The following is a 46,040-nucleotide window of genomic DNA, read 5'->3' on the forward strand; positions in this document are numbered from 1 at the left end:
TCGTCGCTGCTGGAGATCTGCGGCCACCGCGGGGCCGGCCGGACCGCTGTGCTGGAACACGCCGTGAGCCTCGCGGTGCGCGCCGACGTCACGGTCCTGACCGCCGCGGGCGGGTGCGCCGCACTGGACGGAACCGGTGGTGTGGCGGCCGAGCTGATGTCCCAGCTGCACCGCGGCGACAGCGGTCCGGCGGCCGTCGGAGCGTTGGTGGAGCTGGCCCGCCGCACGCCGGTGCTGGTCGCCGTGGACGACGCGGACCTGCTCGATCGGGAGTCGCTCGGCTGGCTCGCGAGCCTCGCCGGACGGGCCGTCCAGGTGCCGATGGTGGTCGTGGCGGTCACGGACGCCTGTCTGCCGGTGCTGCCGGGAGCCACCACCGTGCCGTTGCGGCCGCTCGGGCACGACGGGGTCTCGGCGTTGGTGGCGAGCCGGTTCGGCAGGCCGGGCGACGAGGAGTTCGCGGTCGCGCTGCACGACCACACCGGCGGCCGTCCCGCGACGTTGTGGCCGTTGCTCGACCGGTGCGCGGAAGACGGCCTGGAGCCCGTCGGCGCCAGTGCCGGCGCGGTGGCGGGCCTGGCGGCCGACGTGCTCGCCGACTTCACCACGCGCACCATGCGGTCGCTGCCCGCGGAGGTGGTCGACCTGCTGCGGGTGGTCGCGGTCTGCGGTCCGTTGTTCCCCGTCGACCTGATGGGGGTGCTGGCCGGGCTGCGGACGTTCTCGCTCGGCCGCGCGCTGGAGCTGCTGGCCGGCGCCGGTCTGGTGACCGAACCGGGCAAGCCGGAGCCGGCCGCGGGCATCCGGCTGTCGCGCGTGCTGGACGGCATGCCGGTGGCGGCGCGGGAAGACCTGCACGCGCGGGCGGCCCGGCTGGGACACCAGTGCGCCGTCCTCCCGTCCGAGGTGGCGCGTCTGCTCGTCGGGGCCCCGCCGCTCGGTGAGTCGTGGGTGGTGCCGTTGCTGCGGACCGCGGCGCGCGACGAGGTGGACGGCGGCCGCCCGGCCGCGGCGACCGGGTACCTGCGCCGGGCGCTTCTCGAGCCGGTCACCCCGCTCGTGCGGGCGGAGCTCGTGCTGGAACTGGCCGTCGCGGAGTACGCGGTCACACCTGTCGCCGCGGACCGCAGGCTCGCCAAGATGTTGCTGGAACCCCAGCCCGCGGAGTGCGCGGAGGTGCGGCTCGCGGCGGCCGATCAGCTGTGGGGACGCGGTGACGCCGCCCTGCTGCGCCGGACGCTCACCGCCGTTCGGTGCGTCGGGGGCGACCGCGACGCCGTCACGTCGTTGTACTGGATCGCCGACGACGCCCCGGTCGAGATGCCGGAGCTGGGCATTCTCGACACGGCCGAACTGCCCGTCTCGTGCGGGAACCCGGACCGCGCCGGCGTCGCCGCGTGGATGCAGGTTTGTCAGGGCGTCGACGCCGAGCACGCGAGGCAGGCTGCGACCACCGCGGTCCAGGCACCCGCCAAGCTGCTCGCCTCCCGGCTCTTCGGCTGCCTCACGCTGGCCGCGCTCGACGACGTCGCCGGTGCCGTCGCCGGCCTGGACCAGGTGATCGCCGATGCCCACCGCCGGCGGTTGACCACGGTCGTGCCGCAGGCGCTGATGATGCGGGCGAAGGTGCGCGCGATGGCGGGAGAGCTGGACAACGCCGCCGCCGACATGGAACAGGCGCAGTCGGTGTACCCGCTGGAGAACCTGCACCCGGACGCGCGCCCGATCATGGTCGGCGCGGACATTCTGGTGAACATCGAACGCGGCCGGCTCGACCGCGCGATCGAGCTGGCCGCGAGCCAGCCGGACGAACGGATCGGCTTCGGCTACGCGCGGACGTTCTTCAACTTCGCCCGCGCCGTGCTCGCCCTCGTGACCGGCGACCCCGCCGAGGCCGTGGCGCGTGCCGACGAGTGCGGCCGCTGGATGCTGTCCCGCCAGTGGGTGAACCCGGCCGCACTGCCCTGGCGTTCGATCGCCGCAGCAGCCCTCGCCGCGACCGGCGACCACGAGCGCGCGGCCCGCACGTGCACGCGCGACCTCGAACTCGCGCAACGCTGGGGCGCGCCCAGCACCACCGCCCGCGCCCACCTGAGCTGCGCGGCCGTCATCGGCGGGGAGTCCCACCTGCGGGAGGCCGTCCGCCTGCTCACCGACTCGCCGTTCCGGCTGCTGCGCGCCACCGCACTGCTCGAACTCGCCCAGGTCGTCGACCCCGCGTCCGCGGCGCCGATGATCAGCGAGGCGGCGGAGATCGCGGTCCTGTGCCGATCGACCCCGCTGATCCACCGGGCCAGAGGGCTCGGCTGGGTGCCCACGGCATGACGAGAGGATGCGCGACCGGAGTGCTGCTCGAACGCGATGACGAGACGAGCCTGGTGGGTCGGGCTCTCGAGCAGGCCCTTGCCGGTATCGGCAGCGTGGTGGTGCTGGCCGGCCCCCTGGGCAACGGCAAGACCGCACTGCTCCGCGCGCTGTCCCGGCATCCCGGCGCCGAGTCCTTCGCCGTGCTGCACGCGTCCGCGACCCTGATGGAGCGCGAGCACGCCTACGGGGTGGTGCGGCAGCTGCTCGAACCGGTGCTGGCCGACGCGCCGGAGGAGGTGTGGGCGGGGGCGGCGGCGTTCGCCGGTCCGGTGTTCGACCGGGGTGGGGTCGGTTCAGGTCCGGACGGCGGTGGCCATGGGGAAGGTGGCGGCCGTGGCGGCGTCGACCGCGTCGGCGATGGCCGGATCGGCGATGACGAGCTGGGTGCCGGGCAGCGCCTCGCCGAGCAGCGCCTTGCCAGGCAGCACCTCGCCGAGCCGGGCGCGCAGCACCTCGACGACGCCGGGCAGTCCGTCCAGCTCGGCCTGCTCAGCCTCGGCCGCAACCTCAGCGCGATCAAGCCGCTCTTCGTGCTCGTCGACGACCTGCAGTGGGTCGACGAGCCGTCGCTCGCCATGCTCGAACTGCTGGCCGGCCGCGTCGGGCACCTGCGGGTGGTGATGGTGGTGACGGTGCGCGAGGGGGACCCGCTGGCCGAACGGCCGGCGGCGGCGTCGATCCTCGCGGCGGCCACGCGGCGGTTGCGGCCGCGGCCGTTGAGTGCGGAGGGGGCGGCCAAGCTCGTTCGCGCCAAGCTGGGGCGTGAGTGCGACGAGGCGTTCGGGCTGGCCTGTCACGAGGCGACCGGCGGGAACCCGTTGCTGCTCACCGGCCTGGCGCTGGCGTGGGCGGTAGGAGGTGAGCCGCCGACCGAGGAGAACGCGGAGCTCGTGCGCGCGGTGCGTCCCGCGCAGGCTCGCGAGCGGGTGGTCGCCTGCATGCGGGCGCAACCGGAGCCGGTGCGGCGGCTGCTGAAGGCGGCGGCGGTGCTGGGGGAGTCCGCCGAGCTGGACGCGGTGAGCGTGCTCGCGGAGCTCGACGAGGTGTCGACCGCGGAGATCGTGCGGGCGCTGGGGCGGCTCGGGCTGTTCTGCGGTGCCGGGTTCGCGCATCCGTGGGTGCGGGAGGCGGTCGACGACCTGATGACCGCCGGGGAACGCGAAGAGCTCCATCTGCGTGCCGTGCGGTTGTTGTACGACCTGGGCAAGCCCGTGGAGACGGTGGCCGGGCAGCTGCTGGCCACCTCGACGCCTCAGGGGTTGTGGGCGGTGGAGGCGCTGCGGGACGCCGCGCACGTCGCGCTGCGGCGCGGTGCGCCCGAGACCGCCGTCGCGTACCTGCGGCGGGCTCTGCTGGAGACGTCGGTGTCCGGTCAGGACCGGGCGACCGTCCTCGTCGACCTGGCGAGTGCGGAGCGGTTGCTGGACGTGAACGCGGCGGTGCGCACGCTCTCGTACGCGGTCGCGCTGCTGCCCGGCCCCCGCGAGCGGGCGGCCGCGCTGATCAGGCTCGCGTCGGCGGTCATGGGGGACGCGCCGGACGCCGTGGTTTCCGTGCTGCGCGGCGTTTTCGACGAGTTCGGGCCGTCGGAGCGGCTCAGCGGGGTCGACCGCGACCTGTCCCTGCGGCTGGAGGCCAGGCTGCGGTTCATCTGCCGGACGGAGCCGTGGGGGCTCGCCAGTACCGCCAAGCGGCTGGACGAGCTGCAGGAAGCCGAGTGGACCGACAGCGGAGCAGCCCGCGAGCTGGCGTCGGTGCTGGTGAACGCGGCCGCGTTGACCGTGGCCGCGCCCGCGCGGCGGGTGGCGGTGCTGGCCGAGCAGCTGCTGGCCCGGGAACCCGCGTCGTCGGCGCATTCGGTCAGTGCGGCGCCGTTGCTGGTGACGGCACTGGCCGCGGCGGACTCGCCGGGGGCGCTGGAGGGCTGGCTCGACCGGGCGCTGGGGGCCGCGCGGCTACGCGGTGACGTCGTCGAGCAGGCGATGATCCGCACCGAGCAGTCGTTGGTCCACCTCATCACCGGCCGGGTCACCGAGGCGGTGCGCGCCGCGTCCGACGCGGTCGAGCTGGGTGCGTGGAACTGGGGTTCGGTCGGCACGTCGGCCGCCGTCGTGTCCGGTGCCGTCACACTGCAGCTCGGTGATCCGGTCCTCATCGACCAGGTGCTCGCCTCGGTCGAGGAGGAGCCGTCGAACCCGTGCCTGGCCACGGTGACCGGACTGCTGCGCGGGCACGCGGCCGTCGTCCGCGGTGAGCACGCCGCCGCGGCCGTGATGCTGACCGACTGCGGGGCGCACCTGGACAGATCCGGCTGGCGCAACCCCGTGCTGTTCCCGTGGCGGTCGGGGCTCGCGCTGGTCAAGCTCAAGCTCGGTGCCACGTCCGACGCGATGGCGCTCGCCGAGGAGGAGCGGCTGATCGCCGAGGAGTGGGGAGCGGCGTCGGGCATCGGCAGGACCCTGCGGGTGCTCGGGCGGATCGTCGGGGGCGACCGAGGCCTGGAGCTCACCGGCCGGGCCATCGAGGTGCTGCGGACCTCGGCGCACCGGCTGGAGCTCGTGCGCGCGTTGCGGCAACGAGCCGAACTGACGGAATGCCCCGACGCGTGGCGTTCCTGTCTCGAGCTCGCCGAGGAAATCGGCGCGAAGCGGATCGCGCACCGCGCTCGCATCGCACTCGGGTTCAGCACGTCGGCGAGCACGGGCGGAAAACTGACCCGGTCCGAGCAGAAAGTCGCGATGCTGGCGGTGAGCGGCCGATCGAACCAGGAAATCGCCGAGCTGCTCGACGTCACTTCGAGAGCTGTCGAGAAACACCTCACGAACACCTACCGCAAGCTCGGGGTGCGGCGGCGGTCGGAGCTCGCCGAGGCGCTCCGGAGCGTAGGGTCGGCGTCACCGGCCTGATGACGAACCGTCACCGGTTCGGAGCAGCCCGATCGATGCGGAACGGCTAATGCAATCCCCTGAACAGCCTATCTTCGACCGAACTGACGTCATACGTCTGACCGAACCGTCACGCTCCGTAGACCCCGTACCGAACCATAGGTGGAACGGCACCACAGTATTTGGTACGCGACGTTGACCCGGCCTCCTCGACCTCCCTAATATTTTTCGTAGTTCCGTGGAAGTTTCAACGAACTCGACCTGATTCCGTCGAGAGCTCGGAGAAAGCGCGTACTCGCTGGGTCGAGTGGTCGCGGTCACGGAATCGAGCAGTCCAGGCATCGTGTTTCGTCGACACGACCGTGTCCTTCGGGAAGGTGGATCGACAATGACGGAAACCGTGGTCGAGTGGGAACCCTCGGTGGATGTCAGGGCCCCGTTTTCGGGCCTGCGACCGGTGAGCGACTCCTCGCCAGAACCGGCGGACTTCCTGGCCAGAGTGCGGGCTGTCGGTGAGAAGTGGACCGGCGACCGCCACGGTGAGCTCGTGGACGTCCTGCTGCAGGCGGCCGGTGACAACCCCGAGCTCGCGAACCTCGTGCGCAGCAGCGGGTCGATCCTCGAGGAGTTCCTGGAGGGCTTCCGGCGCAACGCGGGCACCGGGCCGAGCACCAGCGCGCCGCGGGACCTCGCCGCCGACCTGATCGCCGGCCGCCCGGTGCCGCAGGCCGTGCTGGACAGCCTGGCCGCGCGCTACCTCGTCGTGGTCGCCCGCAGTGGCGCGAACGGGCGCGGCAAGGCCGTGACGGCCGAGGTCGCGGGTCCCGGTGTGCTCAGCACGCGCCACGACGGCGACCTCGTGCTGCTGATCCCGGACATCGACGCCGGCCGCACCACCCGCATCACCGGGCAGCTCACCCAGTGGCTGAACGGCAGCGGCTGGCTCGCGGTCGCGAAGCGGGGCCGGTCCCAGCTCGCGGACGGCTTCAGCGAGGCGAGCGACGTGCTGCGGCTCGTCGCGGCGGGCAGGCGTCCCAGCGGCATGTACAGCATCAACGACGTCCTCGTCGAGTACGCGGTGATCCGCCACGAGGAGGTCACCGAGAACCTGGTCGCGGTGATCAAGCCGCTGCGCGCCCACGCCGTGCTGTGGGAGACGCTCACGGCCCTGATCGACGCCGACTACAACCGCAACAAGGCGGCGAAGAACCTCTTCATCCACCGCAGCACGCTCGACTACCGGCTGCAGCGAATCGCCAGTGTGACCGGGTGCGACCCGACGAGCGGGCGCGGCGTGCAGCTGCTGACCGCCGCGTTGATCGCCGACTCGGTGCGCTGACCGGGCGTCCGGGAGGAGTGCCGGCACCTCCTCCCGGGCTGCTCTCACCGTTCGGGGCGGAAAAACATTTCGCCCGCGTGCGCGGTCGAACATCGACGGGTTTTTCGACGATGCTGTCGAAAACGATGGGTTCTCTTGACGCTCGCGTTGCGCGCGTGCCACATTCTTGAGCGTATTCGAAGCGCTTCGATTTTCTCGTTCGGCGACGTTGACGTGGTCATCGTCCTCGGGCGGGAGGTCAGTGCACTGGCGTCGAGTCGCACGGAAAGTTCGTCGAACAAGTCGTGCATTTGTGGTCGATGTGTTCGACGTCAGGCGTCAATTCCGTTCAACGGCGTGCGGAAGGGAAATTCGATGAACAAGATCATGCGTGCGTTGGTGGTCGCGCTGGCGGCCGTGCTGACCGTCTCCCTGGGGACGAGCACCGCGCTCGCCGCGGCCTGGCAGTCCTCCGACCGGTGGGGCACCTGGTCGAACGGCGGCTACACGGTGCGCAACAACGTCTGGGGCAGCGGCGCCGGGCCGCAGTCGATCTGGGCGAACTCGTACAGCAACTGGGGTGTCTGGGCGAACCACCCGAACACCGGCGGGGTGAAGGCCTACCCGCACTCCGAGAAGATGGTGAACCGCCGGCTCAGCTCGCTCGGCAGCCTGTCGAGTAACTTCAACGTCTCGTACCCCAATGCCGGTGCGTACACCACCGCCTATGACATCTGGGCCGACAACAACCGGTACGAGATCATGCTGTGGATGAACAAGGTCGGCGCGGTCGGCCCGATCGGCTCCTACCAGACGTCGGTGTCGGTGGGCGGCCACAGCTGGAACGTCTACCGGGGTTCCAACGGCAGCAACGAGGTGTTCTCGTTCGTCCGCACGTCCAACACGGGATCCGGCTCGGTCGACGTCAAGGGCGTCATGAACTGGATCCGCAACCGCGGCTGGTTCGGTGACGTGACCGTCGGCGCCGTGCAGTTCGGCTACGAGATCACCTCGTCGAGCGGTGGCCTCAACTTCACCACCAACAGCTACTCGGTCTCCTTCAGCTGATCCTGGGGGAAGGAGCAGGCGCCGTCCGCCGGATGTTCCGGTGGACGGCGCCCTTGTCTGCTCCGTGCCGGTTGCGGGAGGGGCTGAGCAGACGATTCAGAAGGCGTGCGTGAGACAGGCCAGCCGGTCGCCGGCCGTGCCCGCCTTGCCGTGCTCCGTGCTGGTGTGCGAGGCGTGCACGACGACGGAGTTGGCCTCGCCCTTGCGGAACTCCCAGCCCACCGTCGCCGAGGACGTCGCCCAGCCCTTGTCGTCGGTGGTGAAGTCGAGCCAGATCTCGTTGTCCGCGTTGGCGTAGTTCGGGTCGACGCTCGGGGTGACCGGGTCCTTCTTGTTCTGGTAGTGCGGGCCGGAGTCGGCCGGCTTGGCGCCGCACGGCTTGGTGTGCACGTGCGAGCCGTACTTGGTGTTCGGCAGCAGGCCCGTGACCGTCAGCGTCACGGTGGTCCGGCCGCCGTCGGTCTTCGCGTCCGTGGCGACCTGCGCGCCGGCCGGAACCCGCTTGGTGTCGTAGGTGATGCCCTTCGGCTGCTCGCCGGTGGCGGCGGGCTCGGCGAGAGCGACTCCCGTCACCGGGGCGGACCCGGTCGAGGCCGGGGCCGGGCTTGCGGCACCGCCGGAGGAACAGGCGGCGAGGCCCGCCGCCAGCAGGACGGTGCCCGCGAAAGTCGCAGTCGTGCGCATGGTTCTCCTTGGTCGTCCGTCTGAAGTGGACGATAGCGGTGTGTGTGGGATGCCTTGGCCGATCGGCCGGCAGAACTTGGCGGAAGTAGTTCCGAACAGTCCCAAGAGGACAGTTTTGAGACGGCGCTGTTCGGCGTTTCGCGGAAGAAGTTCCGAGACTCGCGGAACTGTCCGGCTGGGCGGTAACGCCGTGGAACCATCACGCGAATGGCGCATCCGCGAGTTGCCAGGAGGCCGTCGGCGACCGACCGGCTGGATCTCATCAGCCTCGCCGCCGCGGCCGCGGCCCTGCGGCTGGAGCCCGGCGCGGTGAGATCGGTCGGCGACACCGCGCGGAACCTCGGTGCCGTCCCGCGGCACGAGTGGCTCGTCCCGCGCTGGCTCGGTGCGCTGGCCCGGCACGGCGTCGTCGAGCTGGACGGTGACACCTACCGCGTGCGCGGCGAGGTGCCCGGCGTCGGCGCCGCGGACCTGGACGAGCTGCACGTTCAGGCACGGATTCCCGACGAGGTCGCACGACTGCACCGCCGGGCGCTGATCTACCTGCCCGAGCTGCTCAGGGACGACGTCACCGCGGCGGGACTGCTCGCGCCGGAGAGCACCGTGCGTGGCGCGCTGGCCGGTGAAGGACTGTCCGTGCTCACCCAGCAGCTCGACGAGAGCTGCGCCGACCTCGTGGCGCTGGCGGCCCGCACCCGGCGGCATCAGCTCCGGGTGGTGGAGCTGGGCTGCGGCACCGGGCGGATGACCGCGGCGGTGCTGCGGGAGTCACCCGGCCTGACCGAGCTCTACCGGTTCACCGACCTCGCCGGCCAGCCCCTCGGCGCGGAAGCCCTCGACGTCAACACCGACTTCGCCGCGCAGGGCTTCGCGGACGCCACCGCCGACGTCGTCGTCGCGGGGCACACGCTGCACCACGCGGCCAACATCGGCCGGGCGCTGGCGCGGATCCGGAACCTCCTGGTGCCCGGCGGTGAGCTGCTGTTCACGACGCTCGTCGAGGACGACCCGGTGGCGCTCACGTCGACCCACTTCCTGCACTCGTCCGAGCGGGGTGGCGCCGTGGCGCGCGGCGGAGTGATCTTCCCGGCGGTTCCCGCGTGGCGGAACGCCTTGCACGCCGCGGGTTTCGCACTGAAGGTGGAGCTGTCGGTGGGCGCACGTTCGTCGGCGCGCCACCACCTGTTCCACGCGGTCCGTGAGACTGTGTGAGCAGACGTGCTGCGGACGAAGGGTGAGAACGTGACGGTGCTGGACGGGATCCTGGCAGGTGTCCGCGAGGACCTGGCGGAACGGGAGAGCGCGGTCGGCCTGGCCGAGCTCAGGGCACGCGTGGCGGACGCACCGCCCGCCCTGGACCCGCTGCCGGGGTTCCGCTCGCCGGACGTGTCGATCATCGCCGAGGTGAAGCGCAGGAGCCCCAGCAAGGGTGACCTCGCCGCGATCGCGGACCCGGCCGCGCTGGCCGCGGACTACGCGGCGGGCGGCGCGGCGGCCATCAGCGTCCTGACCGAGCGGCGCCGGTTCGGTGGCTCGCTGGACGACCTGGCGGCGGTGCGCGCAGAGGTGGCCGTCCCGGTGCTGCGCAAGGACTTCATCGTCACGCCGTACCAGCTGTGGGAGGCCAGGGCGTGGGGTGCCGACCTGGCGCTGCTGATGGTCGTCTCGCTGCCGGGCGGTCAGCTGGAGGACCTGCACGGCCTGGCCCGCGAGCTCGGGCTCACCCCGCTGGTCGAGGTGCACACCGAGGAGGAGCTCGGCCGGGCCGCGGAGCTGGGTGCCGAGGTCATCGGCGTGAACGCCCGCGACCTGACCACGCTGGACGTCGACCGCGCGGTCTTCCAGAAGCTGTCCCCGCACATCCCGGAAGGTGCCGTGCGGGTCGCGGAGTCCGGGGTGACCGGTCCCGAGGACGTCGCCGAGTACCGCGGGTGGGGCGCGGACGTCGTGCTCGTCGGTGAGGCGCTGGTCCGCTCCGGTGATCCGCGCTCCTCGGTGCAGGAGTTCATCCGGCGCTCCCGCCCGTAGTTCCGCGCGCTCGCTGCCGCGCTCGTTGTCGATGAAGGGACCCTTCCTGAACCCGGGGTGGATGAAGGAGCCCTTCATCGAGCACGGCCGGGCGGGTCCGGGAGAGGGCGTCCTGGCCGGGTGGCGGGCGGGCCCGGACAGCCGGCGGGTGGGCACGGCGTCCGAAGATCGCGACGCTGGTGCCATGACGGTGGCGGAACGCAGTGAGCAGAAACAGAAACCGGGCGTGGCGCGGCTCGCCGGGATCGACCTGGCACGTGGCCTGGCGGTGTTCGGGATGTTCGCCGCGCACGTCGGCCCGGATCCTTCCGAGCCAGGGGTCGTCGGCGGGCTGATGGAACTGGCGTCCGGCCGGTCGTCCGCGTTGTTCGCGACGCTGGCCGGGCTGTCGCTGGCGATCATCTCCGGCCGTCAGGAGCCCGCGACCGGTCAGGCCGGCCGGCAGGCCGTGGCCAAGATCGTGATCCGCGCGGTGGTGTTGCTGCTGCTCGGCACGGCGATGACGATGACCGGCACCAGCGTCGTGGTCATCCTCGCCTACTACGGCCTGTTCTTCCTGCTGGCGCTGCCGTTCACCCGGATGCGGACGACCGGGCTGGCGATCGCGGCCGCGGTGTGGGCGGTGGCCGGGCCGCAGCTGTCGTTCGTGGTGCGGGCGGCGCTCGACCGCAGCGGGTGGACCGAGCTGATCGACGCGAGCGACCCGATCAGGGCTGTCGGCGGTGACGGCGTGCTGCAGCTGCTGTTCACCGGCAGCTACCCGGCCGCCACGTGGATGCCGTACGTCCTCGCCGGACTCGCGTTGGGACGACTGGACCTCACCGCCCTGGTGAACCGGACGCGGCTGATGATCATCGGGCCGGTGCTGGGCGTGCTCGGCTACGGCGGGTCGGCGCTGGCGTTGCTGGTCTTCGGCGGCCCCGACCTCACGTCCGGGCCGTGGGAGAAGGTGAGCGAGCTGACCGGCGGCACCGGCGGCGTGCAGACGGGGGCGGTCAGCACCGACTCCGCCGGGTGGCTGCTGGTGGCGTCACCGCACAGCGGCACGACGTTCGAGGTCGTCGGCAACATCGGGGTGGCGATCACGGTCGTGGTGGCGGCGCTCGCGGTGGCCGAGCGGTTCGGGCGGTGGTGCCGGCCGGTCACGGCGGTCGGGACGATGTCGCTGACCGTCTACACGTTGCACGTCGTGGCCATCGGCGTGCTGGGACTCAGCGCCGTGCCGGGAGAGCCGCTGCCGGTGCTGCTCGGCTTCATCGCCGGTGCCGTCGCGTTCGCGCTGGTGTGGTCGCGGTTCTTCCGGAAGGGGCCGCTGGAGTTCGTCCTCGCCAAGGCCACCGCGCCCGCCCGGCGGGTGAGCTGATCGGAGCCCGGTCACCGTGACAGGTGACCGGGCGCTTTCACGGCGTCAGACCGCGTCCCCGCAACCATTCCAGCTGCGCGACCGAGTTGGCGCCGTGCCCGCCTCCGTGGTCCGCGAACGGCCACACGGTCATGGTCCGGTCCTCGCCCGCGTAGTGGTTGAACGCGGCGTACACAGTGGACGGTGGGCAGATCGGGTCCATCAGGCCGACGCTGAACAACGCCGGCGCGGTCGCCCGCTGGGCGAAGTGGACGCCGTCGAAGTAGGACAGCGTGGTGAAGGCGGGCTCGACGCCGTGCCGGGTGTGCCAGCGCAGGTACTCCGCGATCTCCTGGTACGGGCCCTCGCCGCACATCTCCGCCGACCGCCGGAAGTGGCACAGGAACGGCACGTCCGGCATCGCCGCCGCGACGCGGGTCAGCCCCGCCACCGCGATCGTGAGGCCACCGCCCTGGCTGCCGCCCGCCACGACGACCCGTTCGGGGTCGAGGCCGGGCAGCTCGGCGACCGCGTCGACCGCGCGGACGCAGTCGGTCATGAGACGCCGGTAGTAGTAGCGGTCGGGGGAGTCGATGCCGCGGGTCATGAAGCCCTTGGCCCACTGGGTGCCGCCGCCGGGGTCCGGGTCCGGGGTGTCGTGGCCCTGACCGCGGCTGTCGACGACGAGCTGCGCGTACCCGGCGGCGGACCAGAAGAGGTGGTCGGTGGGCAGGCCGCGACCGCCGCTGTAGCCGATGAACGTGACGATGACGGGCAGGGGTTCGTCAGCGTCACGCGGTCGCAGCAGCCAGGCCGCCACCGGTTCGCCGTTCCAGCCGGGGAACCGCACGTCGTCCACCTCGACCGTGCGCAGCAGGTGGCGGTCGGTGACCCGGTCGGCCTTCACCGCGCCACCGGCCGCGCGTGCCTCGGCGAGGGTCCGCTCCCAGAAGGCGTCGAAGTCCGGTGGTGCCTGCAGATCGGGTCGATAGGTGACCAGCTCGTCGAGGCTGGCGTCCGTCAACGGCATCGAGACTCCTTCGGGAGGGGGTGGCGCGCTCCGGCCGGGTTGATGGGCGTCTGCGAGTACCGCCAACCGGCAGGCTGGTGGTACTCGCAGACGCCTTGAGGACGAGGTGGTGGCCCGTCACCCGCCACGGACGGGCCACCGGTCTCAGCCGGTCGCGGTGAAGCGGAACGCCGCGAGCCGGAACGTGCCGTGCAGGACCACCCGCAGGTCGTGGACCCCCGCCACCGGCGCGGTGAGCGCGGCCGAGGCGGTCGTCCACGCGTAGCGGTCGCCGGTGACCGGCACCGGCAGCTCCGCCAGCAGGCCCTCGTCCGTCCAGAACTCCAGGCGGGCGGACGGGTCGGCCTGCTCCAGGGCGACCTCGGCCTCGACGCGGACCGCGCCGGACACGTCGGCCGAGCGGAACCACAGCGTCGCCGGTTCGGCGCCGGTGGCGGTGATCGCGTCGCCGGTGGTGCGGGTGGCGTCCACGATGGTCGCGCCCTCGTAGTCGTCGAAGTCGACGGCGAGCACGCGGTGGTCGACGAGGGCACGCGGTGCCGGTGCCGGGCCGACCACCGTGAGCGGCGCGGTGAGCACGACGTTCTCGGCGGAACGGGCGACGAGCACCTCGTAGTCGCCGGGGTCGACGGTGAAGGCGCCGGTCGCGACGTCCCAGTGGTTCAGCTGGTCGGTGGACAGCCGGAAGGTCAGCACCTGGCTCTCGCCGGCGGCGAGCCGGACCTTGCGGAAGTCGGCCAGTCGCAGGCGGGGTGCCTCGTAGCGGGCGTTCAGCGCCCGGACGTAGAGCTGGACCACCTCGCTGCCCGTCCGAGAACCGGTGTTGGTCAGCGTCACCGAGACGTCCACCGAGCTGTTCGGCGTGACCGTGGCCGAGGACAGGATCAGGTCGCGGTGGGCGAAGCCGGTGTACGACAGGCCGTGACCGAACGGGTACAGCGCCGAGGCGCGGTGGTACTGGTAGGTCCACCCCGCCTTGATGACGTCGTAGTCGAGCGGGGGCGGCAGCTCGTCGTCGCCGCGGTACCAGGTCTGCGGCAGCCGCCCGGACGGCTCGGCCTCGCCGAACAGCACGGCGGCCACCGCGCGGCCGGTTTCCTGCCCGCCGTGGGACGTCCACACCACGGCGGGCAGGTGCTCGTTCGCCCAGTCCAGGGCGTAGGGGTAGCTGCTCATCACGACCAGCACCGTGTCGCCGCGCACCCCGGCGACCGCGCGCAGCAGGGCTTCCTGGGCGGCGGGCAGCGCGATGCCCTTGCGGTCCTCGGTCTCGCGGCCGTGGATGAGCGGGTGGTTGCCCAGGACGACCACCGCGACGTCCGCGGACTCGGCCGCGGCCAGCGCCTCCGCCGTGCCGTCGCGCAGCAGCTCGCAGCCCCAGCGCTCGGCGTCGTCCGGGCTCTCGGCCGTGACGCTCACCCGGCCGTCGACGGGATCGACGACGGCGTAGCGGCCGGTGAGGACGTTCTGGAACAGCACGGAGTCGTCCACCGGCACCAGGCGGAACGTCTCGGCGACGTCCCAGCTCTTGATCTGCACCTGGTCGGCCACGAGCGAGCCGTCATCGCGCTTGAGGCTCAGGTAGTGCCCGGTCTCGGCGGACCGGAAGGTCAGCACGCCCTCGCCCCGGTCGACGACGTCGAACGGGGTCTTGCCGAGCAGCTCACCCGTGGTGCGCGAGCGCAACGCCACGCGGTCGGCGCCGTCCGCGACGACCACCTCGCCGCTGCGTTCACCGAGCACCGCCTGCAGCCCGGCGGCGACCGTGACCTGGTACGGCAGCGTGCCGCTGTACCAGTCCTCGCACAACGTGTCGGCGAGCGGGCCGATGACCGCGATCTTCGCCGTGCGGGTCGCGTCGAGCGGCAGCAGACCGGTGTTGCGCAGCAGCACCACCGACTCGGTCGCGGCCTCCAGTGCGAGGGCGCGGTGGTCGGGGCAGTCGATGACCTCGGGGCCGATGCCGGCGTACGGGTCGAGGTCGGGGTCGAACTCGCCGAGCCGGAACCGGATCGCGAGCTGCCTGCGCACCGCGCGGTCCACATCGGACTCGTCGATGAGCCCGCGGTCGAGCGCCTCGCGGAACCTCGCGAACGGGGTGGCGCTGTCCTCGCCGTGGTCGGTGTAGCTGTCGATGCCGGCCTTGAGCGCGGCGGCGTGGGACTCGGCGTGGTCGTCGAAGTAGTGCTCCGGATCGACCAGGTTGGACGGTGCCTCGGCGTCGCTCACCACGAACAGCTCGTGCCCCGTCGGCTCGGCCCAGCGGCGCAGCTCCGTCTCGATGAGCGGCGTGACGTGGCACGGACGGCCGTTGACCAGGTTGTACGCGGCCATGGCGCCGGTCGCGGCACCGGAGGCGACCACCGGGCGGAACGCCGCGAGGTCGTACTCCTGCAGCACGCGCGGGCGCAGCGCCGAGGAGGTGACGCAGCGGTCGTCCTCGTTGTTGTAGGCCAGGAAGTGCTTGAGCACCGGGGCCGTGCGCAGGAACTGGTGGTGGTCGCCGGTCAGGCCGCGGCAGAACGCCACGCCGAGCCGCGCGGTGTGCAGCGGGTCCTCGGAGTAGCCCTCCTCGTTGCGGCCCCAGCGCGGGTCGCGCAGCAGGTTCAGCACCGGCGCCCACGCCTGCAGGCTGTTGGGGCCCCGGCCCGTGCCGATGACGGTCGGGCGGTGGTAGTGGAACGCCCGCAGCTCCACCGAGGTGGCCTCGGCGACCCGGCGCACGAGCTCCTCGTCCCAGGTCGCGCCCAGCCCCACGGCCTGGGGGAAGACCGTGGCGAGGCCCAGCCAGGCCACGCCGTGCAGTGCCTCGCTGCCCGTGCGGAACGCGCTGATGCCGAGCCGGGGCACCGCCGGGGAGTACTGGTGCAGCATCGCGATCCGCTCGTCGAGCGTGAGGCGCCCGAGCAGGTCGTCGATGCGCTTGCGCGTCGACAGCGCGGAGTCGCGGAAAGGCAGCCTCCCGGCTGCGGACACGGACTCGGTAACCACGTGGAAACCCCTCGGATCGGAGCTATCAGCGAAACGTTTCGACCGTGACACGCCTGGGTTTCTGCTGTCAACGGCCTTGTCTGATGCGACCTGCGTCACTACTCTGCCGGGCAACTGTTTAAGCGCTTCGACACTTCGACGATGAAGGATCGGTTCCGCCATGGCTCACGAGTTGAACCGCAGAAGCTTCCTGAACGCCGCCGTCTCGGCCGCAGGGCTCGTCGCGATGGGACCGCTGCTGTCCGCCTGCGGCGGGAGCGGCGCACAGCGGGCGGGCGTCAACTCCGACGCCGGGCTCAAGGCCGTGCTGCCGGCCTACGTGCCGAACACGGCGATCAAGCCGGACATCCCGTCCGTGGCGGGCGGACCCGACGTGCTGACAGATCCCGGCTTCCTCGGCTACCCGTCCACCAAGATCGCCACCGTGTCCGGGGTGCCCGGCAGGGGCGGCAAGTACACGGCGGTCACGCCGCTGTGGGGCACCATCCCGCCCGCGGACAACTCGTTCTACCAGGCCATGAACAAGGCGCTGGGCGTCCAGCTGGAGATGAAGCCCGCGGACGGCAACAACTACAACACGATCATCCCGACGATGACCGCCGCGAAGAAGCTGCCGGACTGGATCCAGCTGCCGGGCTGGTGGAACTCCAACTTCAACACCGGTGGCCTGGTCGGCAGCCAGCTCGCCGACCTCACGCCCTACCTGTCCGGGGACAACATCAAGAAGTACCCCAACCTCGCGGCCATCCCCACCGCCGCGTGGCGGGCCGGTGCCTGGGGCGACAAGCTGTACGGGATCCCGTCGTTCTCGACCGGCTTCAAGGTCGCCGGCGTCGTCTTCTACCGGCGCGACGTCCTGGAGGCCAAGGGCATCACCGCCGACCAGGTGAAGTCCGCCGACGACCTGATGAAACTCGGCAAGGAGCTGACCGACGCCAAGAGCGGCGTCTGGGCGTTCGACGACGTCTACCGCTACATCTACACCGCCTTCGGCGCGCCGCTGAAGTGGAAGGTGGACAACGGAAAGCTCGTCCACCTGTACGAGACGCAGGAGTTCCTCGACGCGGCGGACTGGCACCGCAAGCTCGCGGTCGCGGGGTACGTGCACCCCGACGCGCTGGCGGGGGACAACGCCGGCGGCAACACCCGGTTCTACGGCGGCAAGACGCTGATCGGCGGCGGCGGCCAGGGTGCGTGGAACCTCGCCGACCTCCAGTCGGGTCAGGCCGCGAACCCGAACTACCGGCGCGGTGCGTTCAACTTCTTCTCCGCCGACGGCAAGAGCGCGCCCCGGGTCGACATGGGTCAGTCCACCGACATCATCAGCTACCTCAACGTCAACCTGAAGCCGGAGCAGATCGAGGAGTGCCTCGCGGTCGCGAACTACCTCGCCGCGCCCTTCGGCTCGGCCGAGTACACGATGGTCAACTTCGGCGTGGAGGGCCTGCACTACACCATGGACGGCGGTGCGCCGAAGCCGACCGAGGCGGGCCAGAAGGAGGTCCAGGCCAAGACCTACCCGTTCCTGGCCGCGGCCCCCTCCGCCGTCAACAACCCCACCGGTGACATCGTCACCAAGGACCTCACCGCGTGGCAGGCCGCCAACGTGAAGGCCCTCGCCAAACCGGTCTTCTGGGGCATGAACATCAGCATGCCGCAGGCGCAGGCCACGGCGGACGCCGGACAGGGCGTGGAGGACACCCTCAAGGACGTCATCCACGGCAAGAAGTCGGTGCAGGAGTTGAAGGACGCGGTCGCGAACTGGAAGTCCAGCGGCGGTGGTGACCGGCTGATCCAGTGGACGAACGACAACGTCCTGCAGAAGTACGGCACGGGCCAGTGACCACCCTCCGAGCGGATCGCCCGGCGCGACCGGCGAGGCTGAGCTGGCGGACCAGGCTGCGGCGCGACCGGTCGCTGATCCTGATGACGCTGCCCGCCGTCCTCCTCCTGGTGGTCTTCAACTACGTGCCGTTGTTCGGGCTCGCCACCGCGTTCCAGGAGTACGACCCGCTGGCAGGGGTCTGGCAGAGCCCCTGGGCCGGCCTCTACCAGTTCGAGCGGCTGCTGAACGACTCGTTGTTCTGGGGAGCGCTGAAGAACACGCTCTACCTGAGCTTCGTCCAGCTGATCCTGTTCTTCCCGGTCCCGATCGCGCTGGCGCTGCTGCTCAACTCGGTGCTGTCCGAGCGGATCCGCAACTTCATCCAGTCGGTCGTGTACCTGCCGCACTTCTTCTCGTGGGTGCTGGCGATCACGATCTTCCAGCAGATGCTCGGCGGCGCGGGTGCCCTGAACCAGTTCCTGCGCAGCAACGACATCGGCACCTGGGACGTCATGACCAACCCGGACACCTTCGCGCTGCTGGTCACCTCCCAGGTGATCTGGAAGGAAGCCGGTTGGGGGATCATCGTGTTCCTGGCCGCGCTCGCCGCCATCAACACCGACCTCTACGAGGCGGCCGCGGCGGACGGAGCCGGCCGGTGGCGGCGGCTGTGGCACATCACGCTGCCCGGCCTGCGGTCCGTCATCGTGCTGATGCTGGTGCTGCGCCTGGGCAACGCCCTGTCCGTCGGTTTCGAGCAGTTCCTCATCCAGCGCAACGCCGTCGGTCACGACACGGCGGAAGTGCTGGACACCTTCTCGTTCTACTACGGCATCGCCACCGGCGACTACAGCTACGGCGCGGCGGCCGGTCTGTTCAAGAGCGTCATCTCGTTGTTGCTCATCTGGGGTGCGAACAAGCTGGCGCACGCCTTCGGCGAAGACGGGTTGTACCGGAAATGACACTCGCAATCGAACGCGCCAGTGGTGACGCGGCCGCGAAACCTCTTGCGGCGCAAGCGGTTCGCCAGAAGAAGAACGAGCGGCCGTCCTGGGAGGAACCGCCCACGGTCGTCGGCGAGGCCGCGAAGGGCATCACCCTGGGCGGGGTGGTGCTGGTCATGCTGGTGCCGTTGTGGATCATCGTGGTGACCAGCCTGTCCACCCAGGCCGCGGTCAACCGCGCGGGCGGCCTGGTCGTCTGGCCGGACGAGATCACGTTCGAGGCCTACCGGGTGATGCTCGCGGACTCGACGGTGCGCAGCGCGCTGATCGTGAGTTTGGGCATCACCGCGGTCGGCACGCTGGTGTCGATGGCGGTCTCGGTGATGTGCGCCTACGGGCTGTCCCGGGCGCGGTCGCTCGGGCACCGCTTCCTCCTGATGCTGCTGATCGTCACGATGTTCGTCAATGGCGGCGTGATCCCGACGTTCCTCGTCGTGACCGGGCTCGGTGGCTACGGGCAGTGGTGGGCGCTGATCCTGCCGAGCGCGGTGTCGGTGTTCAACATCCTGATCCTGCGGTCGTTCTACTCGAGCACGTCGGTGGACCTGATCGAGGCGGCACGGATCGACGGCGCGGGCGACTGGCGGATCCTGTGGTCCATCGTCCTGCCGACGTCCCGTGCGGTGACCGCGGTGATGGCGTTGTTCTACGGCGTCGGCTACTGGAACTCGTTCTTCAACGTCATGTTGTACATGCCGACGGACAGCGAGAAGTGGCCGTTGCAGTACGTGCTGCTGACGTACGTCAACCGGGGCAACGGCATGCCCGGCTCGGTCAACTCCGGGTTCGGCGACCAGTTCTCCCAGACGGCACCGCTGGCGCTGCAGATGGCGGTGGTCGTGCTGACGCTCGTGCCGTTGCTCATCGTTTATCCGTTCGTGCAGAAGCACTTCCGCACGGGCGTCCTGACCGGCGCGATCAAGGGTTGATCTCATGGTGACGATTGCCGATGTGGCCAGGCATGCGGGCGTGTCGTCCAGCACGGTGAGCTACGTGCTGAGCGGCAAGCGCGCGATCTCCGAGGAGACCCGGAACCGGGTGCGGAACTCCGTGCTGGAGCTCGGCTACCACCCCAACGCGGGCGCACGGGCCCTGGCCGCTCGGCGGTCGCACATCGTCGCGCTGATGGTGCCGTTGCGCACGGACGTCTACGTCCCGGTCATGATGGAGATCGCGATCTCGGTGACCATGGCGGCTCGAGCGCACGGCTACGACGTGCTGCTGATCACCAACGACGAGGGGCCGGACGGCGTGAAGCGGATCGCCGCCAGCGGCCTGGCCGACGGCGTGATCCTCATGGACGTCGAACTGGACGACGAGCGCATCCCGGTCTTGCAGGCCCAACGGACCGAGGCCGCGCTCATCGGCCTGCCGCAGGACACGACGGGTCTGTCCTGTGTGGACCACGACTTCGCCGCCGCCGGCGCGTTGTGCGCGGACCACCTGGCCGATCTCGGGCACCGCGAGATCGCTTTCATCGGTTACGGTTCCGGGGTCTACACCCGGCACGCCGGCTACGCCGAGCGCACGCTGTCCGGTTTCCGCGACCGGGCGGAGGAGCGCGGTCTGCGGTTCCTGCACCGGTCCTGCGAGGGCACCTACGAGAGCACCGCGGGCACGCTCGCCCGGATCCTCGCGGACCGGCCGGACACCACCGGTTTCGTGGTGCAGAACGAGGGCGCGATCGGCCCGCTGCTCACGTTGCTGCGCACCAGCGGCCGGACCGTGCCCGAGGACGCCTCGGTGATCGCGCTGTGCCAGGACCAGCTGGCCGAGCAGTTCGCGCCCAGGCTCACCGCGGTGACCGGGTCGGCGCAGGAGCTCGGCCGGGTCGCCGTCGAGCAGATCATGCGCAGGCTCGGCACGGCCGCGGGTGACCAGCCCGTCGACGAACAGGTTCTGCTCACGCCCGTGCTGACCATCCGGGACAGCACGGGTCCCGCGCCGCGCCGGCAGTCCTGACCTTCTCCGCACTCCCCAGGAACACGAGGAGTTCCCGCATGCCCACACACTTCCGAGACCTCGGCACCGCACTCGAATGGCGTGCCAAGGGCGAGACACTTCGCGTCGAGGCCTGGGGACCGGACGCCGTCCGGGTCAGGGCCACGCCGGGCGGGCCGTTGCTCGACGACCTGCCGGGAGCGCTGCTCGACCAGCCGCCCGGCGGTGCCGAGGTGGAGATCAAGATCTGCGAGCACGACGCGACTCTGGTGAACGGCCGGCTCACCGTCCGGCTCGACGCCGGTACCGAAGGCAAGCTCACGCCGGAGCTCGGCGCGTCCGCGGGCAGGCTGACGTTCCTGCGCACCGAGGACGGCACCGAGCTGCTCGCCGAGCAGTCCGCGCACTTCTGGTGGCCCGGTCCGCGGCTGGCCACCGCGACGGGCAACGGCTACCACCGGCTGGAGCAGCGTTTCCAGTCCTACCAGGGGGAACGGTTCTACGGCCTGGGCCAGCACACCCACGGCATGCTGAACCAGAAGGGCGCGGTCATCGACCTCGTCCAGCGCAACGCCGAGGTCACCATCCCGCTGCTGATCTCCGACCGCGGCTACGGCCTGCTGTGGAACTCGCCCGCCGTCGGCCGGGTCGAGCTGGCCGAGACCGGCACCCGCTGGGTGTCCGACAGCGCCCGCCAGATCGACTACTGGATCACCGCGGGGCGGCCGGCGGAGGTGCTGAGCCGGTACGCGGACGCGACCGGGCACGCGCCGGAACTGCCCGAGTGGGCCTCGGGTTTCTGGCAGTGCAAGCTGCGCTACCGCACCCAGGACGAGCTGATGGAGGTCGCCCGCGAGTACAAGCGGCGCGGGCTGCCGTTGTCCGTGATCGTGTGCGACTTCTTCCACTGGACGCACCTCGGCGAGTGGAAGTTCGATCCCGCCGAGTGGCCCGACCCCGCGGGCATGGTGCGCGAGCTGGACGAGATGGGCGTCAAGCTGATGGTGTCGGTCTGGCCGTCGGTCAGTCCGGCCAGCGAGAACTACCACGCGATGCTGGACCGGGGGCTGTTCATCGGGACCGAGTTCGGGCCGATGGCGCACGCGGACTGGCCGGACAAGGGGCTCGGCGCGTACTCCGCGCAGGTCGCCTTCTACGACGCCACCAACCCGGAGGCGCGCGAGTTCGTGTGGGAACGCCTCCGCCGCGGGTACCACGAGCTCGGCATCAAGGTCTTCTGGCTGGACGCCGGTGAGCCCGAGCTCAAGCCCGGCCACCAGTACAACCTGCGCTACCACGCCGGTCCCGGCCTGGAGGTCGGCAACCTGTACCCGCGCGAGAACGCCCGCACCGTCCACGACGGACTCAAGGCGGCCGGGGACGACGAGATCATCTCGCTCAACCGCTCGTCGTGGGCGGGCGCGCAGCGGTACGGCGCCGCGTTGTGGTCCGGGGACATCGCCACGGACTTCGCCTCGCTGCGCACCCAGATCAAGGCCGGGCTGAACGTCATGCTGTCCGGAATCCCCTGGTGGACCACGGACATCGGCGGTTTCCACGGCGGCGACCCGGACGATCCCGCCTACCGCGAGGTCCTCGTGCGGTGGTTCCAGTACGGCACCTTCTGCCCGCTGTTCCGCCTGCACGGTTTCCGCGGCGACGAGCAGGTGCTGGAGCCCGCCATGACCGGGCTGCCCAACGAGGTCTGGTCCTACGGCGAGGAGGCCTACGAGATCCTCGCCGGCCACATCCGGTTGCGGGAACGCCTGCGCCCGTACGTGATGGAGCAGATGCGCACGGCGTCCGAGACCGGTGTGCCGCCGATGCGCCCGGTGTTCCTGGAGTTCCCCGGCGACCCGGCGGCGTGGCAGGTGGAGGACGCGTTCCTGCTCGGCCCCGACCTGCTGGTGGCGCCGATCACCGAGGCCGGCGTGCGGGAACGCGACGTGCACCTGCCCGCCGGTGCCCGCTGGACCGACGCGTGGACCGGAGAGGAGCACGAAGGCGGCCAGACGGTGACCGTCGCGGCCCCGATCGAGCGCATCCCGTTGTTCCTGCGTGACGGCGCCCAGCTGCCCGTGCGGGAGGAAGCGTGACGCTGACCGATCGGCTCGGCGGTCTCGCGTTCGGCGGTGACTACAACCCCGAGCAGTGGGACGAGCAGACGTGGAAAGAGGACGACGAGCTGATGCGCCGGGCCGGGGTCAACCTGGCCACCGTCGGCGTGTTCTCCTGGGCGCTGCTCGAGCCCGAGGAGGGCCGCTACGACTTCGCGTGGCTCGACGCGCACCTGGATCGCCTGCACGCCAACGGTGTCCACGTCGACCTGGCCACGCCGACCGCGTCGCCGCCGCCGTGGTTCACGCTGGCCCACCCGGACGCCCTGCCGGTCACCCCGGACGGCACCAGGCTGGTGCACGGCAGCCGCGACACCTACTGCATCAGCGCTCCCGCCTACCGCGCTGCCGCCCGCCGCATCGCTTCCGCGCTCGCGGAACGCTACGGCGACCATCCGGCGCTGGCGTTGTGGCACGTGCACAACGAGTACGTGACGTTGTGCTGGTGTGATCACACCGCCGCCGCGTTCCGGGTGTGGCTGCGGGCGCGGTACGGCTCGCTGGACGTGCTCAACGAGGCGTGGGGGACGGCGTTCTGGAGCCAGCGGTACGGCAGCTGGGAACAGATCCTGCCGCCGCGCGCGACCCAGTGGCACCGCAACCCCGGCCACACGACGGACTTCAGCCGGTTCTGCTCGGACGAGGTGGTCGCCGCCTTCTCCGAACAGCGGGACGCGATCCGGGAACACAGCGACCGGCCGGTGACGACCAACATGATGCTGCCCGGCTACCAGAACATCGACCTGTGGGCGCTGGGCCGCGAGGTCGACCTGGTCGCCATCGACTTCTACCCGACCGCACCGGGTCTGGACGCGGCCGCGGAGGCCGCGTTCACCGCCGACCGCGCCCGCTCGTTCGCGGGCGGGGCGCCGTGGCTGCTGATGGAGCAGGGCACCAGCACCGTCTACGACCGGGGCAGGACGCTCGCCAAGGAACCGGGCGAGATCCTGCGTCACTCGCTGGCCCACATCGCGCGCGGTTCCGAGGGGGCGTTGTTCTTCCAGTGGCGGCAGTCGAAGGCGGGTGCCGAGCAGTGGCACTCGGCGATGGTCCCGCACGCCGGGCCGGACAGCCGCGTCTTCGCCGAGGTGACGGCGACGGGTGAGGCCGTGGCACGCCTCGCCGAGCTCGCCGGATCGACCGTCACGGCCCAGGTGGCCGTGCTGCACGACTCCGACGCGTGGTGGGCGCTGAACTCGGACGGCCTGCCCTCGTCCGAGCTCGACTACCACTCCGCCCTGCGGGACGCCCACCGCGCGTTGTGGGACGCCGGGGCCGTCACCGACTTCGCGCATCCGGAGGTGGATCTGGGTCGCTACCGGTTCGTGGTGGCCCCGGCGCTGTACCTGCTGTCCGACGCGGGCGCGGAGAACCTGCGCCGCTACGTCGCCGACGGTGGCACGTTGCTCGTCCAGCACTTCAGCGGGGTCGTCGACGAACGGCTCCATGCGCGGCTCGGCGGCTATCCGGCCGCGCCGCTGCGTCAGGCGCTCGGCATCCGGGTCGAGGAGTACCGGCCGCTGCGGCACGACGAGCGGATCACCCTCTCGGACGGTTCGCACGGCACGGTGTGGAGCGAATCCGTGCGGCTGCAAGGTGCCGAGGCGGTTGCCGCGTACACGCACGGCGCGCTCGACGGTTCGCCGGCGCTCACCCGGCACGGCTACGGCGAGGGCCACGGCTGGTACCTGTCCACGCGGCTCGACGAGGCCGGCTACGCCGCACTGGTCGCGCGGCTGCTCGACTCGGCCGGGGTCGGTCCGGTGCTGCCGGGTCTGCCGCCGGGCGTCGAAGCCGTCACGCGCGGGAGCTCGGACGGCCGGCGCTGGCACGTCGTGCTCAACCACGGTCCGGAAACCGTTGCCCTGCCGACGGCCGCGCACGACCTGATCACGGACGGAACGGTGGCGGAAGTGCCGCCTGGGGGATGCGTCGTGTTGCGAGAGGGACAACGGCTGTGACGATGATTTCGTGGGGTCACGAGACCCTGCTGTGCGAGCTCGACGTCGCCGACGACGGCAGGGTGCGGCTGGCCCGGCTCGGCGCACCGAGCGAGGTCCATCTCGTCGAACCGCGACCGCCCGTCGAGGTGACCGTGTCCGGTCACGGCCGGCACTGGTCGGGCAACCGCCTGGTCGACACGTCGATCGGTGAACGGCTGCGGTACCGAACGCACCGCGCGGTGCGGGAGAAGGACTGGCACGAGCTCGTCGTCGAGCTGCACGACGAGGAGACCGGCCTGACCGCCGAGCTGACCTACCGCTCGCCCGACGGCGTGCCCGTGCTGCGCGGTGAGGTCCTGCTGCGCAACGAGGGGAGCGCCGCGCTGCACCTGGAGTCGGTCTCGTCGCTGGTGGCGGACCGCCTCACGCCCGGACCGCCGGACACCGCCGACGTGCTGTGGGCGGAGAACGACTGGCTCGCGGAGTGCCGCTGGCGGCGCGAGCCGTTGCGGCTGACCTCGCCCGACCTGAGCGGACGCGACAACGTCGAGCACGACCGCAGCAAGGGCGGGTTCGTCCTCGCCGGGCAGGGTGTCTGGTCCAGTTGCGGGCATCTGCCGATGGGCGGGCTGACCGACCGCGCGTCGGGCCGCTCGTGGGTCTGGCAGATCGAGCACAACGGCGGCGGCTGGCGCTGGGAGTGCGGCGACAACCGGGGTGCCGCCTACGTGGCGCTGTTCGGGCCCAACGAGCGCGCGCACGGCTGGCGCCGTCGTCTCGAACCCGGCGCCGAGTTCCGCACGGTGCCCGCCGCACTGGCGTTCAGCGCCGACGGGGGACCGGACGGCGCCTTCGCCGCACTGACCCGTTACCGCCGGATCGCCCGCCGGCCGCATCCCGACCACGAGCAGCTGCCGGTCATCTTCAACGACTACATGAACTGCCTGATGGGCGATCCCACCACGGCCAAGCTGCTGCCGTTGGCCGACGCCGCGGCGCAGGCGGGCGCGGAGTACTTCGTCATCGACGCGGGCTGGTACGCGGAGGTGGACGAGAGCTGGTGGCCCAGCGTGGGCGAGTGGCTGCCGTCCCGCTCCCGCTTCCCCGGTCCGGAGGGCATCCACGAGGTGCTGGCGCACATCCGGGAACGCGGCATGGTGCCCGGCCTGTGGCTCGAACCCGAGGTGATCGGGGTGCGGAGCCCGCTCGCGGAGTCCCTGCCGGACGAGGCGTTCTTCCGCCGGGACGGCGTGCGCGTCGTCGAAAGCGACCGGCACCACCTCGACCTGCGCCATCCCGCCGCCCGCGCGCATCTCGACGAGGTGGTCGACCGCGTGGTCGGCGAGTGGGGCGTGGGTTACCTCAAGCTCGACTACAACATCGACGCGGGTTCGGGCACCAGCGCCACGCCCGGCGAGACCCCGGCCGACGGCCTGCTCGGCCACAACCGCGCTCTGCTGGACTGGCTCGACGACGTCCTGGACCGCTACCCGCACCTGGTCGTCGAGAACTGCTCCTCCGGCGGCATGCGGATGGACCACGCGATGCTGTCCCGGACGCAGCTCCAGTCCACCAGCGACCAGCAGGACTCGGTGCGCTACGCGGTCATCGCGGCCTCGGCACCCACCGCGGTCAACCCGGAGCAGGGCGCGGTCTGGTCGTACCCGCTACCGCAGGACTCGCTCGACGAGGTCGCCGTCACCATGGCGAACGCGCTGCTCGGCCGGATCCACCTGTCCGGGCGGATCCTGGAGCTCCAGCCGGAGGCGCGGGCGCTCGTCGACGAGGCGACGGCCGTGTACAAGACCATCCGCTCCGACCTGTCCAGGGCGGTTCCGGCCTGGCCGCTCGGCTTGCCCGGCTGGGACGACCCGTGGGTCGCCCTGGCCATGTCCACGCCGTCCACCACCTACGTCACCGTCTGGCGGCGGCGCGGTGACGAGGACACCGTGACGCTGCCATTGCCGGGTCTGTCCGATGTGGACGTCGAGGTGCTCTATCCGAGCGGCAGCGCGGCGTCGGCGCAGTGGCGGGCCGGCGAGCTCGTCGTGACGCTGCCCACCGCACCTTCCGCCGTGCTGTACCGGCTCACGACCGAGGGAGCTGACGCGTGACGACCCCCGTGATCCCCGGAATGCACCCCGACCCGAGCGTGTGCCGGGTGGGGGAGGACTACTACCTGGTGTGCTCCAGTTTCGAGTACTTCCCCGGCATTCCGGTCTTCCACAGCCGGGACCTGGTGAGCTGGATGCAGATCGGCAACGCGCTGGAACGGCCGAGCCAGCTGTTGCTCACCGCGGAGACGCCGTCGTCGGCGGGGATCTACGCGCCGACGCTGCGCCACCACGACGGCCGGTTCTGGCTGATCGTCACGAGCGTGAGCCACGGCGGCGGCAACATGGTGTTCACCGCCGACGACCCGGCCGGGCCGTGGTCCGACCCGATCCTGTTGCCGGATGTCGGCGGCATCGACCCGGACCTCGCCTGGGATGACGACGGCACCTGCTGGTGCACCGTCGCCGGGGTGTTGCAGTACCGGATCGACCTCGCCACCGGAAAGACGCTCGGCGAGCCGAAACGGCTCTGGTCCGGCACACCCGGCGCCAAGGCCCCGGAAGCGCCGCACCTGTACCGGATCGGCGAGCACTGGTACCTGATGATCGCCGAGGGCGGCACGGAACGCGGGCACGGCGTCTCCATCGCCCGCGGCCCGGCACCGGACGGCCCGTTCGAGCCGTGCCCGGCGAACCCGATCCTGTCCCACCGCAGCACCGACGACCCCGTCCAGAACACCGGTCACGCGGATCTGGTGCAGGCACCGGACGGGTCGTGGTGGATGGTGCTGCTCGGCGTGCGGCCGGGCGGCGGCACTCCCGGCTGGCACGTGCTCGGCCGTGAGACGTTCCTGGCGCCGGTGACCTGGGCCGACGGCTGGCCCGTCGTCGGGGAGCTGTCGTCCGGGCCGCCCGCCACCGCGGTGGTCGAGCGGGACACCTTCGACGACGGCGAGCTGCGGCCGTGCTGGGTGTCGGTGCGCGACCGCTCGGAGCAGCACTGCACCACGGGGGAACGTCCCGGGTGGCTGACCCTGCACGCGCGCGGGTCCGGTGTGGACGATCCCGCCGTGGTGTTCGTGGGACGCCGTCAGCAGCACCTGTCGTGCCGCGCCCGCACGCTGGTCGATCCGGCCGGGGGCACCGGCGGGCTGGCGGTCCGGTTCGACGAGGAACACCACTACGAGATCGAGGTGGCCTCCGGCGAGGCGAAGGTGCTCGCCCGCATCGGTCCACTGCGGACGGTCGTGGCCTCCCGGCCGGTGCCGTCCGGGCCGCTGGTGCTCGGTGTCCAGGTGGACGAGGCGCGCGAGTTCCGCGACCCGCGCAACGGCCCGGACACGATCTCCTTCGGGGTCGAGGAACCCGACGGCACGTTCACCGTGCTCGCGACCCTCGACGGCCGGTACCTCTCGACCGAGGTGGCCGGCGGCTTCACCGGACGGGTCATCGGCGTGTACGCCGCGACCGGCACCGTCCACTTCGACTGGTTCGAGTACGTCGCCTGAGATCGGGAGCGCTCGATGTTGACTTCAACCGGTAAGACACGCACAACTCGACGGCGGCTCGGTGCCGTCCTGGCCTCCGTCGCGGCCCTGGCCGCAGGCATCGTGGTCACGCCGGCGGGCGCTGCGGAGGCCGGCTGCACGGTCACGTACACGGTGACCGGTCAGTGGGAGGGCGGCTTCCAGGCCGACGTCGCCGTGACCAACACCGGCGCCGCCGTGGACGGGTGGAAGCTGACCTGGGAGTGGCCGTCCGGCCAGCAGGCGGGCAGGGCCTGGCACGCGCAGCTCACCGAGTCCGACGGCCAGGTGACCGCCACCGACGCCGGTTACAACGCCAAGATCGCGTCGCAGGCGACGGTGAAGTTCGGCTTCACGGGCACCAAGGGCGCCGCCAACACGGCGCCGCTGTCGTTCTCGCTCAACGGTGTCACGTGCGTGCACGGCGGGAAGCAGCTCACCGCGATGGAGCACACCGCGGCGATGCAGCCGGGCTGGAACCTCGGCAACACGCTCGACGCGACCGGCCCGGACGAGACGTCGTGGGGCAACCCGCGCGTCACGGAAGCGTTGCTGGACAACGTGAAGGCGCAGGGCTTCAAGAGCATCCGCATTCCCGTGACGTGGAGCGCGCACCTCGGCCAGGCGCCCGACTACACCATCGCGGCGGACTACCTCGCCCGCGTCAAGGAAGTCGTCCGCTGGGCGTTGGCGCGCGACTTCTACGTGATGATCAACATTCATCACGACTCGTGGCAGTGGATCTCGCAGATGCCGGCCCGGCACGACCAGGTGCTCGGCCAGTTCGACAAGATGTGGGCGCAGCTGGCGGGTGCCTTCACCGAGTTCGGGCCCAAGCTCGTGTTCGAGAGCTGGAACGAGCCGCAGTTCGCCGGGAGCACCGGCAAGGCCCAGGAGATCGCGCTCAACGCCGAGCTGAACGCCTCGTTCCACGACGTCGTGCGCCGGTCGGGCGGCAACAACGCCACCCGGCTGCTGGTCCTGCCGACCCTGCACACCTCGTCCGAGCAGGAGTACGTCGACCCGCTGGTGACGCAGATCCAAGGGTTGAAGGATCCGAACCTGGTCGCGACCGTGCACTCCTACGGCTACTGGCCGTTCAGCGCGAACGTCGCCGGTGGCATCCGCTACGACGCCACCGCCCAGAAGTACGACACCGACTCGTTCGACCGCGTCTACAACAGCTTCATCGCACGCGGCATCCCGGTGATCCTCGGTGAGTACGGGCTGCTCGGGTTCGACCGCCACACCGGCACCATCGAGCAGGGCGAGAAGCTGAAGTTCTTCGAGTACATCGGCTACTACGCCCGTACGAAGAAAATCACCACCATGCTGTGGGACAACGGCCAGCACTTCGACCGCACCGCGTTCCAGTGGAAGGACCCGGAGCTCTACGCGCAGCTGAAGTCGAGCTGGACGACCCGGTCCGGCACCGCCTACACCGACCAGGTGTTCCTCGCGAAGCCCAGTCCCGTCACCGCGAAGACGATCAAGCTGAACCTCAACGGCACGTCGTTCACCGGCCTGTACAACGGCAGCATCGCGCTGGCCCGCGGCCGTGACTACACGCTCGACGGCGACCAGCTCACGTTGACCGCCTCGGCGCTGACGAGGCTGAGCGGCTCGCGGACCTACGGGGTCAACGCGGTGCTGACGGCCCGCTTCTCGCAGGGTGTGCCGTGGCGGTTCTACGTCATCACCTACGACCCGCCGGTGCTGTCCAACGCCACCGGCATGACCGACAAGTTCGAGATCCCGACCGATTACCGCGGCGACCAACTGGCCACGATGGAGGCGAAGTACGACGACGGCACCTCCGCCGGCCCGAACGACTGGACGTCCTTCAAGGAGTTCGACAAGACGTTCGCGCCGAACTACACCGATCGCCTGACCGTCCTGAAGCCGGACTTCTTCGCCGCGGTCAAGGACAACCAGCGGGTGACGCTCACGTTCCACTACTGGAGTGGCACCAAGGTCACCTACCACGTGACGAAGTCGGGCAGCGCGGTCACCGGGACGACCGCCTGACCATCCACTGAGGACGAAAAACCGCCGGGGCCTCCGATGGTCCCGGCGGTGTGGTGGTCACGCCTCTCAGCCGGCCAGGCCGACGTGGCCCCAGTACGGGTGGTAGTTCCGCCAGGAGACCCAGACCTTGGCCAGGTTGTCCTGGTGCACGTCGATGAACCCGCTGCTCTGCGCGCCGCGCGAGCAGTCGGAGGAAGAGTAGAACGTGAGCTCGGGCGTCGAGTCGTTGTCGACGTGCACGCTGGAGCTGTAGGTCTGGCCGGACGGCAGGTTCCGCAGGCAGACGGGCGAGCTGGGGGCGCTCGTGTTGTTCGAGCGGTCGATGAACACGCTCTTGGTCTCCGACGGCACCTTCGAGAAGGCGACGATGTGCTGGCCGGCAGGGGAGTCGGCGTGGGCGGCGGGAGCCCCGAGGAGCGCAGCCGCGGCGGCGACCACCGCGACGGCGAGGGCCGAGCGCTGCGCGACGAACTTCGGCATTGTTGGTCCTTTCGGAGTAAGGTGGCACCGACAGAGTGACACGTTGAAATCCGAAACTCACCGGTGTGAAACCGCCCCACGCTCAGACTTCAGCGGTCTTCGGAACGACTTCCGCAGAACTCCGTGCGCTGGTCGGCTCGTTCTGCCGGTGCGGGTGACCTGTGCCACTCTGCCCAGGTGACAGCGACGGAACGGGGCAGGGCGGTGAGTCCGGAGTGGACGCGGAGACCGGCGAACCTCGCCGCGGCGGTCACCGCGGAACTGGCGCAGCGGATCGTGCGGCGCAGTTATCCCGCCGGGGCCGTGTTGCCGCCCGAGCCGGTGCTTTGCGAGACGTTCGCGGTGAGCAGGTCGGTGATCCGCGAGGCGGTGAAGGTCCTGCAGGAGAAGGGCCTGGTCCAGGTGCGCCAGGGCTCCGGCACGAGGGTGAACCCGTCGTCGCAGTGGAAGGTGCTCGACGAGCTGGTGCTCAGTGCCGCGATCGCCGGGGACGAGAGCCTCGCGATCCTCGACGACCTCGTCGTGACGCGGCGGTTGCTGGAGTCGGACATGGCGCAGGTCGCCGCGCGCACCGCCGGGCCCGACACGGTCGAGCAGTTGCGGACGCTGGTGGACCGGATGGACGAGCTGGTCGGCGACACGCCGTCGTACGAGGAGCACGACCGGCTGTTCCACGACGCGATCATGCGGGCGTCGGGCAACCAGATCGCCCGTGGTGTCGTGCGGTCGTTGCAGGCCCAGGCCATCACCACGCCCAGCTATCTGGGCAGGAGCGATCGCGAGCTCTGCCAGGCGTCCAACCAGGGCCACCGGCGCGTCTACGAGTGCATCGCCGCGCGTGACGCGGAAGGCGCGAGGGACGCCATGTTCGCCCACATCACCGAGGCGTGGCTCGTTCGCCGCGGGAACGCCGGCGATCCCGGCCGGTTGATGCGGTGAGAGCGCTGCCGATGATGCCGGACGTCTCCCCGAACAACGCGGAACTCGGCCGGGACGCCTTGAGCGGCGACGTCGCCGGTCCGAAGACTGTGGATCACAGACGTGTTCCGCAGGAGGTTCCATGCGTGTCAAGGCAAGCAGGGCGGCGGTCGCCGTCCTCGCGGTGAGCGCGGCGATGGCTCTCGGGGTCGCGCCCGCGAGTGCCGCGTCCATCACCTACGACCTGTCCACCGGTCATTACGGCCCGGCTCGGCCCAGGTACGACGAGGCGGTGGCGCGGACGCGGCCCGAGGCCGACCGCAGGTGCGTGGAGAAGTACGGTTTCCGGGCTCGCGAGACCAAGCCGCAGGACCTCTTCGCCAAGTACTCGGACGAACCCGAGTTCACCGAGTGGTTCGTGACATGGCGCTGCACCAGCAACTGACCCCTGGCGCTCGATGAACGGCTCATTTGTCCACCTCAGCTGGACAAATGAGCCGTTCGTCGTTGTCAGCCAAGCGCCTTGCCGGAGGTTTCGTCCGTAGCCCGCCTGCTGGGCAGTTACGTGGATGAAGGCGCCCTTCATCCACCTCACCGGACGGCGAGTTGCGGACGCGACTCCTGGTTACCCGCTCAGACCCAGACGACCTGCCACTGCTGGTTCGCGACGCCGTTGGCCGGCCACTGGATCACCTTGGCGCCGTCGGTTTTCGAGCTGCCGTCGACGTCCGCGTACCACCCGGTGCGGACGTTCACGAGGGTGACCTGACCGCCACCGGCGTCGACGAGCTTCCACCACTGGTCGTTGCCGCCGGTGTCGGCCCGCTGTTCGAGCTGGGCGCCCTGGGCCGGCCCGGCGGTGAGCAGGAGGCCGCTGTGCCGGGCGGAGAGCCGGAACGAGCCGTCGGGGTTGGGCAGCAGCTGCCACTGCTGGTTGGTGCTGCCCGACCAGGTCCACTGGATGACCTTCGCGCCGTCGGCGGTGCTCGCGCCGTTGACGTCGAGCACCTTGCCGCTGTTGCGGTTGGCCAGCCGGAACCAGCCACCCTGCAGGGACACGGTGAGGTCCGTGCGCTGCCCGGCGGTCAGGGTGAGCTGCCGCGCGTGCGGGCCCACCGGTGACGGGGCGACCGGCGCTGTCGTCGTGATCGACGCCAGGCCGCGGCGGCTGATGAGCGTGACGGTCTGGTCGACGTCGGACGTGACCGACGCGGTCGCCGTGCGGGCGGCCAGGTCCCAGCTCAGGCTGTGCACGCGGATCCGGCCGCGTGCCCGCACACCGGTGATCGTGCCCTTGGTGAGCTGACCCGGCAGGGCGGGCAGCAGTTCCAGCACGCCGGGCCGGGAGTAGAGCAACGCCTCGGCCAGCACGCCGGGGATCGCGTGGGCCGCGTCGGCGTTGTAGATGTCGAGGTTCGGGTTGTGCGAGGTCATCAGCGACCGGAAGACCATGTTGTTGCCGATGATCTTGCGCAGGTTGTCGTAGACCTTGCCGCCGTCCTTGAGGCGCGCGCCCGCCAGTGCGCGGTGCAGGCTGCCGTGGGCGGAGATGTTCTGGTCGCCGCGCACCTCCAGCGCGCGCAGCCCGGTGCGGACGAGGTCGGGCGTCTCCTCGGGGTTGATCTCGTGCAACGGCCAGGCGCCGTACAGGTGCTGCACGTGCCGGTGGTTGTACTGGTCGTTGAGGCCAGGCCACGACCACTCGGCGAGCGCGTTGTCGCTGTTGGTCCGGTAGGCGGGCATCTTGGCCAGCAACGCTTTCCAGCGCCGCACGCCGTCGGGGTCGGCGCCGAGCGTCTCGGCGGCGAAGATCGCGGCCTGGAGGGCGTGCTTACCGGCCATGATGTCGCCGGTGGCGTTGATCGACAGCAGCACGCCGGTGTTGCTCGGCGCGTTCTCCATCGAGAACGACGGCACGAACACGACCTTGCCGTTGGAGTCGGTGCGGGTCAGGAAGTCCTCGTAGAACAGCGCGAGCTCCATCAGCGCCGGGCCGAGCTTGTCGCGCAGGAACGCCTGGTCGCCGGTGACCTCGTAGTACTCCAGCAACGGGTAGAGCAGCCAGTCCGCGCCGCCGGTCCACGTGTGACCGGGGAAGCCGCTGTCGAAGTGCAGCATGTGGCCGTACTCGCCGTCGGTGCGGGACGGGGCGAGGAAACCGCGTGCGCCGTAGAGGTTTCGTGCGTTGGTGCGCCAGTGCGCGAGCTGGCCGAGGATGAGGGTGAAGTAGCCCTGCATCGCCTCGGTGGTGTCGAGGATGTTGCCGCCCGCGACCTGGAGGTTGACGTTGGCGTCGGTGGTGAAGTCGTCGGCCCAGGCACCCGACCACGTGCCCGTCCAGATGCCGGTCAGGCGCGGCGGCAGGACACCGCTGGAGCTGATGAAGAGGTAGCGGCCGGAGTCGTAGAGCCGTTCCAGCAACGCGAGGTCGATGACGCTCTTGTTGTTGTTCTGCCGGGCGATCAGGTCGCTGGTGGGGAGCTTCCGGTCGGCGTCGGACACGCTGAGGTCGAGCCTCGAACGGTCGTACATCGCGGTGTGGATCGCGGTGTGCCGGGGGAGCAGTGTCGCGTAGTCGCCGCTGATGGCGGCCAACGCCGCGTGCAACGGCTTGGCGTCCCAGGCGTTCGGCGACTCGTACCGGTCGAGCTTCGTGAGCAGCAGCAGCCTGCTCGCCCCGGCCACGACGATCGTGGCGCCGCTCGCGGTGACCGACCCGCCGGTGGGGACGACCCTGGTGACACCCTCGTAGCCGAACGCGCCCTGCCCGGACGGGTACGTGCCGCGCAGGTTCAGGTAGCCCGAGCCGTTCGAGACCGTGGCGAGGGTGGTGTAGCCGACGCTCGACGGGGCTCCGTCCAGCGCGGTGTTCACGCTCAGCGTGGTGTCGATCGTGCGGCCGGGCGCGGGCACCAGTTCGTGCACGATCACCTTGTCGGCGCGGGAGACGAACGCCCGGCGCGTCCACGTGCCCGCGCTGTCGGTCCAGCTCGACGTGACCTCCCCGGTGCGGAAGTCGGTGGTACGGCTGTAGTTCGCCACCGTCAGGCCGGACGTGGTGATCCGCAGCTCGTACGCGGGGTGGTAGGTCTGGGTCCAGCGCAGGGACCAGCCGTTCGCGAAGTCCCGGTTCGCACCGGCGTAGTCACCCGCGAGTGCCTTGTCCCGCACACCGTTCAGGCGCCCGGAGAGCACCGGCGGGGTGACCGAACGGGTGCCGTTGGGCAGCACGAGCCGGTGGTAGTTGAAGATCACCTTCTCCGCGGCGGGCGCACCGTGCAGCACGGCGCCGTATTCGCCGTTGCCGGTCAGGAAACCGTCCGTCCACGACGACGCCGGACTCGTGTCGAGGATGCCCCGGTCCGGCACCGCGGCGGCTCTCGCCGTGCCGCCCGGCAACGCCGTGGCTCCGGCGGTGAGCGCGGTGGCGGCGAGGAAACGCCTGCGGTTCAAGGGTGCCACGAGAACTCCTAGTCCTGGGCCTTGCCACCGGTGACGCGGGACAGGGCCAGCGCGATGAGGATGATCGTGCCGTTGAGCGCGCCGATCCACTGGGCCGGGACACCGGCCAGCGTCAGCACGTTCTGGATCATGAACAGCAGCAGGATGCCGGTGAAGGCGCCGAACATCGTGCCCTTGCCGCCGTTGAGGGAGATGCCGCCGATCACCGCGGCGGCGAACACGGTGAAGATGTAGCCGTTGCCCTGCGCGGAGGCGACCGAGGCGAGCCGCCCGGACAGCAGCAGGCCGCTGAGCGCGGCGAGCAGGCTCGCCGTCACGATCACGATCCACAGCACCCGGTCGGTGCGGATGCCCGCCGCCTTCGCCGCGTCGACGTTGCCGCCGATCGCGTAGAGGGACCGGCCGAAGCTCGTGAAGCCGAGCACGACGATGCCCGCGGCGAACAGCAGCAGGCACAGCCAGACCGACGCGGGCAGGCCGAGCCACTCCGCGGTGCCGAGGTAGAGCATGGACTTCGGCAGCCGGAAGAAGGTCTGCCCGCCGGAGACGCCGGTCAGGATGCCGCGCAGGACGATCAGCATGCCGAGCGTGACGATGAACCCGTTGAGCCCGAAGCGGATGATGAACAACGCGTTGATCACGCCGACGATCACGCCGACCGCCAGCGTGATCGGCACCGACCAGCCGCCCGGCACCAGCCCGAGCCCGTGACCCGCACCGACCGGCACGGTGAGCCACGCGGCGATGCCGGGAGCGAGCCCGACCGTGGACTCCAGCGAGAGGTCCATCTTCTTGACGATCAGCACCAGCGTCTGCGCCAGGACCAGGATCGCGATCTCCGACATGGTCTGCAGCACGTTGATCAGGTTGTCGCCGCGCAGGAAGACCGGGCTGACGAGCTGGCCGACGATCGCGATGACGATGATCGCGGGGATCAGGGCGAGGTCGCGCAGGCGGGCGAAGGCGATCCTCCTGCCCGCCCCGGCGGTGGTGGCGGCGGCGGTGTCAGCCATCGAGGTCCACTCCTTCCATCGCGGCCACCAGCCGGTGGTCGTGCCAGCCGCGCGGGATCTCGGCGACCACGCGGCCCTGGAACACCACCAGGACCCGGTCGCACAGACGCAGGTCGTCGAGCTCGTCGGAGGCGATGAGCACGCCCGCGCCGGACTCGGCGATCTCCTCGACCTTGCCGAGGAGGAACTCCTTGGACCGCACGTCGACGCCGGCGGTCGGGTTGATCATCACCAGCAGTCCGGGGTCGTTGGCGAGCGCGCGGGCCATCACGACCTTCTGCTGGTTGCCTCCGGACAGACCGGAGACCGGCAGCTCCGGTCCCGGGGTCTTGATCGCGAGCCGGCCGATCATGTCGCGGGCGAAGCCGTCGCGCCGGCGTCCGTCGATGAACCCGGCGCGGCCCAGCCGGTCCGGGATGGTCAGGGTGCCGTTGTCCGCAATGGACATCTGCGCCACGTAACCCTGGTGGTGCCGGTCCTGCGGCACGAACCCGACGCCCGCCTTCAGCGCCGCGGGCACGCTGCCCGGCTTCGGCCGGGTGCCCGCGATCTCCACCACGCCGCCGTCCGCGGCGCGCAGGCCCGCGATCGTCTCCGCGATCTCGACGCGGCCGCTGCTCGCCGCTCCGGCCAGGCCGACGATCTCCCCGGCGTGGACCCGGAACGACACGTTCTCGTACGCGCCGGCCAGCGACGCGTTCGTCAGCTCCAGCACGGGAGCGGTGTGCACGGCCGGGGCGCGGTGGGCGGCACCGGTCTCCGCCGCCACCTCCCCGGTCATGGCCGCCACCAGGTCGGCTCTCGGCAGGTCGCCGACCGGGGCGGTCAGCACGTGCCGGGCGTCGCGGAACACCGTGACGGTGTCGCAGATCTCGTAGACCTCCTGCAGGTGGTGGCTGATGAACAGGAACGTGACGCCCTGCTGCTGCAGTTCGGTGATCCGGCGGAAGAGCCGGGCGATCGCGGCGGCGTCGAGCTGGGCGGTCGGTTCGTCGAGGATGATGAAGCGCGCGCCGAACGACAGCGCCCGCGCGATCTCCACGAACTGGCGCTGCTCGACGTCCAGATCACCGGCGGGCAGCCGCACGTCCACGTCGACCGACCAGGTGTCGAGCAGCTCCTTCGCCTTGCGGCGCACGGACTTCCAGCTGATCAGCCCGCTGCGGCCGTGGTCGTGCCGGTTGAGGAACAGGTTCTCCGCGACCGTGAGGTCGGGAATGATGGTGGACTTCTGGTAGACGCAGGCCACCCGCTGCCGCCACGCGTCGCGGTCGGTGAGCTTGGGTGCGGGCTCGCCGCCGAACGCGATGGTGCCCTCGTCCGGCGCCTGCAGTCCGGTGAGGACGGAGACGAGGGTCGACTTGCCCGCCCCGTTCCGCCCCACCAGCGCGTGGGTCTGGCTCTGCTCGATCCTGATCGCGGCCTCGTGCAGGGCCACGGTGGACCCGTACCGCTTCGTCACGCCCGTCGCCTCGACGACGGGTGGCGCTGCAACCATGTCGTCCTCTGCTCAGCTGAGTTTGTTGCCCCACAGGGACTTGTCGTCGTGCTTGAGGCTCGGCACGCCGTCGTAGGTGCCGCCGTCGGCGGTCACCAGCGGAGCGGAGAGCTGGTCCTCCAGCAGGCCGTCGCGCACCTGGACGATCGTGCTGTCGTGGTCGGTCTTGCCGGGGCTGAACGTCTTGCCGTCGATCGCGGCCTTCAGGTACTGCAGCGCGAACTTGGCGTAGAGGTCGGCCGGCTGCGAGACGGTCGCGTCGATCTGACCGTCGGCGATGTCCTTGAGCTCCTCGGGAATCCCGTCGTTGGAGACGATGAAGACGTGCTTGGGATCGGTGGGAGGGGTCAGCAGGTTCTTCTGCTTGAGCACCTGCAGCGTGCCGGAGAGGGCGAAGCTCGACTGCATGTAGACGCCCTTGACGTCCGGGTTGGCGGTGAGGTCGGTCTGCAGCTTCTGCGCCGCGACCGCGCCGTCCCAGTTCGTGGCCTCGCCGAGCACGGTGATGCCGGCGTAGTTCTTCTTCATGCAGTCGTTGAACGCCTCGGTGCGGTCCCGGCCGTTGATCGACGCGAGATCTCCCTGCAGCATCACGACCTTGCCCTTGCCGCCGAGCTTCGTGCCGAGGAACCGGCAGGCCTTCTCGCCGTACGCCCGGTTGTCGGCGCGGACGACCATGAACACGTTTCCGCTGTCCGGGCGCGTGTCGACGGTGACGACCGGGATCTTCTTGGCCGCCAGCTGTTCCAGCGTGGGCGCGATGGCCGCGGTGTCCTGCGGTGCCATCGCGACGCCCTTGACGCCCTGGCTGATGAACGTCTGGGCGTTCGCGGTGAGCTTCGCGACGTCGTTCTGCGAGTTGGTGGTCTTGAGCTCCAGACCCAGGTCCTTCGCGAACTCCGGGGTGTACTTGATGTAGGAGTTCCAGAAGTCGGTGTCGGACCGCGGGTAGTCGACGCCGACCACCGCGGCGCCGCCGCCCGTCCCGGAACCCGAGGTGCCGCAGGCGCTCAGGACGGCGGCGAGGACGGTGACGATGCCCAGGCAGGTGCGAGATCTGGTGTGCACGGCGGATCTCCTAACGGGTGGCGGGATCGGAGGCGTGGTTCCAGACGGGTCCGTCGGGGTAGCGGTGCGCGGCGACGGACGCGGGGTGCAGCTCGGCGCTGATGCCGGGCGCCGTCGGCGCGAGGTAGTGGCCGTCGCGCACCTGCACGGGGTCGGTGAAGTGCTCGTGCAGGTGGTCGACGTACTCGATGACGCGGTTCTCGGTGGTGCCGCTGACGGCGACGTAGTCGAACATCGCCAGGTGCTGCACCATCTCGCACAGCCCGACGCCGCCCGCGTGCGGGCAGACCGGGACGCCGAACTTGGCCGCCAGCAACAGGACCGCGATGTTCTCGGTGACGCCGGCGGTGCGGCTGGCGTCGAGCTGCAGGACGTCGATCGCGTCGAGCTGGAGCAGCTGCTTGAACATCACCTGGTTGTGGACGTGCTCGCCGGTCGCGACCTTCACCGGTGCGACCGCCCGGCGGATGGTGGCGTGCCCGAGGATGTCGTCGGGTGAGGTCGGCTCCTCGATCCAGTACGGGTCGTACGGCGCCAGCTTGGACATCCAGTCGATCGCCTGCCGCACACCCCACGCCTGGTTGGCGTCCACGGCGATCCTGATGCCGGGGCCGACCGCCTCACGGGCCAGGCGCAGGCGGCGCAGGTCGTCGTCCGCGTCGGCACCGACCTTCAGCTTGATCAGGGTGAAGCCGTCCGCGACGGCCTCTCTGGACAGCCGGACGAGCTTCTCGTCGTCGTAGCCCAGCCAGCCGGGCGTGGTCGTGTACGCGGGGTACCCGTGGTGCAGCAGGTGCGCGGCGCGTGCGGCGCGTCCCGGTTCGGCGCGGCGGAGGATGTCCAGCGCCTCGTCACGGGTGAGCGCGTCTTCGAGGTAGCGGAAGTCGACGAGGTCGACCAGCTGTTCCGGCGACAGCTCGGAGAGCAACTGCCACACGGGTTTGCCTTCCCTGCGGCCGTAGAGGTCCCACACCGCGTTGACGATCGCGGCCGCGGCCATGTGGATGGCGCCCTTCTCCGGCCCGAGCCACCGCAGCTGGCTGTCGCCGGTCAGCCTGCGGGAGAAGGCGCCGAGGTCGCCGAGGACGTCGTCCACGGACAGTCCGGTCACCAGGGGAGCCAGCGCGCGCACGGCAGCGACCTCGACCTCGTTGCCCCGGCCCACGGTGAACGCGAGCCCGTGCCCTTCCGCGCCGTCGCTCGTGCGGATGGTGACGTAGGCGGCCGAGTAGTCGGGCTCGGGGTTCATCGCGTCGGAGCCGTCGAGCTCACGTGACGTGGGGAACCGCACGTCCACCGCATCGACCGCGGTGATCAGCTCGGTCATCGTTCCCCCTCGTGTGTCAGCGGCGTGTCCGCGATGCAACAGTTCGTAGGCGGACATGGGATGGATTTATAGGCCACTGGCGGTTGGAATGTCCACGGTCGATGGCCAAAGTGCGACCAAATGCAGGTAGCAGCTTTGGATGTCACCTGACGTTCCGTCAGGTGACATCCCATCTCTTTGGCAGAGATGGGATGTCTTGCTACCCTCCTGCGGTGTCACTGACCGACAAGGCCATCGACCGCATCAGGGACCTGATCGGGTCGGGTGAGCTGCCGCCGGGGTCCAAGCTCCCGCCCGAGCAGCAGCTGGCGGCCGAGCTGGGCCTGTCCCGCAACCTGATGCGGGAGGCGGTCAAGGCGCTGGTGGTGGCGCGCGTGCTGGAGATCCGGCGCGGCGACGGCACCTACGTGACGAGCCTGGAACCGGAGGTGCTGCTCGGCGGCATCTCGTCCGCCGTGGAGCTGCTGCGCGGCGACACGTTGCTCGAGCTCACCGAGGTGCGCAGGCTGTTCGAGCCGATCGCGACCGGCCTCGCCGCCACCCGCATCTCCGCCCGCGAACTGACCGAGGTCGAACGGCACCTCGACGCGATGCGCGCGGCCCGCGACGACGTGGAGCTGCTCAACTCCCACGACGCCGCGTTCCACCGCGCGGTCGTCGCCGCCACCGGCAACGCCACGCTGACCACGTTGCTGGAGGGCATCTCCAGCCGCACGATCCGCGCCAGGGTGTGGCGCGGCCTGGTCGACGACCGCGCGGCCAGCCGCACGCTCGCCGAACACGAGGCGATCTACCAGGCGCTGGCCGACCGGGACGCGGCGCTCGCCCAGGCCGCGGCCCTCATGCACGTCAACACCACCGAGCGGTGGCTGCGCGAGCACGTGGGCCGCGGCGACAGCAGCGAGACGCGCTGACGGCGTCCGGGATGAACGGCGCATTTGTCCACCCCAGGTGAACAAATGCGCCGTTCATCGCGAGCCTGCCCGCGAAGGTCGGCGCAACGCGTCGCCGCTTGAGTTCCTGGCATTGCCCCTGAGGTGGATGAAGGCGCCCTTCATCGACGACGAGGAGCGGGCTACGCCGGGTCGTCCAGGTGCCAGACCTCCTGCATCGGTGCCCACCAGCTGCCGGAACCGCGCTCGACCAGGGACTCCTGGCACGGGTCGGTGAGCGTCCACCACCGCTGGGTCTCCGGGTCGGCGGCGATGCGGGCCTGGTCGGCCTCGTGGTCGTCACCGATGTACTCGTAGTAGCCGAAGAGCAGGTCGTCGTGCAGGAAGATCGTGAAGTTGCGCATGTTGGCGTCGAGCATCGTCTTCTCGACGGCGGGCCAGACGGCCGAGTGCAGCCGCAGGTACTCTTCGCGCTTCTCGGGGCGCAGCCGGATGACCATGCCGAATCGCTGGGGTGTCTTCACGTCGGGGGCTCCTCGGGGAAACGGGTCAGGCGTTGAGGGTCTCATCGGGGTGCAGCCGGCGGCCGGCGCGTTCCGGCCGGATGTGCGAACCGCCGGCCAGCGGGTCGGGGATCAGGTGGCTCGCGGCGGCGATGGCCTCCTCGTCGACGCGCAGGCCCAGTCCGGGGGTGTCGCCGAGGACGTAGGCGCCGTCCTCGACGTGCAGGTCCACGGAGACTCCGCACGGGGGCCGCAGGTCCTGCAGTTCGCTCACCAGGTGGTTGGGCACCGACGTGGCGGCGTGCAGCAGGCCGACCGGGGTGGTGCCGATGGGGCTGACGGGCAGGTCGTGGGCGTGCGCGAGAGTGGCGACCCGCAGGAAGTGCGTGATGCCCCAGACCGCGGCCGTCTGCACGATGTCCACGGCGCCCGCCGAGATCAACGCGCGGTGTTGTTCCAGCCCGGTGAGGTTCTCGCCGGTGGCGACCGAGGCGCGGATGCCCCGGCCGACGGCGGCGTGGCCCTCGGCGTCCCAGCGGCGGACCGGTTCCTCGATCCAGGTCAGGTCCAGGGTGCGTTCGATCTCGTTGACGTGCCGCACCGCCTGTTTACGCGTCCAGGTCTCGTTGACGTCGAGCATGACGCTCGGCCGCGCGCCGCGGTTGGCCTTGGCGAGCACGTCGCGGACCGTCGTGAGCCGGTACCGGTCCTGCTCGATGTCGAGGCCGCCCTTCACCTTCGCCGCGCGCAGCCCGAGATCGGCGTATTCCTGGTACGTGGCAACGAACTCGTCGTCGTCCAGCGCGATGTCGAGGGCCGATGCGTAGGCGGGGACACGGCGGTCGCGGCCGCCGAACAGCCGCCACAGCGGTTCCCCTGCCGCCTGCGCCTTGATGTCCCACAGGGCGGTGTCGAGCGCGCCGATGGTGCCGAACACCGCGCCGGCGTGGCCTGCCTTGAACACCTGGCGCAACATGCGGTCGTAGAGGGTGGTGACCGAGCGCGGGTCTTCGCCCTCGATGGCGGCGAAGACGTTCTCGATGTCCGCGTGCGGTCCGAGGCCGACGCCGGTGATGCCCTCGTCCGTCTCGACGACGACGATCGGCACGCGGACGCGGCCGTCGGCGTAGACGCCGTTGGCGTCGCCGACGGGACGGCCCCAGTCGTGGACGGTGGTGAGGGTCCGGTAGTGAGTGATGCGCATGTCAGCCCTTCGTGGACCCGGCGGTGACGCCGTCGGCGATCTGGCGTTGCAGGAACAGGTAGACGACCAGCACCGGTATGGCGGCGATGAGCACACCGGACGCGAACGTGGGGATGTCGTCGGAGTACTGGCCGCGCAACGAGGTGACTCCGACCATGAGCGTGCGGTGCTCGGCGGACGGCATCATCAGCAACGAGATGAGCACGTCGTTCCAGCAGAACAGGGCGTTGAGCACGCCGACGGACAACAGCGCGGGAGCACCGATCGGCAGCATGATCCGCCAGTAGACCCCGTACACCGTGTTCCCGTCGATCCGCGCGGCGTCGACGATGTCCGGTGGCACGGTGGAGTAGTAGCTGGTCAGCAGGAAGATCGTGAACGGCAGGAACTGCGCCACGTAGGCGAGCACCAGACCGGGGTAGGTGTCGATCAGACCGGCGTCGGCCATGATCCGCGCCAGCGGCACCATGATCACCTGGAACGGCACGAACAACGCGGCCAGCACGCCCAGGAAGAGCGTCGACGAGCCGCGGAACGTCAGCCGCGCGAGCGCGAATCCCGCCATCGACCCGAAGAGCAGCAGCAGCGCGACCGAGCACGCCACCACGACCACCGAGTTCAGGAAGTACCGGGACATGCCGACGCTGGTCCAGGCCTTGACGATGTTGTCGAAGCTCAGCGAGTCGGCGAGGGAGAACCGGTCGAGGACGTACTCGCGGCGGGTCTTCATGGCGACGTTGGTGGTGAACACCAGCGGGTAGATCGTGGCCAGGGCGAGCGCGGCCATCGGGACCGCGACGACCCATCTGGTCAGCCGGGGACCGGTCATCAGTCCTCCTTGCCGGCGCGTCGCAGGATGCCGATCTGGGCGAGCCCCACGACGAGCATGATCAGGAACAGTGCGGTGGAGGCCGCGGAGGCGAGGGCGGGCTGGTTCATCTGGCCCTGCTGGATCCAGATGTAGTACTCGGGCAGGTAGGTCGATCCTTCCGGGCCACCGGTGGTCATGACGTAGATGAGACCGAACATCGAGGTCAGCATGCCGATCATGGTGGTGACGAAGACGAACTGGATGGTGCGCGACAGGCCGGGCACGATGACGTGCCGGATGGTCTGCGGCAGCGTCGCTCCGTCCACTTCGGCCGCGTCGAGCAACGACGAGTCCAGCGTGGCGAACCCGGCCAGGAACACGACGAGCGCCATGCCGAACGTCGCCCAGACGTGCACCCCGACGACCGCGAAGATCGCCACGTCCGGATCGCCGAGCCAGTCCACCGGTCCGAGACCCAGTCCGCCGATGAGCTTGTTGAACGGGCCGTCGAACGCGAGCAGCAGGTTGAAGATCGCGCCGACGATCACGGGGGAGAGCACGGCGGGGAAGAAGTAGACGCCGCGGTAGAGCCGGTGTCCCGGCACCTTGAGGTAGATGAAGGTCGCCAGCAGACCGGGGATCGCCACCGCGACCGGCAGCAGCAGGACCAGCAGGCCGACGTTGCGCAACGCCGTGCGGAACAACGGGTCCGCGAACAGCGTCGCGTAGTTGTCGAAGCCGACCGCCATGCCGTTGCGGTCACCGTCACCGGTGAAGGAGAAGTTGATCCCGAGCACCAGCGGCCACAACCGCAGCCCGATGATGATCAGCAACGCCGGCGCGAGCAGCACCAGGGGCGCCAGGCGCTCGGCCCGCAGGCCTCGCCGGCGGCGGCGTGGCGCGGCCTGGGTGGAGCCGGCGTTCCTCCGGGTGGACCCGGCCGCGGCCGGGTCCACAGAGGACAGGGACTGAGCGGTCACGCGATCAGCCCGTCTTGTCGGAGGCGGCCAGCTGCTGCAGCACCTCGTCCACCGTGATCGAACCGCTGAGCAACTGCTGCGACAGGCGTCCCATGAGGTCGATCGTCTTGGATCCCAGTGCGACGTGCAGCGCGGGCTTGCCGGACTTGACCTCCGCGACGATGGTCTTGACGGCCGGGCCGCCCGCGGAGGTGTCGATCGTGGTGTCGGACGCGATCGCGCCCCCGTCGAGGTAGAACGCCTTGAGCGCGTCGGTGGAGGTCAGCGAGTGCACCAGGTCCGCGGCGAGCTTGGGGTCCTTGGTCCACTTCGCGACCGCGTACCCGATGCCGCCGTCGTAGGGCAGGCTCGGCTTCGCCGCCGGGTTGACCAGGGGCGCCTCCATGACGCCGACCTTCTCCGGGGTGAGGAACTCGGCGAAGTCCTTCCAGTGCCCGACGTCGGACATCAGGCCGATGACGTTGGCCGCCTTGGCGGAGTTGAACGCCGCGAACGCGTCGTTGAACATCGCGGTGGAGTTGGCGCCCTCGGTGTTGAGCCCGGAGTCACCGGCCTGCTTCCAGAGCTCGAAGATCTTCTTGACGTCCGCGGAGGTCCAGTCGCGCTTGCCGGCGATCCAGTCGTCGTACTCCTGCGGGGTCAGCACGGCCGATCCCAGTGCGGACAACCAGAACTGGATGCCGATGCCCTCCTTGTTGCCCAGCGCGAAGCACTTCGCCCCGGTCTTCTGGGTGATGACACCGCAGTTCTTCGTGAACTCGTCCCAGGTCTTCGGCGGGGTGTCGGGGCTGAGACCGGCCTTCTGGTAGAGGTCCTTGTTGTAGTAGATCGGATGTCCCTGCAACGTCACCGGTTCGGCGTACACCTTTCCCGCTTTCGTGAACGCGTCCCACCCGGCCAGCCGCGACCGGTCGGCGTCCACATAGGAGTCCAGCGGGGTCAGCGCGTCCGAGCGGTCGCGGATCTGCCCGCCACCGTTGAACAGGATGACGTCGGGGCCCTTGCCGGACTGGATGGCCGCGCCGAGCAGGGTGTAGTACTGGTCGAACGGCTGCGCCACGAACTCGACGTTCACGCCGGGGTGCTTCTTCGCGAAGTCGGCCTTGGCCTTCTGCACGTACCCGGCGGCCTTCGCGTCGCCCGACTTCCAGTCCCAGACCACGAGCTTGTCGCTCGACCCGCCGGACTGCGAGCTCGGTCCGGCGGCGCTCCCGCAACCCGCCGTCAGCGTCAGCCCCGCCACCAGGGCTGCTGACCACCACAGTGTGCGCTGCTTCATTGCTGCTCACTTCTCGAGATGGGGCCGGGCGTCGAGGGCCCGACGAAGTGCTGCTGAACGTAATTCGTATGACGTATTACGTCAACGGCCGATTGTCGGTAGAGTCATCGGCACGCTCCATCGCGTCGGCGAGGGGTGCAACCGGAGGAACGATGACCGCACCACGCCAGCGACCGAGGGTGATCGTGAGCGCCCGTGCCGTGCCGAGCTGGGCGCACCGGCCGGCGAACCTGGCCAGGGCGGTCACGGCCGAGCGCGAACCGGTGCCGCCACCGCATCCGCGAACGCATCGCGGCGCACGACCCGGCCGGTGCCGCCGAAGCCATGTTCACCCGCATCACCAAAGCCTGGCCGGCGCGGCGCGGTGACGTGGGTGATAGGGTCCGTGCGCCACCATGTGTGGTTGTAGGGGCCCGTAAAGCCCTAACCCGACGGCGCGTGGCGGTCACCACA

Annotated in this window: 33 protein-coding genes (1 of these 33 only partly in view); 19 read left to right on the plus strand and 14 right to left on the minus strand. The window is 70.4% G+C overall.

What is annotated here, in order from left to right:
- The 4 genes from ABZV40_RS19275 to ABZV40_RS19290 form a co-directional block, all read left to right on the plus strand.
- Positions 1-2,325 carry the 3' portion of an ATP-binding protein gene (locus ABZV40_RS19275; RefSeq protein ID WP_355442848.1) on the plus strand. The gene continues 90 nt to the left of window position 1, outside the view, so only the last 2,325 of its 2,415 coding nucleotides appear in the window; the start codon falls outside the window, past its left edge; it ends in the stop codon at positions 2,323-2,325.
- Positions 2,322-5,273 (plus strand): AAA family ATPase, encoded by a 2,952-nt coding sequence (locus ABZV40_RS19280; protein WP_355442851.1) that lies wholly within the window; start codon positions 2,322-2,324, stop codon positions 5,271-5,273. The genes ABZV40_RS19275 and ABZV40_RS19280 overlap by 4 nt, the downstream gene beginning before the upstream one ends.
- A gap of 367 nt (positions 5,274-5,640) precedes the next feature.
- On the plus strand, positions 5,641-6,591 hold the full coding sequence (locus tag ABZV40_RS19285) for a helix-turn-helix domain-containing protein (RefSeq protein ID WP_355442853.1): 951 nt from the start codon (positions 5,641-5,643) through the stop codon (positions 6,589-6,591).
- A 354-nt stretch (positions 6,592-6,945) separates the two neighbouring features.
- Complete coding sequence (locus ABZV40_RS19290; protein ID WP_355442856.1) at positions 6,946-7,638, plus strand: hypothetical protein; 693 nt, start codon at positions 6,946-6,948, stop codon at positions 7,636-7,638.
- A 96-nt stretch (positions 7,639-7,734) separates the two neighbouring features.
- Here the strand turns inward: ABZV40_RS19290 and ABZV40_RS19295 are convergent, their stop codons facing one another.
- Positions 7,735-8,322 (minus strand): superoxide dismutase family protein, encoded by a 588-nt coding sequence (locus ABZV40_RS19295; protein ID WP_355442859.1) that lies wholly within the window; start codon positions 8,320-8,322, stop codon positions 7,735-7,737.
- 207 nt (positions 8,323-8,529) lie between these two features.
- Between ABZV40_RS19295 and ABZV40_RS19300 the strand changes: the two genes are divergently transcribed.
- The 3 genes from ABZV40_RS19300 (at position 8,530) to ABZV40_RS19310 (ending at position 11,713) form a co-directional block, all read left to right on the plus strand.
- The gene (locus ABZV40_RS19300; protein ID WP_355442862.1) at positions 8,530-9,534 is read left to right on the plus strand and encodes a methyltransferase domain-containing protein; all 1,005 of its coding nucleotides are present in this window, start codon (positions 8,530-8,532) and stop codon (positions 9,532-9,534) included.
- Between the two features lie 30 nt (positions 9,535-9,564).
- Complete coding sequence (gene trpC / locus ABZV40_RS19305) at positions 9,565-10,350, plus strand: indole-3-glycerol phosphate synthase TrpC (RefSeq protein ID WP_355442942.1); 786 nt, start codon at positions 9,565-9,567, stop codon at positions 10,348-10,350.
- Between the two features lie 61 nt (positions 10,351-10,411).
- Entirely contained in the window at positions 10,412-11,713 is a 1,302-nt protein-coding gene (locus tag ABZV40_RS19310; RefSeq protein ID WP_355442865.1) for a heparan-alpha-glucosaminide N-acetyltransferase domain-containing protein, read from the plus strand.
- Positions 11,714-11,750: 37 nt separating this feature from the next.
- Here the strand turns inward: ABZV40_RS19310 and ABZV40_RS19315 are convergent, their stop codons facing one another.
- A complete protein-coding gene (locus ABZV40_RS19315) occupies positions 11,751-12,722 on the minus strand; it encodes an acetylxylan esterase (RefSeq protein WP_355442868.1) in 972 nt (323 codons plus the stop codon).
- A 144-nt stretch (positions 12,723-12,866) separates the two neighbouring features.
- Complete coding sequence (locus tag ABZV40_RS19320) at positions 12,867-15,713, minus strand: glycoside hydrolase family 3 C-terminal domain-containing protein (protein ID WP_355442871.1); 2,847 nt, start codon at positions 15,711-15,713, stop codon at positions 12,867-12,869.
- Between the two features lie 160 nt (positions 15,714-15,873).
- Here ABZV40_RS19320 and ABZV40_RS19325 point away from each other — a divergent pair, with 160 nt between their 5' ends.
- Genes ABZV40_RS19325 through ABZV40_RS19365 form a run of 9 tightly spaced genes read left to right on the plus strand, consistent with a single transcriptional unit; the run spans position 15,874 to position 30,151 of the window.
- The gene (locus ABZV40_RS19325; protein WP_355442873.1) at positions 15,874-17,556 is read left to right on the plus strand and encodes a hypothetical protein; all 1,683 of its coding nucleotides are present in this window, start codon (positions 15,874-15,876) and stop codon (positions 17,554-17,556) included.
- The gene (locus ABZV40_RS19330) at positions 17,553-18,500 is read left to right on the plus strand and encodes an ABC transporter permease subunit (protein WP_355442876.1); all 948 of its coding nucleotides are present in this window, start codon (positions 17,553-17,555) and stop codon (positions 18,498-18,500) included. The genes ABZV40_RS19325 and ABZV40_RS19330 overlap by 4 nt, the downstream gene beginning before the upstream one ends.
- A complete protein-coding gene (locus ABZV40_RS19335; RefSeq protein ID WP_355442879.1) occupies positions 18,497-19,471 on the plus strand; it encodes a carbohydrate ABC transporter permease in 975 nt (324 codons plus the stop codon). The genes ABZV40_RS19330 and ABZV40_RS19335 overlap by 4 nt, the downstream gene beginning before the upstream one ends.
- A 4-nt stretch (positions 19,472-19,475) precedes the next feature.
- Positions 19,476-20,504: a LacI family DNA-binding transcriptional regulator gene (locus ABZV40_RS19340; protein WP_355442882.1), complete on the plus strand. Its 1,029-nt coding sequence runs from the start codon at positions 19,476-19,478 to the stop codon at positions 20,502-20,504.
- 38 nt (positions 20,505-20,542) lie between these two features.
- The gene (locus tag ABZV40_RS19345) at positions 20,543-22,579 is read left to right on the plus strand and encodes a glycoside hydrolase family 31 protein (RefSeq protein ID WP_355442886.1); all 2,037 of its coding nucleotides are present in this window, start codon (positions 20,543-20,545) and stop codon (positions 22,577-22,579) included.
- Positions 22,576-24,561 carry a beta-galactosidase gene (locus ABZV40_RS19350; RefSeq protein WP_355442889.1) on the plus strand — a complete coding sequence of 662 codons (1,986 nt, stop codon included), beginning with the start codon at positions 22,576-22,578 and terminating at the stop codon, positions 24,559-24,561. Before ABZV40_RS19345 ends, ABZV40_RS19350 begins: the two co-directional genes overlap by 4 nt.
- Before the next feature lie 2 nt (positions 24,562-24,563).
- A complete protein-coding gene (locus ABZV40_RS19355) occupies positions 24,564-26,657 on the plus strand; it encodes an alpha-galactosidase (RefSeq protein ID WP_355442945.1) in 2,094 nt (697 codons plus the stop codon).
- The gene (locus tag ABZV40_RS19360) at positions 26,654-28,105 is read left to right on the plus strand and encodes a glycoside hydrolase family 43 protein (protein ID WP_355442892.1); all 1,452 of its coding nucleotides are present in this window, start codon (positions 26,654-26,656) and stop codon (positions 28,103-28,105) included. Before ABZV40_RS19355 ends, ABZV40_RS19360 begins: the two co-directional genes overlap by 4 nt.
- A 15-nt stretch (positions 28,106-28,120) precedes the next feature.
- On the plus strand, positions 28,121-30,151 hold the full coding sequence (locus tag ABZV40_RS19365; RefSeq protein ID WP_355442895.1) for a cellulase family glycosylhydrolase: 2,031 nt from the start codon (positions 28,121-28,123) through the stop codon (positions 30,149-30,151).
- A gap of 66 nt (positions 30,152-30,217) precedes the next feature.
- Here the strand turns inward: ABZV40_RS19365 and ABZV40_RS19370 are convergent, their stop codons facing one another.
- Positions 30,218-30,631 (minus strand): hypothetical protein, encoded by a 414-nt coding sequence (locus ABZV40_RS19370; RefSeq protein WP_355442898.1) that lies wholly within the window; start codon positions 30,629-30,631, stop codon positions 30,218-30,220.
- 177 nt (positions 30,632-30,808) lie between these two features.
- On the opposite strand from ABZV40_RS19370, the gene ABZV40_RS19375 reads away from it, so the two are divergent.
- Positions 30,809-31,570 carry a FadR/GntR family transcriptional regulator gene (locus ABZV40_RS19375; protein WP_355442901.1) on the plus strand — a complete coding sequence of 254 codons (762 nt, stop codon included), beginning with the start codon at positions 30,809-30,811 and terminating at the stop codon, positions 31,568-31,570.
- Positions 31,571-31,691: 121 nt separating this feature from the next.
- Entirely contained in the window at positions 31,692-31,994 is a 303-nt protein-coding gene (locus ABZV40_RS19380; protein WP_355442904.1) for a hypothetical protein, read from the plus strand.
- Between the two features lie 188 nt (positions 31,995-32,182).
- Here the strand turns inward: ABZV40_RS19380 and ABZV40_RS19385 are convergent, their stop codons facing one another.
- Genes ABZV40_RS19385 through ABZV40_RS19405 form a run of 5 tightly spaced genes read right to left on the minus strand, consistent with a single transcriptional unit; the run spans position 32,183 to position 39,917 of the window.
- On the minus strand, positions 32,183-35,011 hold the full coding sequence (locus ABZV40_RS19385) for a glycoside hydrolase N-terminal domain-containing protein (protein WP_355442907.1): 2,829 nt from the start codon (positions 35,009-35,011) through the stop codon (positions 32,183-32,185).
- Positions 35,012-35,019: 8 nt separating this feature from the next.
- Positions 35,020-36,024 (minus strand): ABC transporter permease, encoded by a 1,005-nt coding sequence (locus ABZV40_RS19390; protein WP_355442910.1) that lies wholly within the window; start codon positions 36,022-36,024, stop codon positions 35,020-35,022.
- Positions 36,017-37,522, minus strand: coding sequence for a sugar ABC transporter ATP-binding protein (locus ABZV40_RS19395; RefSeq protein ID WP_355442913.1), 1,506 nt, complete (start codon positions 37,520-37,522; stop codon positions 36,017-36,019). Before ABZV40_RS19395 ends, ABZV40_RS19390 begins: the two co-directional genes overlap by 8 nt.
- A 12-nt stretch (positions 37,523-37,534) precedes the next feature.
- Positions 37,535-38,590: a sugar ABC transporter substrate-binding protein gene (locus ABZV40_RS19400; RefSeq protein WP_355442916.1), complete on the minus strand. Its 1,056-nt coding sequence runs from the start codon at positions 38,588-38,590 to the stop codon at positions 37,535-37,537.
- 10 nt (positions 38,591-38,600) lie between these two features.
- Positions 38,601-39,917, minus strand: coding sequence for an L-fuconate dehydratase (locus ABZV40_RS19405; RefSeq protein ID WP_355442918.1), 1,317 nt, complete (start codon positions 39,915-39,917; stop codon positions 38,601-38,603).
- Between the two features lie 212 nt (positions 39,918-40,129).
- On the opposite strand from ABZV40_RS19405, the gene ABZV40_RS19410 reads away from it, so the two are divergent.
- Positions 40,130-40,831, plus strand: coding sequence for a FadR/GntR family transcriptional regulator (locus ABZV40_RS19410; RefSeq protein WP_355442921.1), 702 nt, complete (start codon positions 40,130-40,132; stop codon positions 40,829-40,831).
- A gap of 161 nt (positions 40,832-40,992) precedes the next feature.
- On the opposite strand, the gene ABZV40_RS19415 is transcribed toward ABZV40_RS19410, so the two are convergent.
- The 5 genes from ABZV40_RS19415 to ABZV40_RS19435 are packed head-to-tail and all read right to left on the minus strand — an operon-like array spanning position 40,993 to position 45,587.
- On the minus strand, positions 40,993-41,334 hold the full coding sequence (locus tag ABZV40_RS19415) for an L-rhamnose mutarotase (protein WP_355442923.1): 342 nt from the start codon (positions 41,332-41,334) through the stop codon (positions 40,993-40,995).
- A 25-nt stretch (positions 41,335-41,359) separates the two neighbouring features.
- Entirely contained in the window at positions 41,360-42,517 is a 1,158-nt protein-coding gene (locus tag ABZV40_RS19420) for a mandelate racemase/muconate lactonizing enzyme family protein (protein ID WP_355442926.1), read from the minus strand.
- A 1-nt stretch (position 42,518) separates the two neighbouring features.
- The gene (locus ABZV40_RS19425; protein WP_355442928.1) at positions 42,519-43,346 is read right to left on the minus strand and encodes a carbohydrate ABC transporter permease; all 828 of its coding nucleotides are present in this window, start codon (positions 43,344-43,346) and stop codon (positions 42,519-42,521) included.
- Complete coding sequence (locus ABZV40_RS19430) at positions 43,346-44,308, minus strand: sugar ABC transporter permease (protein ID WP_355442931.1); 963 nt, start codon at positions 44,306-44,308, stop codon at positions 43,346-43,348. Before ABZV40_RS19430 ends, ABZV40_RS19425 begins: the two co-directional genes overlap by 1 nt.
- Before the next feature lie 4 nt (positions 44,309-44,312).
- On the minus strand, positions 44,313-45,587 hold the full coding sequence (locus ABZV40_RS19435; RefSeq protein WP_355442933.1) for an extracellular solute-binding protein: 1,275 nt from the start codon (positions 45,585-45,587) through the stop codon (positions 44,313-44,315).
- Positions 45,588-46,040 lie beyond the last annotated feature (453 nt).

It is taken from the genome of Lentzea sp. NPDC004782 (assembly GCF_040609115.1).
Lineage (GTDB): Bacteria > Actinomycetota > Actinomycetes > Mycobacteriales > Pseudonocardiaceae > Lentzea.

Coding starts and splice junctions, on each gene's coding strand:
- ABZV40_RS19280 (WP_355442851.1), top strand. CDS start 2,322: ATGACGAGAGGATGCGCGACCGGAGTGCTGCTCGAACGCGATGACGAG.
- ABZV40_RS19285 (WP_355442853.1), top strand. CDS start 5,641: ATGACGGAAACCGTGGTCGAGTGGGAACCCTCGGTGGATGTCAGGGCC.
- ABZV40_RS19290 (WP_355442856.1), top strand. CDS start 6,946: ATGAACAAGATCATGCGTGCGTTGGTGGTCGCGCTGGCGGCCGTGCTG.
- ABZV40_RS19295 (WP_355442859.1), bottom strand. CDS start 8,322: ATGCGCACGACTGCGACTTTCGCGGGCACCGTCCTGCTGGCGGCGGGC.
- ABZV40_RS19300 (WP_355442862.1), top strand. CDS start 8,530: ATGGCGCATCCGCGAGTTGCCAGGAGGCCGTCGGCGACCGACCGGCTG.
- ABZV40_RS19310 (WP_355442865.1), top strand. CDS start 10,412: ATGAAGGAGCCCTTCATCGAGCACGGCCGGGCGGGTCCGGGAGAGGGC.
- ABZV40_RS19315 (WP_355442868.1), bottom strand. CDS start 12,722: ATGCCGTTGACGGACGCCAGCCTCGACGAGCTGGTCACCTATCGACCC.
- ABZV40_RS19325 (WP_355442873.1), top strand. CDS start 15,874: ATGGCTCACGAGTTGAACCGCAGAAGCTTCCTGAACGCCGCCGTCTCG.
- ABZV40_RS19335 (WP_355442879.1), top strand. CDS start 18,497: ATGACACTCGCAATCGAACGCGCCAGTGGTGACGCGGCCGCGAAACCT.
- ABZV40_RS19340 (WP_355442882.1), top strand. CDS start 19,476: ATGGTGACGATTGCCGATGTGGCCAGGCATGCGGGCGTGTCGTCCAGC.
- ABZV40_RS19345 (WP_355442886.1), top strand. CDS start 20,543: ATGCCCACACACTTCCGAGACCTCGGCACCGCACTCGAATGGCGTGCC.
- ABZV40_RS19355 (WP_355442945.1), top strand. CDS start 24,564: ATGATTTCGTGGGGTCACGAGACCCTGCTGTGCGAGCTCGACGTCGCC.
- ABZV40_RS19365 (WP_355442895.1), top strand. CDS start 28,121: ATGTTGACTTCAACCGGTAAGACACGCACAACTCGACGGCGGCTCGGT.
- ABZV40_RS19370 (WP_355442898.1), bottom strand. CDS start 30,631: ATGCCGAAGTTCGTCGCGCAGCGCTCGGCCCTCGCCGTCGCGGTGGTC.
- ABZV40_RS19380 (WP_355442904.1), top strand. CDS start 31,692: ATGCGTGTCAAGGCAAGCAGGGCGGCGGTCGCCGTCCTCGCGGTGAGC.
- ABZV40_RS19390 (WP_355442910.1), bottom strand. CDS start 36,024: ATGGCTGACACCGCCGCCGCCACCACCGCCGGGGCGGGCAGGAGGATC.
- ABZV40_RS19395 (WP_355442913.1), bottom strand. CDS start 37,522: ATGGTTGCAGCGCCACCCGTCGTCGAGGCGACGGGCGTGACGAAGCGG.
- ABZV40_RS19405 (WP_355442918.1), bottom strand. CDS start 39,917: ATGACCGAGCTGATCACCGCGGTCGATGCGGTGGACGTGCGGTTCCCC.
- ABZV40_RS19420 (WP_355442926.1), bottom strand. CDS start 42,517: ATGCGCATCACTCACTACCGGACCCTCACCACCGTCCACGACTGGGGC.
- ABZV40_RS19425 (WP_355442928.1), bottom strand. CDS start 43,346: ATGACCGGTCCCCGGCTGACCAGATGGGTCGTCGCGGTCCCGATGGCC.
- ABZV40_RS19435 (WP_355442933.1), bottom strand. CDS start 45,587: ATGAAGCAGCGCACACTGTGGTGGTCAGCAGCCCTGGTGGCGGGGCTG.